The following is a 55163-nucleotide window of genomic DNA, read 5'->3' as shown; positions in this document are numbered from 1 at the left end:
GGGTAGGCCGCGGCGGCCCGCTCCAGCACGAACTGCGCCGCCGCGCCGACCAGCACGCGCCGCCGGGACGGCTCCACCGGCAGCGTCGCGATCAGCCTCGCGGGCAGGGACAGCTTCTCGTCGGTGGGCGTCGGCGCGTGCAGCACGTCACCGGTCAGCGGCTCGTCCATCGGCCACGCCCAGCACACCGTCCACACCGGACGCGACTCGACGCCCTGCACCAGGTGCTCGGGCAGCTCGCCGCCGACGCGGTGCACCCGCCAGCGCCGTTCGCCCGCGGGCCCGGTCAGCACCACGACACCGGCGGACTCCGCGCGCTCCCACGCCAGGTCGCCGACCTCCACGCGGCGCAGCCCCGGCAGCGCCAGCAGCAGGTCCGGCGCCTGCTCGGCGAACTCGGCCAGCAGCGCCGCCGCGTCCACGCCCGCCTTCAGCGGCAGCCGCACCTCGGTGTCGAACCCGTCGGGCAGGTCGGCCTCGTCGGTCGGCCACACCAGCCGCAGCACCGGCACGTCGCCGCCGCGCTGCTCGGCCAGCTCCGGCACCTCCTGCCTGGTGCGCCGCGCGGAGAACAGCACGCCGCCGGACCGCGACACCACGCGCGGCTCCTCGGTCACCGCCAGCACCGCGGCGAACCCGACGCCGAACTGCCCCACGGTGTCGGCCGACTTGGCCGACGCGCGCAGCGACGCCAGCGCCGCCACGCCCGCCGCGTCCAGCGGAGCCCCGGTGTTGGCCGCCCGCAGCTCGCCGCCCACCGCCGTCAGCCGCAGCACGCCGGGCTCGTCACCGGCCGCGTCGGCGGCGTTCTGCGCCAGCTCGACCAGCAGCCGGTCGCGGTAGCCGCCCAGCCGCAGGTCCTCCTCGGCGTTGGCGTCCTCGCGGAACCGGGTCGGCGAGCCGCGCCACGCGGCCAGCACCGACTCGCGCAGCGCCTCGGTGCCGAACGGGTCCCGGCTCACCGCGCGGTCTCGTCCACCGGCGCACCGGCGTCGGCGGCGGGGCCGGGCTCGGCCCCGGTGGGCTCGACCTCCAGCTCCGCGTCGTCGTAGACCACGTCGGCCACCGGCACCATCGGGCCGCCCTCGACCTCGACCTCGGAGTGCGCGCCGCAGCCGTACTCCACGTGCACCACGTGCCCGTCGGCGGGCGTCAGCTCGTTCGCGCACACCCCGAAGGCGGCGCCGAGCGAACCGGCGAGGCGGGTGTAGAAGCCGCACGTGCCGCAGTGCGCGGGGGCGCTGCGCGCCATGTCGCTGCGCGGGCCGAAGTCGCCGCCCTGCCAGCGCTGGGCCGCGTCGAGCACGCCCTCGCGGGAGAGCACCCGCACCCGGCCGAGGCCGACCTCCAGCGCGACCTCCTCCACCGCCGGGTCGTCCGAGGCGACGTAGCCGGGCACCAGCCGGGGGTCGTCCTCCTTCGGCGGCAGCAGGTCGCCCACGCCCAGGTCGCCCGCGCGGACCCGCTCGTTCCACGGCACCCACTGCGGCGCGACCAGCGCGTCCTGGCCGGGCAGCAGCACGACCTCGCTGATCGACAGCGGCGTGCCGGGGCCGGCGTGCGCGATGGTCACGGCCCAGTTCCAGCCGCGGTAGCCCGCGTGCTCGGCCTCGAACAGGTGGGTCGCGGACACCTCGTCCTCGGCGAGCACGCCGACGTGCGCGCCCACCCGTTCCGCACCGGCTTCCTCCTGCGCGGCGGCGCGGGCGAACCGGACGGCCGCTTGGTCGGCGAGCACGGGCTGGGGCTGCTGAGTCGGCGTGGCGGTCACGTCCTGATTGTGCCGCACGTCTTCGCAGGGCCGCGCACACGTGCCACCCTTTCGGACGTGCGGTGGCTCCCGGTGGCAGTGGCGTTCGCAGCGGTCGCGTCGGCTTGCGCGGCCGAACCCGCCCCCTCACCACCCCCGTCCAGCACCGCTCCCACCACCGCGCGGGCCGAGGTGCTGGGCACCATCCCGCACGACCCGGAGGCGTTCACCCAGGGCCTCGAACTGGCCGACGGCGCGCTGTACGAGGGCACCGGCCTGGAGGGGCGCTCGTCGCTGCGCAGGCTCGACCCGACCACCGGCGAGGTGGCCCAGCGCGTCGAGCTGCCCGCCCCGCTGTTCGGCGAGGGCATCACCGTGGTCGACGACCGCATCTGGCAGCTGACCTGGCGCGACGGCGTGGCCATCGAGCGCGACCGGGCCAGCCTGCGGGAACTGCGCCGGGTCCGCTACGACGGCGAGGGCTGGGGGCTGTGCCTGGACGGCGGGCGGCTGGTCATGAGCGACGGCACCGACGAGCTGACCTTCCGCGACCCGGTGACCTTCGCCGAGACCGGCGCGGTGCGGGTCACCCGCGACGGCAGGCCGCTGGACCGGCTCAACGAGCTGGAGTGCGTCGACGGGCAGGTCTGGGCCAACGTGTGGCAGAGCGAGGAGGTGGTGCGCGTCGACCCGGCGTCCGGCCGCGTGCTCACCACCGCCGACCTCGGCCCGCTGCGCCCGCCGGGCGTGCCGCCCACCGACGTGCTCAACGGCATCGCCGCCGTCCCCGGCACCGACGAGTTCCTGGTGACCGGCAAGAACTGGCCGACGATCTTCCGGATTCGGTTCACCACGGGGTGAGCGCGCCCACGAGCGCCGATGCGGCGGACAGGCCGTCCCCGGTGAGGCAGGATTGACGCCGTGACGCGACGTCCCGAGGACCAGCCCGGCCGGGCAGGCCGGGGCACGCCGCCACCCCGCCGGTACCCGTGGGAGGACGACGAGTACCGCCCCCGCCCCCGCGACACCCGCCCCTACCCCACGCCGGGCAGGCCCCCCGAGCCCGAACCGCGTCCCCAACCCCGCGCTCAGCCCCGCGCCAGGGCCCGCCTCCAGGGCGCGCCCCCACCGCCGAAGAAGCTGACCGTGACGCGCGTCGCGCTCTACCGGACGCGGCAGCTCACCACGCGGGGCGTGGCCGCGTTCCGCCGCGCCGCGCACGCCGACGGCGCCAAGCAGTCCGGGCTGTCGTCGCTGACCTACGCGGTGATGCTGAACTACGCCGCCGACGCGGCTATGGCCGTGGCGCTGGCCAACACCCTGTTCTTCTCCGCCGCCACCGGCGAGAGCCGCGGCCGGGTCGCCCTCTACCTGCTGATCACGGTGGCCCCGTTCGCGCTGGTGGCCCCGGTGATCGGGCCCGCGCTGGACCGCGTCCAGCACGGCAGGCGGGTGGCGCTGGCCGCCTCGTGCGCGCTGCGCGTGCTGCTGTCGATCGTCATGGCGCTGAACTTCGACAACTGGGGCCTGTACCCGGCGGCGCTGGGCAGCATGGTGCTGTCCAAGTCGTTCACCGTGCTCAAGGCGGCGATCACGCCCCGCGTGGTGCCGCCGGAGATCACGCTGTCCAAGACCAACGCCAGGATGACCGTGTTCGGCCTGGCGGCGGGCGGCGTGTTCGGCCTGGTCGCGGCCGGTTTCGCGAACCTGTTCGGCTCGCCGGGCGCGCTGTGGTTCACCGCCGTGCTGTCCCTGGCCAACGCCTGGTTCTGCCTGCGCATCCCGGCCTGGGTGGAGGTCACCGAGGGCGAGGTGCCCACCTCACTGCGGGCCCGGCCGCGCAAGCCCCGCCAGGCGCTGGGCCGCTCGGTCGTCGTGGCGCTGTGGGGCAACGGCGCCATCCGGATGCTCACCGGCTTCCTGACGCTGTTCGCCGCGTTCGTGGTGCGCGCCCAGACCGAGGGCGAGGCGCTGCTGCAGCTGCTGCTGCTCGGCGTGATCGCGGGCGCGGCGGGCGTGGGCAGCTTCCTGGGCAACGCGGTGGGCGCGCGGCTGCACTTCGGCTCGCCCGACCAGGTGGTGATCGGCTGCCTGGTGGGCGCGCTGGCGACCACCGTGGTGGCCGCCGTGCTGCCCGGTCTGATCACCGCCGCGGCGGTCGGCCTGATCGGCGCGACGGCCAGCTCGCTGGCCAAGATCAGCCTCGACGCGGTGATCCAGGACGACCTGCCCGAGGAGTCCCGCGCGTCGGCGTTCGGCCGCTCGGAGACCATCCTGCAGCTGGGCTGGGTGTTCGGCGGCGCGCTGGGCGTGCTGCTGCCCACCGAGTACTGGGTGGGCTTCACCGTGCTGTCGGCGCTGCTGGCGCTGGGCCTGGCCCAGACCATCGCCACCCGCCGCGGCGGGTCGCTGGTCCCCGGCCTCGGCGGCGACCGCCCGCTCAAGCCCACCCCGGTCACCCCGTAGGGTGCCTGGCGTGCGCAAAGTCCTCACCGTGCTGCTGCTGGCCCTGGCGGCTGGCTGCGCCGCCCCCACCGACCCCGAGGTGACCTTCTACGCCGACGGCGAGGCGATCAACGTCGAGCCCACCCAGTACTGCGACCTGGAGTCGGAGAACTGCGAGGTGGACGTCGAGGCCGCGGGCGTGCTGCGGGTGCGCCCCGGCAAGCCGGTGCAGATCTCGGTGCCCGGCGAGCTGGCGGAGTCTGCGTGGTCGGTGAAGTTCACCTACCGCAACGCCCGAGGCGAGCAGCAGGAGCCGCTGCGCAGCAAGCTGTTCACCGCGAACGAGCCGCGCTACGCGTACACGCTCGTGCTGCCCAACCCCGACGACCAGCTGGAGAGCGTCGAGGTCCAGCAGTACGGCGCGCGCATCGAGACCAGCACCACCGGCGCGTTCGACTTCGTCGCCCGAGGCACCTGGGTCCTCTCCGTCGACGACAGGCACTGACCCCCACCACGCCCGCTCCCGGTCTCACCCGGTTGCGGGCGTGTTGGGCGTGTCGCCCCCGCGAGTCGAACGTCCAGACACCACGAATTCACCATTCGCGCACCCCGACCCGGCTCTCGCGCCTCGGGCGGTACTTACCGGCCCTCACACACCCGCCGGGTAGTACTTGCCGACGCACCAGGAGTGGGGGCGGGTTTACGGGTCGAGCTCCCGTGCGACGGCGCGGACCACGTCGGCGATCAGCTTGGTGTTCTTGCGGTCGGGGTACCGGCCGCGGCGCAGCTCCGGCTGCACCTTCAGCTCCAGCAGCTTGATCATGTCCTCGATCAGGCCGTGCAACTCCTCCGCGGGCCGCCTGCGCGCCTCGGCCACGGACGGGGCCGGGTCGATCAGGCGCACCGACAGCGCCTGGGGGCCGCGCCTGCCCTCCGCCATGCCGAACTCGATGCGCTGACCGGCTTTCAGGCCCTCGACCCCCGGAGGCAGCGCGGACTTCCGCACGTAGACGTCCTCGCCACCGTCCTGGGTGACGAAGCCGAAGCCCTTCTCCGAGTCGTACCACTTGACCTTGCCGGTCGGCACCTCACCGCTCCTTCGTTCCACATGACGAACGCGTCCGGGGGCGTGCCCAGGACGCGTCTGACCAGACTAGCCAGTCCACCGCCGACAGGGCACCTCCGATCGCGCGACTACGCTCACCCGCATGTCGACCTCGAAGCTGATGCCGCTGGCAGTGGCGATGTTCGCGCTCGGCGTCGTGGCGATCGCCGCCATGTTCGCCGCGGGCGCGGCCGGGTTGCCCGTCTGGGTGTTCGTGGCGGGGTGGCTGCTCGCCCCGCTCGGCCTGGCGATCGGGGTGTTCAGCGCGGTGCGCGACGCCCGTTCGCGGCGCTGACCTGTTCGGCGCTGAGCCGCTCGGCGTTGGCGCGCAGCCAGTCCGGGAACCCGGTCAGGTCGGGCAGCACCACGTCCGCGCCCTCGGCGGTCAGCTCCTCGGCGCTGCACGGGCCGCTGACCACGGCCACGGAGACCGCCTCGGCGGCCTTGGCGCCGCGCACGTCGCCCACGTGGTCGCCGACGTACGCGCACGCCCCGTGCAGCTTGAGCGCCTCGGCCTTGCCGGTGGACCACAGCTCGCCGAACAGGTGGTCGACCTCCCAGTCCAGCGCGGCCAGGTGCAGCGCGGCGTTGGCCCGGTACTTGCCGGTGACCACGATGGTGGTGCCGCCCAGCTCGCGCACCGCCGCCAGCGACTCGGCCGCGCCGGGCAGCGCCACCGTGGCCGGGATGACGATCTCCGGGTAGAGCGCGCGGAACCGCGCCACCAGCTCCGGGATCTCCTCCTCGGGCACGCCGAAGTCCCGGTAGGTCATGTCCAGGGGCGGCCCGAGGTTGGCCGCGAAGTGGGCCCCGTCGAGGGGGTAGCCGCTCTCGGCGGCCACCGCGTCCATCACCGCCGCCATGCCGGGTCGGGGGTCGATGAGGGTCATGTCCAGGTCGAATCCCACGATCAGCGGCACGTTGCCACTCTACGGGCTTTACAAACAACCCTATTGTGTAAAGTACGCGCCGTGACCGATCTCACCCGATCGCTGCTGCTCCACGCCGCGGAACTGCTCGCGGAACGCGGCTCGCACGGGTTGCGCGTGGTGGACGTGGCCGCCAGGGCGCGCGTCAGCAGGCAGACCGTCTACAACGAGTTCGGCAACAAGGAGCGGCTGGTCCAGCAGGTCACCCTGGTCAAGGTGGGCGAGTTCCTGGACGGCGTGGGCGAGCGGCTGGCCCGCGAGCCGCACCCGGTCGAGGGGCTGCGCGCGGGCCTGCGGTTCGCCCTCGACCTGGCCGAGCGGGACGCGCTGGCCCGCTCGGTGTTCTCCGGCGCGAACGCCGAGGACATGCTGCCGCTGCTGACCACCAGGGGGCAGCCGGTGCTGGCGCAGGCCACCGAGGTGTTCGCCGAGCACGTGCGGCGGCACTGGCCCGCGCTGCCCGCCGAGCGGGTCCGGCTGGTGGCCGAGACCACCGCCCGGCTGGGCATGAGCCACCTGCTCACCCCGACCGCCCACGACCCGGTGGACGACGTCGTGGCCGTGGTGGCGGCGCTGCTGCCCGCCACTCCAGCGCCCGCCACTCCAGCGCCCGCCACTCCAGCGCCCGCCACTCCAGCGCCCGCTACCTGAGCACGGGGTAGCGGACGCCGAGCTGGTCCAGCGCGGTGGTCATGGTGCGCATGACGGCGAGCGTGTCCTCCAGGGACATCTCCGGGCTCTCCGTATCTCCCGCGCGCACGCGCGCGACGACCTCGCGCAGCTGCGGCGTGTAGCCCGAGCCCTCGATCTCGGCGCGGCGCTCCTCGCCGTTGACCACGATCCGGTCCGGGTTGTACATCCGGTCCGGCACGTCGATGCGGCCCTTGGTGCCGTACACGGTCGCGCTGGCCGTCGGGGCGGTGGTCAGCGTCGAGGTCAGCAGCGCGTGCGCGCCGTCGGGGTAGCCCAGCAGGAGCGCGGCCTCCGCGTCGACGCCGGTCGGCGCGAGCGAGCCGTGCGCGTGCACCACCGCGGGCTCGCCCAGCAGCATCTGCGCGAACGCCACCGGGTAGACGCCCAGGTCCAGCAGCGAACCGCCGCCCAGCGCCAGGTTCCACAGCCGGTGCTGCGGCAGGAACTCGTGCACGAACCCGAAGTCGGCGCGGACGCTGCGCACCTCGCCGACGACGCCCTCCGCCACCAGCCCGCGCAGCTCGCGGATCAGCGGGTTGAACCGCGTCCACATGGCTTCCATCAGGAACAGCCCGCGCTCGCGGGCCAGGTCGACCAGGTCCCGCGCGCCCGCCAGGTCCAGCGTGATGGGCTTCTCGCACAGCACGTGCTTGCCCGCCTCCAGCGCCGCGCGGGTCACCTCGTAGTGCTGCGCGTGCGGGGTGGCCACGTAGACCACTTCCACGTCCGGGTCGGCCAGCAGCTCGGCGGTGCCGCCGTAGGCGCGCGGGATGCCGTGCTTGGCGGCGAACTCCAGCGCCCTCGGCAGCTGCCGGGAGGACACGGCCAGCACCTCCGCCTCGGCCACCCGCAGCAGATCGGCGGTGACGACGTCGGCGATGCCGCCCGTGGCCACGATTCCCCAGCGCACTCTGTTCACCACGAGGGAGCAGCTTAATCGGGCAAGATGGGCACATGCGGCTCATCCTCAACGTGATCTGGCTGGTGCTCAGCGGGTTCTGGCTGGCGGTGGGCTACGTCGTCACCGGAGTAATCTGCTGCTTGCTCATCGTCACCATCCCGTGGGGGTTGGCGGCGTTCCGGATCGCCAACTACGCGCTGTGGCCGTTCGGGCGCACCGTGGTGGACCGGCCCGACGCGGGCGCGCCGTCGCTGCTGGGCAACGTCATCTGGGTCGTGGTCGCGGGCATCTGGCTGGCCATCGGCCACGTGGTGACCGGCGCGCTGCTGTGCGTGACGGTCATCGGCATCCCGCTGGGCGTGGCGAACTTCAAGATGGTGCCGGTGTCGCTGATGCCGCTGGGCAAGGAGATCGTCCCCGCACCCTGACCGGCCCAGCCCGCGGCGGGTCAGCGGTAGGGCAGGGGGACGACCAGGCAGGGGCCGCCGCTGTAGAGGCCCGCGTCGACCGCCAGCACCTTGCCGTCGGCGTAGCGCAGCGGCCCGTCCACCTGCGCGGGCGGCACGCCGAGCTGGTCGGCGATGACGCTGTGCCCGTGCACCACCTCGCGCCCGCCCAGCATCCGCATCAGCTGCTCGGCGACCGCGCCGCCGTCCGGGCCGCGGAAGGCGTAGCGGGTGGTCATCCGCCGCCAGCACTCCCACCACTCGGCCAGGTCGTCGCCGCGCAGCACCTCGGCCACGGCGGCGTTGACCTCGTCGATGGTGCCGCCCCACTCCAGGTAGGCCAGCGTGTCGGAGTGCATCAGCAGGTGGTCGTCGACCAGCCGCAGCACCGCCCTGGAGGTCAGCCACGCGATGTGCTCGTCGGTGAGCCGGTCCTGGTCGCTGCGCAGGCCGCCGTTGATCGTCCAGCTGCGCGCGAAGCTGCGCGGCGACGGCGCGCCGGGCACCTGCTCGTCGCCGAACCGGTGCATCCCCAGCAGCAGCACCTCGTGGTTGCCGACCAGCGCGTCCACCTTGCCGCCCGCCCCGGCGGCCTGCTCGGACAGCCCCATCACGAACTCGATGACCCCGACGCCGTCGGGGCCGCGGTCGACGAAGTCGCCCAGGAACCACAGCTCCGCCTCGCCACCGCACCACCCGCCGTCGGCGTCGACCAGCTCGGCGGCGTGCAGGGCGCGGACGAGTTCGGCGAGGTGCCCGTGCACGTCGCCGACCACGAAGAGCGGTCTTTCCACGGAACAACCTTATGCAACGGGGTGGCGGGGAGCGCAGAAGTCGATCAGACCGTCACCGGCGGACCGCCACACCCACCTGCCTGAGTGGGTGAAGCAGCGTGAGGGCACGTGAGAACACCCCCGGCGGGGCGCACCCCGCCAGTATGAGGGCACACCACCTGGAGCGGATCGCCCACACGCTGGACGAGACGATGACCGCCACCGCCGCGGCGGATTCGACCTGGACCCCCTGGGAGCACGTGGAGTGGCTGCGCCTGCAGGCGGACCTGCTGGACCGGCTGGCCGCGGCGGCGGGCCCCGGCCACCCGCTGTCCGGGCGGGCGGCGCTGCTGCGCGACGAGGCGGAGCGGATGGCCGACCGGCTCAACCGGGTGCCCGCGTTCGAGCCCGACCCGGTGCCGCACCCCACCGGGGTCTGAGAGCCCGGCGTCCCGCTGCTCAGTCCAGCCCCGGCCAGGCCAGGAACTCGGCGACCAGTGCGGCGTCGCCCTCCACGGCCACCCCGGACACCGGCAGGCGGCGCCACAGCAGCAGGTAGAGCTGCTCGGCGGTGCCCCGCACGACCGCGTCCGGCACGATCGCCTCCGGCACCTCCTCGGCCACCAGCGCGGGCGCGCCGCCGGTGGAGGCGACCGACCACGAGGCGGGGGCGTCGACGGCGGCCAGCCGCAGCAGGAACGGGCGGGCCCACTCCCCGCCGCGCAGGAAGCGCTCCAGGAACTCGCCCACCCCGTCGGCCGCGATGTCGGCCGGGATCGGCTCGACCGCGCCCACCGCGTTGCGCGCGTCCCAGCAGTGCACGACGATCTCGTGCGCCTGCCGGGACGCCAGCGCCGCCGCCGTGTCGCACCGGGCCTCGTTCCACCACGTCCACACCGGCCCGTCGGCCGGGTAGGTCTGCTGCACCGCCAGGTACCGGGCGTTGATCTCGCGCCACCCGGCCACCCGGTCCGGCCCGGTGTCGGCGGCCCGGCGGGCCGCCTCCTCGTCCGGGTACTCCCCCTTGGCCAGCACCGCGGTGGTCCACCACGCCTGGACCTCGGCCACGTGCTCGACCAGGTCGTCGACCGTCCAACCGGGGCAGCTGGGCACGGGGCGGTCCAGCGCGCCCTCCACCGCCGAGGTGAACGACGCGCTGTAGGCCTCCAGGACCGCCATGTGGTCGATGCTCATGCCGGGCAAGCTAGCCCCGAGCACCGACAGTTTCCGGGGCCGCCGGGTCAGCCCTGGTCGGGGAACGGGTTGGCGGAGTTGCCGACCAGGTCGGCGATCGACTTGATCACCCTGGTCGGCCGGTACGGGTACAGCTCGGCGGTGGTGTCGGCGGAGATCCCGGTCAGCACCAGGATGGTGCGCAGCCCCGCCTCCAGCCCGGCGCGCACGTCGGTGTCCATCCGGTCGCCGATCATCAGGGTGTTCTCCGAGTGCGCGCCCAGCGCCCGCAGCGCCGACCGCATCATCAGCGGGTTCGGCTTGCCCACGTAGTAGGGCTCGCGGCCGGTGGCGCGCTCGATGAGGGCGGCGACCGCCCCGGTGGCGGGCAGCGACCCCTCGCGGGAGGGCCCGGTGGCGTCGGGGTTGGTGGCGATGAACTTCGCCCCCTCCTCGACCAGCCGGATGGCCTTGGTGATGGCGGTGAAGCTGTAGGTCCGGGTCTCGCCCAGCACCACGTAGTCCGGGTCGCGGTCGGTCAGCACGTAGCCGACCTCGTGCAGCGCCGTGGTCAGCCCGGCCTCGCCGATGACGAAGGCGGACCCGCCGGGGCGCTGGGAGTCCAGGAACCTCGCGGTGGCCAGCGCCGAGGTCCAGATCGACGTCTCGGGCACGTCCAGCCCGGTGCGCGCGAGGCGGGCGCGCAGGTCGCGCGGGGTGTAGATGGAGTTGTTGGTGAGCACGAGGAACGGGATGCCCGCCGCGGTCAGCTCCGCGACGAACTCGCTCGACCCAGGGATCGGGTGCTCCTCGTGCACCAGCACGCCGTCCATGTCCATCAGGTAGTTCCACTGCTCAGCCATGGGCGACATGCTGCCAGGCTCAGGTGACCCGCATGCGCTCGCGGAACACCTCGATGAGGGCCTTGTTGTAACGCTCCAGCACCTCCCACTCCTCGGGGGTGAACCGCGCCAGCACCTCCCGCAGCGTTTCCTGGGCGTCCTGGAACAGGGGCGCGAACCGGCCGTCCTCCACGGTCACCTGGACCAGCACCTTGCGCCGGTCGTGGGGGTCGCGCACGCGCTTGACGTAGCCCGCCCGCTCCAGCCGGTCGATCACGCCGGTGACCGCGCCGGTGGACAGGCCCGACAGCTCGGCGATCCGCCCCGCGGTCACCGGCCCGTCCGCGCGCATGGCCAGGTCGAGGCACTTCTCGTCGGTGGTCGACAGGCCCATCGCCTCGGCGACGCGGGTGTGGAACAGGATGGTGAGCGTGCTGTTCTCCCGCGCGTAGGAGGCGAACCTCCCCAGCACGTCGGCGGGCACGTCGCGCTCGTTTCCCATGCGGGCAATTTAGCGGCCGATCCACTTCGGCACGTTCGCGACCGCGCTGCGCCGGTGATCGCGCGATTACCCTGGACGGGGTGACAGCAGTGGAATTGGGAATACCCGTCCTGCGAGGAACGCCCGACACCTCCACCCGTCCGGACTCACCGCTGCTGGTCGACCGGTTCGGCCGGGTCGCGACCGACCTGCGGGTGTCCCTGACCGACCGGTGCAACCTGCGGTGCACCTACTGCATGCCCGCCGAGGGCCTGGACTGGCTGCCCAAGCCGGAGCTGCTCAGCGACGCGGAGCTGACCCGGTTGATCGGCATCGCGGTGACCCGGCTGGGGGTGACCAACATCCGGTTCACCGGCGGTGAGCCGCTGCTGCGCCCCAACCTGGAGGACGTGATCGCGGCCACGGCGGCGCTGGAGCCCCGGCCGAGGATCTCGATGACCACCAACGGCGTCTCGCTGGCCCGCCGGGCCGAGGGCCTGGTGCGCGCGGGCCTGGACCGGGTCAACGTCTCGCTGGACAGCCTGGACCGGGTCCGGTTCCGCGAGCTGACCCGGCGCGACCGGCTGGAGCACGTGTTCGAGGGGCTGGCGGCGGCGCGGGCCGCCGGGCTGGACCCGGTGAAGGTCAACTCGGTGCTGATGCGCGGGGTCAACGACGACGAGGCGGTGCCGCTGCTGCGGTTCGCCCTGGAGCACGGCTACCAGCTGCGGTTCATCGAGCAGATGCCGCTGGACCCGCAGCACGGCTGGAACCGGGACGAGATGGTCACCGCCGAGGAGATCCTGGCCACGCTGCGCGCGGAGTTCGAGCTGACGCCCGTGCCGGACGAGCGCGGCGGCGCGCCCGCCGAGCGCTGGCTGGTCGACGGCGGCCCGGCGGTGGTGGGCGTGATCGCGTCGGTCACCCGGCCGTTCTGCGCGGCCTGCGACCGGACCCGGCTGACCGCGGACGGCCAGGTGCGCAACTGCCTGTTCAGCCGGTCGGAGACGGACCTGCGGGCGCTGCTGCGCGCCGGCGCCTCGGACGAGGAGATCGCCGAGCGCTGGCGGGGCGACTCGTGGGCCAAGGCGGCCGGGCACGGGATCAACGAGGCCGGTTTCTTCCAGCCGGACCGGCCGATGAGCGCGATCGGGGGATGACGTGGTGGAGCTGACGGTGCGGTACTTCGCGGGCGCGCGGGCGGCGGCGGGGGTGGCGCAGGAGAGCGTGGCGCTGTCCGGCGGGGCGACCGTGGCGCACGTGCTGGAGGCGGTCCGCGAGCGGCACGACGACCGGCTGGCGCGGGTGCTGGCCGCGTCCAGCTTCCTGCTCGACGGCGTGGCGGTGCGGGACCGGGACACGCCGGTGCCGGAGGGGGCGCTGCTGGACGTCCTACCCCCCTTCGCGGGGGGCTAATCAAGTTTCCCCCGATGGGGGAATCACGTGATGCAGACCTCACTTACCGTGATCTATCTCAATTTGTCTCGGATTGAAAACGGGACGGTAACGGCCCTCTGACCTGCGGAAACGAGCGCAATCGACACAGAACCTGAAAACGTTACTGTGAGCCCCCTCACGGGCCAGAACGTTTGGCGTGCCGCCGCCGGTTACGTACGGTCGCTCTTCGGTTGGCCCCGACCGACCAAGAGCAACACCCGGGACGCCGCACACCGAACCCCGTCCAGCGGCCCGGGCACCAACCCCCGAGTGAGAGATCACCACCGGACGGGGACGAGGAAGCGCACCGGGCCCCGAACCCGAGCTCCCCGACGCAGGTGTGGTGGGCGAGAGGCAAATGGCTTCTTACCGAGGCAAGCACCGTCCGCAGACCAGCAACGCCGCCCGGAACATCGCGAAGGTCGCCGTGGCGGGCGTCATCGTCGGCGCTCCGCTGAGCATGGCCGCGGGCACCGCGTCCGCGCAGGGCTCCGGCGTCAACTGGGACGCGGTCGCCGCGTGCGAGAGCGGCGGTAACTGGAGCATCAACACCGGCAACGGCTACTACGGCGGCCTGCAGTTCCTGCCGAGCACCTGGCGCGCCTTCGGCGGGACCGGGATGCCCCACCAGGCCTCCCGCGCCGAGCAGATCCGGGTCGCCGAGAACGTCCTGGCGGGCCAGGGCATCGGCGCCTGGCCGGTGTGCGGCCCCAAGGGCCTGACCGGCGGTGCGGCTCCGGCCGCCAAGCCCGCTCCGGCGCCCGCCGCCAAGCCCGCCCCGGCCCCCGCCCCGGTGGCGCCGAAGAAGGCCACCCCGCAGGCCCCGGCGCAGAAGGCCGCCCCGGCCCCGGTGCAGAAGGCCGCTCCGGTGACCGTGGCGCTGCCCAAGTCCAACCCCAACGGCGACTACGAGATCAAGGCGGGCGACACCCTGTCCAAGATCGCGCAGGAGCTGAAGATCGAGGGTGGCTGGCAGCGGCTGCACCAGCTGAACAAGGAGTTCATCCCGAACGCCGACCTGATCCTCGCGGGTCAGAAGATCGCCACCAAGTGATCGTCGGCCGATGAGCCCGGCCTGCCCCCGCGCAGGCGCCTGACCAGGAACCCCCGTCGCCCCTCCCCCCTGGCGACGGGGGTTCCTGCTGTCCGGGCTCAGGGGCAGTTGACCCACTCGTCGGTGCCGTCGGCGAAGACCTGGCGCTTCCACACCGGCAGCCGCCGCTTCACCTCGTCCACCAGCTCGGAGCACACCGCGAACGCCTCCGCGCGGTGCTCGGCGGCCACCGCGACCGCCAGCGCCACGTCACCGATGGCCAGCGGACCCACGCGGTGCGACACGGCGACCGCGCGCACGCCGGTCACACCCGCCACCACGTCCCGCACCACCTCGGTCACCACGTCCGCGGCGCTGGGGTGGCCGTGGTACTCCAGCTCCCGCACCGAGCGCCCGTGGTCGTGGTCGCGCACCACGCCCGCGAACGTGACCACCGCGCCCGCCGCGGCGTCGTCCACCAGCTTCGCGTGCTCCTCGACCGACAGCGGCTCCTCGCTCACCGTCGCCCGCAGGATCTCCGCCGTCGTCTCCGCAGTCGTCTCCGCCGTCACGTGTGGTCGCCTCCCGCCAGCTGGTCGAGCGCGTGCTCCAGCACCGCGCCCAGCACTTCCAGTCCGTCCCTCACCCCGCCGGTGGAGCCGGGCAGGTTCACCACCAGGGTGCGCCCGGCGACCCCGGCCACGCCTCGGGAGAGCACCGAGGTCGGCACCCCCGGCCAGCCCGACGCCCGGATCGCGTCGGCCAGCCCCGGCACCTCGTAGTCCAGCACCGCGCGGGTGGCCTCCGGGGTGCGGTCGGTCGGGCTGATGCCGGTGCCGCCGGTGGTGACCACCACCGCCACCCCGTCCGCCACGGCCGCGCGCAGCGCCTCGGCGACCGGCTCGCCGTCGGGCACCACCACCGGGTCCGGCACGTCGAACGACCGCTCCCGCAGCCACTCGGCGATGAGGGGGCCGCCCCGGTCGGCGTAGACGCCCGCGGCGGCCCGGTTCGAGGCGGTGACGACCCGCGCGGTCCTCACGGGCGCTCCCACAGGCCGGTCTTGCCGCCCTCCTTGCGCTCCACCCGCACCGCGTCCATCGACGCCGCCGGGTCGACCGCCTTGACCATGTCGTGCAGGGCCAGGCCCGCCACCGAGACGGCGGTCAGCGCCTCCACCTCCACGCCGGTGCGGTCGTTGGTGCGCACGGTCGCGGTGACCACCACCTCGGCCTCGCCCAGGCTCAGGTCCACCTTGACGCTGGACAGCGCGATCGGGTGGCACAGCGGCACCAGCTCCCAGGTCCGCTTGGCCGCCATGATGCCCGCGATGCGGGCGGTGGCCAGCGCGTCGCCCTTGGGCAGGCCGTCGCGGCGCAGCAGGTCCACCACCTCGGCGGTGGTGCGCAGCACGCCCGAGGCGACCGCCGTGCGCGCCGTCGGCTGCTTGTCGGAGACGTCGACCATGCGCGCCGCGCCCGCATCGTCCAGGTGAGTGAACCGGCTCATCCTGTGATTATGGCCGCGCCCCCACCCCACCCCCACAAACGCCTGCAAGTACTACCCGCCCCACCCGCGAGGGCCGCCAACTACTACCCGACGCACCCAACGCGCAGTTCACACGAGGCCGCGCCGGAGCCGGGGCAGTCCTACACGGCTTTGCGGACGGCCTCGGCGACGGCGGGGGCGACGGAGGTGTCGAAGACGCTGGGGACGATGAAGGAGGCGTTGAGCCGTTCGCCGTCCACCACGTCGGCGATGGCGGTGGCGGCGGCCAGCAGCATCTCGTCGGTGATGGTGCGGGCGTGCGCGTCCAGCAGGCCCCGGAACACGCCGGGGAAGGCCAGCACGTTGTTGATCTGGTTGGGGAAGTCGCTGCGGCCGGTGGCCACGACGGCGGCGTGCTTCTGCGCCTCCATCGGGTCGATCTCCGGGTCCGGGTTGGCCAGCGCGAACACGATCGCGTCGGAGTTCATGGTGGCGACCTGCTCGGCGCCGAACAGGTTCGGCGCGGAGACGCCGATGAACACGTCCGCGCCGACCAGCGCGTCGTGCAGGCGGCCGGAGACGTTGTGCTTGTTGGTGCTGGCGGCGATGGACTTGAGGTTGCTGTCCATGCCGGGCCGGTCGCGGTGCACGATGCCGTCCACGTCGACCGCGACCACGTCGCCGGGCTGCTGCTTGAGCAGCAGCCGGATGATCGCCGAGCCCGCCGCGCCGACGCCGCAGACCACGACCTTGCAGTCGGAGATCTTCTTGCCGACCACGCGCAGCGCGTTGCGCAGCGCGCCGACCACGACGATGGCGGTGCCGTGCTGGTCGTCGTGGAAGACCGGGATGTCCAGCTTCTCGCGCAGCCGGGCCTCGATCTCGAAGCAGCGCGGCGCGGCGATGTCCTCCAGGTTGATGCCGCCGTAGACCGGGGCGATCAGCTCGACCGCGCGGATGATCTCCTCGGTGTCCTGGGTGTCCAGGCACACCGGCCAGGCGTCCACGCCCGCGAACTTCTTGAACAGCGCGGCCTTGCCCTCCATCACCGGCAGCGCGGCGGCCGGGCCGATGTTGCCAAGGCCCAGCACGGCGGTGCCGTCGGTGACCACGGCCACGGTGTTGCGCTTGATGGTCAGGCGGCGCGCGTCGTCGGGGTTCTCCGCGATGGCCTGGCAGACGCGGGCCACGCCGGGGGTGTAGGCGCGGGAGAGGTCGTCGCGGTTGCGCAGCGGGACCTTGGACGAGATCTCGATCTTGCCGCCGAGGTGGACCAGGAAGGTGCGGTCGGAGACCTTGCGGACCGCGATGCCGGGCAGCAGCGCCAGGGTGTCGGTGATGTCCTTGGCGTGGTTGGCCGACAGGGCGTTGCAGGTGAGGTCGATGATGACGCGGTCGGTGTGCGACTCGACGACGTCGAACGCCGTGATGACACCGCCCGCCCTGCCGACCGCCGTGGTGAGGTCACCCGCCGCGCCCGCGCTGGGCGGCGCCTCCAGGCGGACGGTGATCGAGTAACCAGGGCCGGGGACCGGCATCGAACCTCCCAGATCAGCACAGCTCACGCGGGAGTCGAGCGTAGTCCGCGGCGAATTCCGGAACGCGCCCGGCTCGCCTCGCCCCCGGCGCGCGCCGGGGGCGGGTCGGGCAGCGGGTCAGCGGTTGATCTCGGTGGTGGGGTGGCGGTAGCCGAGGTCCTCGACGGGCAGCGGGAAGGTGACCTTCCCGAAGGGGGACAGCGCGCCCTGCACGTCGCTGGCCAGCTCGCTCACCGCGTGCTTGCCGTCCGCAGGCGGCTCCGGCCAGTTCGGGTCGATGCGCTCGGGGCGGGCCTTGGCCACGATTCCTCCTCGGTGGTGCCAACGTCACGGACAAGTGTGCCCCACGGCCATATACCGTGGTGAAGATGTCCGGCACCACACTCGCCGACTGGCTGCGCGCCCTGGACGACGCGGCGCTCGTCGCGCTGCTGCGGGCGCGGCCCGACCTGGCCACCCCGCCGCCCGCGGACACCACCGTGCTGGCCACCCGCGTGGGCTCGCGCGCCTCGGTGGCGCGGGCGTGCGAGGACCTGGACACCCTCGCGCTGACCGTCCTGGAAGCCCTGCTGGTCCTCGACGCCGACCTGCGCCCGGTGCCGCTGACGGCCCTGCGGGAGCTGTTCGACGTCGACATCCGGCCCCCGGTGGCCCTGCTGCGGGCCCGCGCGCTGCTCTGGGGCGACGACGACGGCCTGTCCACCCCGCCCGCCACCCGCGACGCCGTGGCGGCCTTCCCGTGCGGCCTGGGCCGCTCCGTGCCCGCGCTGGCGGGCGTGGACCTGACCGGGCTGGGCGAGGACGAGCGGCGGGTGCTGGAGGCGCTGGCGGCCGGACCGCCGGTCGGGCAGACCAAGGAGGCCGCGCACGTGGTCTCCCTGGACAGCGCCACCACCCCGATCCAGAAGCTGCTGGCGCGGGGCCTGCTGGTGCGCCGCGACACGCTGACCGTCGAGCTGCCGCGCGAGGTCGGCCTCGCGGTGCGCGGCGACCGGCCGCTGGGCGAGGTCGTCACCGCCGAGCCGCCGCTGCCCACCTCCGCGCTGGACCCGGTCTCGGTGGACAGCACCGGCGGCGGCGCGGCGCTGGAGCTGGGCCGCCACGTCGAGGGCCTGCTGCGGCTGTGGTCGGACGAGCCGCCCCCGGTGCTGCGCTCCGGCGGGGTGGGCGTGCGCGAGCTGCGCAAGGCCGCCAAGGAGCTGGAGGTCGACGAGCGCCGGGCCGCGCTGCTGGTCGAGCTGGTGGTAGCCGCCGGGCTGGTGGCCGACAGCGAGGGCCTGGAGCCGGAGTGGGTGCCGACCACCCAGGCCGACACGTGGCTGGTCGCGCCGCCGGAGCACCGCTGGGCGGCGCTGGCGCAGGCGTGGCTGGAGCTGCCCCGGCTGCCCGGCCTGGTCGGCGGCCGGGACGACCGGGACCGGCTGCTCAACCCGCTGGCCCCGGAGCTGAACCGGCCGGGCGCGCCGCGCGACCGCAGGCGGGTGCTGGAGGCCCTGGCCGCGCTGCCGCCGGGCACCGCGGTCCCCGACGTGGAGCGGCTGGCCGCGGTGCTGGCCTGGCGGGCGCCGAGGCGGGGCGGGCGGCTGCGCGACGAGCTGGTGCGCTGGACGGTCGCCGAGGGCACCGCGGTGGGCGTGCTGGCGCTGGGCGCGGTGACCGGGGCGGGCCGCACGCTGCTCACCGAGGGGCCGGGGCCCGCCGCGAAGCGGCTCGGCGACGCGCTGCCCGCGCCGGTGGACCACGTGCTGGTGCAGGCCGACCTGACGGTGGTCGCGCCGGGGCGGCTGGAGCCGGACCTGGCCGAGGAGATCGCGCTGGTGGCCGACGTGGAGTCGGCGGGCGGCGCGACGGTGTACCGGGTGGGCGAGCACTCCGTGCGGCGCGCGTTCGACGCCGGGCGCACCGCCGCCGACCTGCACGAGCTGTTCCGCGCCCGGTCCCGCACGCCGGTGCCGCAGTCGCTGACCTACCTGATCGACGACACCGCCCGCAAGCACGGCAGGCTGCGCGGCGGCGCGGCCGGGTCGTTCCTGCGCTGCGACGACCCGGTGCTGATCGCCGAGGTGCTGGCGCACCCCGCCGGGCAGCGGCTGGAGCTGCGCCGGATCGCCCCCACCGTGCTGGTCTCGCCGCTGCCGCTGGCCGAGGTGCTGGACGGGCTGCGCGGGGCGGGGTTCGCGCCGTCGGCGGAGGGGCCGGACGGGCAGGTGCTCGACCTGCGCGCGGCCGGGCGGCGGATCGCCGGGCGCGGCAGGCGCAGGCCCGCGCCGCCGCCCGCCCCGTCGGAGGAGCAGCTGGGCGAGCTGGTGCGGCTGGTGCGGGCGGGCGACCGGGCGGCGCGCACCACGGGCGGCGCGCGGGTGTCCGTGCCGGGCAACCTGGGCGCGGGGCCGTCGGCGACGCTGGCGCTGCTGCAGCGGGCGGCCAAGGAGGGCCGCAACGTGCTGGTGGACTTCGTGGACGGGCACGGCACCGCGGCACGGCGGGTGATCACCCCGCAGCTGGTGGGCGGGGGCGTGCTGGAGGGCGTGGACGTCAGCTACGGCGAGGTCCGGCGCTTCCCCCTGCACCGGATCACCTCCGCCGCGCTCGTGGAGGAGTGACGCGGGTCACTTCCGCCCGCGTGCACGTCGGAGGGCGGCCTCCCCCACCGGGAGGCCGCCCTCCGACCTGTCAGGAGCGGGTGCGCGCGGTCAGCCCGCGCGGACCGACATCCACTGCCGCATGGCGTGCTCGACCAGCGTGATCAGCGTCTGCTTGGTCGACTGCCGGTTGCGCGCGTCGCACGTCACGATCGGCACGGACTGGTCGATGGTCAGCGCCTCCCGCACGTCCTCGATGCGGTGGTGCAGCAGACCGTCGAAGCAGTTCACGCCGACCACGTAGGGCAGCTGGCGGTCGTCGAAGAAGTCGATCGACGCGAAGGCGTCGGCCAACCGCCGGGTGTCGACCAGCACGATCGCGCCGATGGCACCCCGGACCAGGTCGTCCCACATGAACCAGAACCTGTGCTGACCCGGCGTACCGAACAGGTACAGGATCAGGTCCTGGTCCAGGGAGACCCGGCCGAAGTCCATGGCCACGGTGGTGGTGACCTTGTTCGGCGTGGCGGAGAGGTCGTCGACCCCCGCACTGGCCTCGGTCATCACCGCTTCGGTCGTCAGCGGGACGATCTCCGACACGGAGCCGACGAACGTAGTCTTGCCCACGCCGAAGCCACCGGCCACCACGATCTTCGCGGAGGTCGTCGGCTTCCGTGCGCCTTCGGCCGCGTTGGGGCTAGAGCCTGCGAAGCCCACTGAGCACCCTCTCAAGGAATTCAATGGACGGCCGGTCCCCCACGACCAAGCCACCCTGGTGAATCAAAACCAAACCCATGCTCGCCATGTCGCCGATCAGCACCCGCACCACACCCAGCGGGAGCCTCAAGTGAGCGGCGACTTCGGCCACCGACCTGGTGTCGGTGCACAGCCCGCAGATCGAGCGGTGCTCGGGGAGCACCGCCGCGTCGCGTTCGAGACCGCGCTCGCTGGTGGACACCAGCGCCTCGATCGCGAGGTCGTAGTCCGGCCGGGTGCGGCCTCCGGTCCGGGTGTACGGGCGAACCAGCGAGCCGGAGTCGGCCGCGGGGTTCTCCTCCCGCCGCACCACCGGCTGCGGACCGGTGTGGTACGGGAGCTGTTCCGGCACGCTGTCGGGCAGGCCGTGGGCACCGAACAAGTCCGCCCCCGGACCACCGAACAGCCCGCTGCCGTACCCGTCGATGTCGAACCGGTTGGGAACGTCGTCGTAGTCGTACGACGAGTCGTCAACCTCACGCTGAGACATATCGCCTAGCCCCTGCTCTGTGCCTTCGACTCGTGGTCCCGCGGCCCGCTCGCCCCGGTCAGGCCACGAGGTGGGTGCGTCTTCGGCTTCCTCATCCTGTGCGGGGTGGGCATCCGGCTCGGCGAACCTGAAGCCGCCGGTCGCCCACTCCTGGTAGTTGAAGTTCCTACCGAAGCGACCGCCACCGGCACCAGATCGTTCAGCCATTTACCTCACCCCCACGATCTCATGAGGGCCTACCGCCGAACCACGCCCTGGAGCTGCGCGCGCAGCTCCGGGGTCAGCTGCTGGCCCACGCGCTCGACCAGCAGGGTCATCTCGTACGCCACGAGGCCGATGTCGCAGTTCGGGGCCGCGAGCACCGCGAGGCACGACCCGTCGCTGATCGACATCAGGAACAGGTAACCCCGCTCCATCTCGACCACGGTCTGGTTGACCGCGCCCGCCTCGAAGCACCTCGCCGCGCCCGCGGTGAGGCTGACCAGCCCCGACGCAACGGCGGAGAGCTGTTCGGCGCGGTCTCGCGGCAGGCCCTGCGAACCGGCGAGCAGAAGCCCGTCGGCCGACACGACCACGGAATGTGCCACACCGGGAACCCGGCGCACGAAGTCGGTGATAAGCCAACCAAAGCTGCCTGGCTGAGCTGCGGTCGTCACTCCTGCTCCTCGTCTTGCCGGCTCGACATGTCACCAGCGTAAGCGTCGATCAGCGCGTGCCGCCCACGACGGACGCCCTGCTGAAGACTCGACATGCGTCCACGGATCGCGTCAGCCGATCGTGGTGGCAGCGGGGGCCGCTGCGGTTGCTGCGCCGCCGACGGGGTCTTCGGCGCGGCTGATCCCGGCACAAGCTGAGCCTTGGGCACCCGCTTGGGCAACCCCGCCTGTGTCGTGGTCTCGGGGGTGCGGCTGAGCAGGGACTGGGCGGCCTGCCAGCCCTCGTCGGCAGGCGACTGCCATGTCTGCTCGACGCCGAGCGCGACCGGTTCGGGCTCGGCAACCGGTTCCGGTTCGGTCACCCTGCTCGTCTCCAGTGTGCGCTTGGGCAGGTTGTCGGCCGCACCCGGCCGCCTCTTGGGCAGGCCGCCGTCGACGGCCGGGGTCACCGGCGCGGGCGGCGAGCTCTGCTCGGCGGGTGGCACGGACTGCGGTTTGCGGACCGGCAGCGACGTGCCGCCCCGCTCGGCGATGGGCTCCGGCTCGCTCAGCGAGCGCGGCTGCGGTTCCACGTCCGGTGCGGGCGGGACCGCTTGCGCGGTCGCCGCGGAGGTCTCGCTGCCCACGGCCTGGAACCACTGCGAGAGGACCGCCTCGTAGATCGGCAGCCGCTCGGTCGGAGCGTCCAAGTCGTGCTCGACCTCCTTCGGCGCACTCGGCGAGGAGCCGTTGCGCTGCGCGGGTTCCGGCTCGGCCAGTGGCGCGCGGGAGACGATCCCGCTGTCCACGGCGGGCGCGAACTGCGTGGTCTCGTAGCCGTGCTCGTAGCCCGCCTCGTCCTCTTCCCGGTCCTCGTAGGCGGTGAAGAGGGTGGGCTCGCCCCCGCCGCTCGCGGGCTCCTCCACCGGGGCGCCGATCGGGCCGCTGATGGGACCGCTGATGGGACCGCTGGCCGGGCCGTTGTCGGCGGGCTCGTCCACCGGCAGCCACTGCGGCTGGGAGATCTCCGCGGAGGTCTCCTGCGGCGACGGCGGCAGCGCGGGCACGCCGAACACGTCGGCCCCGGTGTCGCCGCGCACGAAGCTGACGGCGGGCTGGCCGGGCTCCTCGTCCAGCCGCGGCAACGGCGAGCCGCCGCCGAAGGCGCCCGCGATGCCGCTGGCGCGCTGCGCGGTGGTCGTGGTGCTGCTGGCCGGGAAGACCGAGGGCGGCTCGCCCAGCGGCCCCGCGGCCCCGCCCGGCGAGGCCACCAGCGTCTCGGGCACCAGCACGACCGCGGTGGTGCCGCCCTCGATGTCCTCGTTGGGCCGCAGCCGGACCTTGATGTCGTGCCGCTTGGCCAGCCGCGCGACCACGTACAGGCCCATCCGGCGGGACACCGCCACGTCCACGTCCGGCGGGTCGGCCAGCCGCTGGTTGGCGTCGGCGATCTCCTGCTCGCCCATGCCCACGCCGCGGTCCTGGATCTCGATGGCCAGCTCGCCCTTGCGGGTGCGCGCGGTGCGCACGGTGACCTTCGTCACGGGGTCGGAGAACGCGGTGGCGTTGTCCAGCAGCTCCGCGATCAGGTGCACGAGGTCGTTGACCGCGCGGCCCTGGACGGTCAGCTCCGGGGTCTGGCCCACCTGCACGCGGGCGTACTGCTCGACCTCGGACACCGCGGCGCCGAGCACCTCGGCGGCGGGGACCGGGCGGGTCAGCCGCCGGGACAGGTCGGTGCCGGAGAGCACCAGCAGGTTCTCGCTGTTGCGCCGCATGCGGGTCGCCAGGTGGTCCAGCTCGAACAGGCTGGCCAGCTGGTCGGGGTCCTGCTCGTCCTGCTCCAGCCGGTCGATCAGGTTCAGCTGGCGCTCGACCAGCGTCTGCGAGCGGCGGGACAGGTTGACGAACATGGCGTTGACGTTGTCGCGCAGCAGCGCCTGCTCGGCGGCCAGCCGGACCGCTTCGCCGTGCACCGCGTCGAACGCCCGCGCCACCTGGCCCACCTCTTCGCGGGTGGTGATCGGCACGTTGGCGATGGCGGTCTTGGCCGCTTCCTGCGGGTTCGGGTCGGCGAGGATCTTCTCGACCGCCTCGGGCAGGCCGTGGTCGGCGACCTCCAGCGCGGTGCGCCGCAGCGTGCGCAGCGGGTTGAGGATCGACCGGGCCACGAACAGCGCCGTCACCAGCGCCAGCAGCAGCGCGCCCAGCACGATGCCGGAGTCGCGGAAGGCCGCGGCGCGGGCGTCGCCGGTGAGCTCGTCGGTGCGGTTCTGCAGCTGTTCCAGCAGCAGCTTCTCCACGTCGCCGGTGAGGTTCACGGTCAGCGTGGCCGCGGTGTCCCACGGTCCGGGGCGCAGCGAAGACGAGAAGTTCTGGCCCGCGTCGGCCAGGTTCAGCGCCGACTCCTGCATGTCGTTGGCGTTGTCGATGATCAGACCGGTGACGGTGTCGTCGTAGATCCTGGCCTGTTCCGGCGTCGCCGACTTGCGGAAGTCGTTGCGGGCCGCGTCCAGCTCGGCGTTGGCCGCCAGCAGCGCGCGCTGCTGGCCGGGACCGAAGGCGCCGCGCTGGAACACGTCCAGCATGATGCCGCGCTTGCGGGACTCCTGCTCCTTGATGCGGGCCATGGCGTTGGTCGCCAGGTGCAACCGCACCAGCTCGGGGTCGTCGATCCCGGCGATGGCCTGCTCGCCGAGGTCGAGCAGGTTCTCGATGGACTCGGAGTAGGTGCGCAGCACCGCGTCCGGCGGGTACTGCGTCTCGCGCACCGCGTTGCGCAGGCTGTTGAGCCGGTTGAGCTGCTCGGCGGCGCGGCGGAACCGGGCGACGACCTCGTCGTCCAGATCCCCGCTGAGCTCGCCGATGCGGTTGTTGAGCGTGTCGGTCGCGTCGTTGACGCGACGCAGTTGTCGGTCCAGCACCACGCGGTCGAGCTGCCTGCCCGACGCCACGTGGCTGGTGCTGAGGTCGCGCTCGCGCTGGAGCTGCTGGACCAGGTTCGCGACCGAGGACTCCAGCTGGACCTGGTTGGCCAGGCGGTTGAACTCACTGGCGTTCTGCAGGTCCGCCTGCACCCGCAGCCCGCCCAGCGCGACGGCTGCGACCGTGGGGATCAGCAGCACGGCGCCCAGCTTGGTCGGCAGCCGCCAGTTGCGCAGACGCCACGCGGCGGTGCGCGCGGTGTCCTGCGAAGCGTCCGCCTTCGACCCGGTCCCCGTTTGTTCGGTCACAGTTCCATCACCCAGCGCAGCCAGTCCGTCACCCGTTTCGGGCCTATCGGAGCGCGGTGTAATCCCCACGCCAGTCTGGCTGGGACCTCTCTCTCGTCGGGCCACCCTGGGCTTCCTCTTCCGGCAGCAGTGTTCCCCGGCCTCTCCCCAGAGCCGAAGCATGGACTCGAAATCGGGCCGAATTGCAGCACAGAGGCGGTCGAGCCGGCTAGGCACCCCACCTCTGGGCGGGTGCACGGCAGTCTGCGCAGACGGCGTGCCACCCGGCCGGCAGCGTAGTGCCCGCCCCCTACCCGACGGAAGCCTCCGGAAGCACTCACCGTATCGACTAGGGCTGTCTTTTCATACCTACGGGTGGTTACCATCCCCGAACGTCGACACCTCGTCGGCAATTCCGTGATCACACCGACCCCGCTCCCGAGGTCAAGGGCGAGAGGTGCCATGCCTACCCCAGCGCGTGTTCTGCGACGTTCCGCGGCGTTGATCGCCTGCGCCGCGACTCTGTCGGCTTGCGGGCTGATCCCGGGAACCGACAGCGGCGACCGGCCGGAAGTGGAGCGCACCACGCTGCGCATCGGCGTGCTGCCGGTGGTCGACGTCGCCCCGCTGCGGCTCGCGATCAACGACAAGCTGTTCGAGCGGGCGGGCCTGCAGGTCCAGCTGGTCCCCCTCAACAACGAGGACGAGGGCATCAAGCAGCTCGACACCACCCTGGACGTGACCTGGGCCAGCCACGTGAACCTGTTCCAGGCCGTGGCCGAGGGCACCCAGCTGCAGATCCAGGGCGAGGCCTACCAGGCGGGCGCCAACTCGATGGCGCTGGTCACCATCGACAGCAGGTACGACAGCCCCGGCGCGCTGCCCACCCCCAAGATCGCGGTGAACAGCACCGTCGACCTCGGCGCGCTGACCACCAAGGCGGTGCTGGACACCGCGGGCGTGGGCAAGCAGGGCATCCAGCTGCGCGAGATGGCGTTCGAGCAGATGGTCAGCGCCATGCAGGCCAAGCAGGTCGACGCGGCCTGGATGATCGAGCCGCACATCACCAAGGCGCAGCGCGACATCGGCGCGCGGATCGTCACCGACACCGCGACCGGCCCCACCAAGGAACTGCCCATGTCGGGCTACGCGTCGAGCAAGAAGTTCGCCGACGACAACCCCAACACGCTGGCGCTGTTCCGCTCGGTGCTGCGCGACGCCCAGCAGGCCGCCACCAACAACAAGCTGGCCGTGCAGGACGCGCTGACCAGCTACATCGACGTGGACCAGCAGACCGCGGCGCTGGTGTCGGTGGGCACCTTCCCGCTCTCGCTCAACCCGGTCCGGCTCCAGCGGGTCGCCGACCTGATGGAGACCGAGGACGTGCTGCCCGGCCGCCTGGACGTGCAGGGGCTGCTGCCCCCGGACGCGAACGGCTGACCCGCTCCGTCGCCGAGGGCCTCCCGGAACGTCGCGGGAGGCCCTCGGCGCGTTCAGGCCACCGCCGAGCAGGCGGGGACCGCGTCGCCCTCCTCCTTGAAGCAGTGGCCCTCCTCGGCGTTGAGGTTGAGCGCGATGCCGTCGCCGTCCTCTCCGCTCACCGGGCGGCGGGCCCCCGTGCCAGGCAGAACGTCACCGACGGCTCGGGGTAGGCCACCGCGCGGTCCGACCCGCAGGACACCTCGCCCGCCCCCACCTTGGCCACCCGCACGGCGTGCGCGCCGGCGCAGTCCACCCGGCGCATCCCGACCTGCCGGTCGCCGCGGTAGCACGCGCCCTCGACGAAGTTGGGGATCAGGCACAGCGTGAACGGGCCCGCGTAGGTGGAGTACCGGGCCCCGCCCTTCGGGCAGCCCTCCCCCTCCTCCAGCACCTTCGCGATCCGGACGTTGGCCTGCTCGGAGCCGCAGTCGGCGGGCCGGTAGCGCGGCTCGTCCCCGGTCCCGGCCACGGCCGCGCACTCGCCCGGCCTGGGGCGCGGGCCGTCCTGCCCCGCCACGGCCAGCGCGCACGCCCCCGCGACCACGACAGCCGCCGCGCCGACGCCCCACCCGATCTTCCGCATGGCCACGACATCGGCGCACCCGCGCTCCGGGTTGAGCGGATTCACCTCATGCGGTCACATCTCGGCGGGCGCCAGGCAGTAGGTGACCGCGGGCTCGGGGTAGGACATGCCCGCGCTGTCCGGGCACTGGGTGGTGTCCGTGGAACCCTGGACGACCTTGGTGACCTTGATCGTGTCCCCGCCCGCGCAGTCGGACTTGACGAACCCGTCGCCGCGCTCGTCCGGCGCGTAGCAGGCGCCCTCGACCATGTTCGGCAGCAGGCACAGCGTCGTGGTGGACCCGGTCTCCGGCAGCGCCTCGGTGTACAGGCCCTCCTCCGGGCACGCCGCGTCCGCGCCCTCGACGACCTTGCCGACCTTGTAGCCCGCCTTGTCGTCACCGCAGTCCGCGGCGGCGGCGACCGGCTTGGCCTCGGCCTGCGAGGCCCCGCCCTGCACCGCCGCGCAGTCGCCCGCGGCGAGTGAACCGCCGTCCCGGACCACCATGAAGACCGCGAAGGCGATCGCGGCCGCGGCCACCACCGCCAACCCGGCGATCAGCCCCCGCCTGCGGTTGCCCCCCGGCTGCGGCTGCGCATCGTCAGTGCTCATGACCACCCTCGCGTCGGTGCTGTGATCGGTGCTGTGACGGCGTCCGCCAGCGTACTTGCACGCGGTTGGAACACTGGTGAGGACGCCAACCGACAGGAGTGCGCTTCCGTGACCGACGGCCCCTTGATCGTCCAGTCGGACAAGACCCTGCTGCTGGAGGTCGACCACCCGCTCTCCGACGAGGCGCGCACCGCCATCGCGCCGTTCGCCGAGCTGGAACGCGCCCCCGAGCACGTGCACACCTACCGGGTCACGCCGCTGGCGCTGTGGAACGCGCGCGCCGCGGGCCACGACGCCGAGCAGGTGGTGGACGCGCTGGTGCGGTTCTCCCGCTACCCGGTGCCGCAGCCGCTGCTGGTGGACGTGGTCGACACCATGGGCCGGTTCGGCAGGCTGCAGCTGGCCAACCACCCGGCGCACGGGCTGGTGCTGAGCACCACCGACCGCGCGGTGCTGGAGGAGGTGCTGCGCAACAAGAAGATCAAGCCGATGCTCGGGGCGCGCATCGACGACGACACCGTCGTGGTGCACCCCAGCGAGCGCGGCAGGCTCAAGCAGCTGCTGCTCAAGGTCGGCTGGCCCGCCGAGGACCTGGCGGGCTACGTCGACGGCGAGGCGCACCCGATCGAGCTGGTCGAGGACGGCTGGCGGCTGCGCGACTACCAGCGGCTGGCCGCGCAGGCGTTCCGGGCGGGCGGCTCGGGCGTGGTCGTGCTGCCCTGCGGCGCGGGCAAGACGCTGGTCGGCGCGGCGGCCATGGCCGAGGCCGGGGCGACCACGCTGATCCTGGTGACCAACACCGTGGCCGGGCGGCAGTGGAAGCGGGAGCTGGTCGCCCGCACCTCGCTGACCGAGGACGAGATCGGCGAGTACTCCGGCGAGCGCAAGGAGATCCGCCCGGTCACCATCGCCACCTACCAGGTGATCACCCGCAAGTCCAAGGGCGAGTACAAGCACCTGGAGCTGTTCGACTCGCGCGACTGGGGCCTGATCGTCTACGACGAGGTGCACCTGCTGCCCGCGCCGGTGTTCCGGATGACCGCCGACCTGCAGTCCCGCAGGCGGCTGGGGCTGACCGCGACCCTGGTCCGCGAGGACGGCCAGGAGGGCGACGTGTTCTCCCTGATCGGCCCGAAGCGCTACGACGTGCCGTGGCGCGACATCGAGGCGCAGGGCTGGATCGCGCCCGCCGAGTGCACCGAGGTCCGGGTCACGCTGACCGACAACGAGCGGCTGGAGTACGCCACCGCCGAGCCGGAGGAGCGCTACAAGCTGTGCTCCACCGCGCGCACCAAGCTGCCCGTGGTGCGGGCCATCCTCGACCGGCACAAGGACGAGCCGACCCTGGTCATCGGCGCCTACCTGGACCAGCTGGAGGCGCTGGGCGAGGCCCTGGACGCGCCGGTCATCCAGGGCTCCACCAAGAACAAGGAGCGCGAGCAGCTGTTCGACGCCTTCCGGCGCGGGGAGCTGCGCACCCTCGTGGTGTCCAAAGTGGCCAACTTCTCCATCGACCTGCCGGAGGCCTCGGTGGCGGTGCAGGTGTCGGGCACCTTCGGCTCGCGCCAGGAGGAGGCGCAGCGGCTGGGCAGGTTGTTGCGCCCCAAGGGCGACGGGCGGCAGGCGCACTTCTACTCGGTGGTGGCGCGGGACACCCTGGACACCGACTACGCCGCGCACCGGCAGCGGTTCCTGGCCGAGCAGGGCTACGCCTACCGCATCGTGGACGCCGACGACCTGCTGGGACCGAAGATCGGCTGACCGCGTCCGGCGGCGGTCCCGGTGCGCGCTAGGTTGTCACCGGGTTGGGGGACCGGAGGACGCATGAACGTGGTGGTGCGGCTGACACCGTTGCCGCGCTGGTGGATGTGGCGTCCCGGCGCGGACCGCGCCGCGGTGGCGGCGGAGGCCAGGCGGCGGGTCCGGCACGGCCGGGCGCGCGTGCTGCTGCCCGCGGCGGTGCCGCTGGCGGGCGCGCTGGCCGTGCTCGGCGCCACGCCCTGGTGGGCCGCCGGGCTGGCCTGCGCGCCGTTCGCGCTGGCGGGCCTGGTCGTGCTGGTGCCGCCGAGGGTGGCCGAGTGGGACGTGGTGAAGCTGGCGCGCGAGCAGGACGTCGTGCACTTCGAGCAGTTCCCGCTGGAGCAGCGGCGGCGCGCCCGGCGGCTGTGCGAGCACTTCCTGGCCGTGGACCGCACCTCGCTGGACCCGGCGCGGGTCGAGCGGGTCGAGCGGTCGCTGTGGCAGGCGCTGGTGGCGCTGCGCGACAGCGGGACCGTGCGCGAGGCGCTGGCCAAGGCGTCCAACCGGCCGGGGCTGGCGGCGGCCATCGCCGAGACCACCCGCGCGCTGGCCGAGCTGGACCGGCGGCTGGACCAGTTCGGCGACGCGCTGCGCATCCTGGCCGAGGAGCTGGACCCGGAGCTGGCGGGCAGCGCGCTGCGGCGGGTGGCCGCGCTGGACCCGGTCGCCACCTGGTAGCCACCGGTCCGCCCCCACGCCGACCCGGCCGGGCGCGGGGACCGCGGTCCTAGGATGTCGCGGTGGCGTTCGTCTACTCGATCCCGATGCGCACCCGTTTCCGGGGCATCACCGTCCGCGAGGGCGTGCTGCTGGAAGGGGATCGCGGCTGGGGCGAGTTCTGCGCGTTCCCCGACTACTCCGACGCCGAGTGCGCGCCCTGGCTGGCGTGCGCCGTCGAGGCCGCGTCGGCGGGGTGGCCCGAACCGGTGCGGGACCGGGTGCCGGTCAACTGCACGGTGCCGGTCGTGGACCCGCAGCGCGCGCACGCGCTGGTGGCCGCGTCCGGGTGCGCCACGGCCAAGGTGAAGGTCGCCGACCCCGGCGTGCCGCTGCGGGCGGACCTGGAGCGGGTGGCGGCGGTCCGCGACGCGCTGGGACCGTCCGGGGCGATCCGGGTGGACGCCAACGCGGCCTGGGACGTCGACACGGCCGTGGCCGCGATCCGGGAGCTGGAGCGGGCCGCGGGCGGGCTGGAGTACGTCGAGCAGCCCTGCCCGACCCTGGACGAGCTGGCGGCCGTGCGACGGCGGGTGGACGTGCGCGTCGCGGCCGACGAGTCGATCCGGCGGGCGGAGGACCCGCTGCGCGTGGCGGTGGCGGGCGCGGCGGACGTGGCGGTGATCAAGGTGGCGCCGCTGGGCGGGGTGCGGCGGGCGCTGCGCGTGGCCGAGGCGTGCGGGCTGCCGTGCGTGGTGTCCTCGGCGGTGGAGACCTCGGTGGGCATGGCGGCCGGGCTGGCGCTGGCCGGGGCGCTGCCGGAGCTGGACTTCGCGTGCGGCCTGGGGACGCTGTCGCTGCTGGACGGGGACGTGACGTCGGCGTCGCTGCGGCCGGTGGACGGGTTCCTCCCGGTGCCCCGGCAGCCCCCGACGCCGGACCGGATGGCGGAGTTCGCGGCGGACCGGGAGACGACGGCGCGGTGGCTGGACCGGCTGCGCCGCGTGGAAGGTCGCTGACACCGGCCACTCCCCGACCCAGCCCGCGGTCGAGGAAGAACTCAAGCGGCGACGCGTTGGGCAACTCGGCACACCGATTCGACCTGTTCAGGGGTCAAGTCGTACTCGTAGGCGACCGCCTTGATCGAATCGCCCGCCAGCCACATGCCCACCACCGCGTCGACGGGGACGTGGTTGGTCTCGATCACCGGCGATCCCCCGCTGAACCGGGGGTCGATGATCACCGGAGCCACCTCCGGGTACTGCCGCAGCCGCAACGCGGCCGCGAAGTCGTCCTCGGTGTCCCACGTGATGTACCGGAGGTAGCCGCCGAGGACTTCCCGGATGGGGCGCTGCTGGTCGCCGACACGGGCCAGGTCGCCCTCCGCGTAATCGAGGAAGATGTCGATGCCGTCTGTCGCGATCTTCCTCGTGGCCAGGCCGTACGGCGTGCCGAACTCCGCCCGCACGGCTGCCGCCGCGTCCCGGACCTTGCTCTTGGTCAGCCCGAGATCGCGCAACGACCGGAGCACGTAGGCCTCGACGACGGCCACGAACGGCACCGAGGGCCACCCGCGCCGCTCCGGGGCCACCCGGTGCACGAGCGGCGCACCGCCCGCCTCCTCGGCCAGCCAGTAGTACAGCGTCGACTCGGGGATGGCGAGGTGCCGGGCCGTCTCCCTGGGCGTGAGCAAGGGGTCGTGGAACTTGTCGACCACCGCCGCACCCCCTTCCCGGACATCCCGATCGTACGGTCACACCCACCGACCCGATCGGGCGACACGGCTCGCGCGGGTCAGCCGCGCGGGTGGTGGATCGCGCCGTCGGTGCGGGCCAGCCGCTCGCCCCCGCCGCCCCAGCGCAGCGCGATGATCTCCGCGGCGATGGACACCGCGGTCTCCTCCGGCGTGCGCGCGCCCAGGTCCAGCCCGATCGGCGAGGACAGCCCGGCCAGCTCGCCCTCGCTCAGCCCGGCCTCGCGCAGCCGCCGCATCCGGTCGTCGTGGGTCCGGCGGGAGCCCATGGCCCCCACGTAGCCCAGCTTCAGCCGCAGCGCGACCTCCAGCAGCGGCACGTCGAACTTCGGGTCGTGGGTCAGCACCGCGACGGCGGTGCGCTCGTCCAGGCGGCCCGCCTCGGCCTCGGCGGCCAGGTAGCGGTGCGGCCAGTCCACGACCACCTCGTCCGCCTCCGGGAAGCGGGACCTGGTGGCGAACACCGGCCGCGCGTCGCACACGGTGACCCGGTAGCCCAGGAACGCGGCCATCCTGGCCATCGCGGCGGCGAAGTCGATGGCGCCGAAGACCAGCAGCCGGGGCGGCGGCTCGAAGGAGTTGACGAACACCGTCATGCCCTCGCCGCGGCGCTGCCCGTCCGGGCCGTAGTGCAGGGTGCCGCTGCGGCCGGTGGCGAGCAGGCCGCGGGCGTCGTCGGCGATGGCGTCGCGGGCGCGGGCGGAGCCGACGTCGCCGTCCACCTGGTCGGGCCAGACCACCAGCCTGCGGCCCAGCCGGTCCGGGTGCTCGACGATGGTCGCCACCGCCACCGGCTGCCGCGCCTGGACGGCCGCGAGCACCTCGGGCAGCTGGGGAAACGTTTGCGCGGACACCGGCTCCACGTACACGTCGATGATCCCGCCGCAGGTCAGGCCCACCGCGAAGGCGTCGTCGTCGCTCACCCCGTACCGCTGGAGCACCGGCGTGCCGCCCGCGATCACCTGCTGCGCCAGCTCGTAGACCGCGCCCTCCACGCAGCCGCCCGAGACGCTGCCCGCGACCTGCCCGTCCGCGCCGACCAGCATCGCCGCGCCCGGCGGCCGGGGCGCGGAGCTGAACGTGCCGACCACCGTGGCCAGGCCCACCACCTCCCCCGCCTCGACCCGCCGGGCCAGTTCCGCCAGCACGTCACGCAAGGGCGATCTCCTCCAGCAGTCGGCGCAGGGTGTCCAGGCTGTGGCCCGCCAGCAGCCGGTCCAGGTGCGGCAGGGCTGCGGCGATGCCGGACTGCACCGGCAGGTAGCCGTCCTTGCCCGCGTGCGGGTTGACCCACAGCACCCGGCGGGCCAGCCGCCGCAGCCGGTGCAGCTGGGCCCCCAGCAGCGCCGGGTCGCCGCGCTCCCACCCGTCGGAGAACACCACCACCACGGCCCCGCGCGCCACCCCCCGCTGCCCCCAGCGGTCCAGGAACACCCGCAGCGCCTCGCCGAGGCGGGTGCCGCCCTCGAAGTCCGGCACCGCGCGGGCGGCGGCGTCGAGGGCGCGCTCGGGATCGCGGTGGCGCAACTGGCGGGTGACGCGGGTCAGCCGGGTGCCCGCGGTGAACACCTCCACCGGCATGGCCCGCGCGACGACGTGCGCGAACCGCAGCAGGGCGTCGGCGTAGGGCTTCATCGAGCCGGACACGTCGACCAGCAGCACCACCTTGCGCGGCCGGGCGGCGCGCCGCCTGCGGGCCGGGCGCACGGGTTCCCCGGTGGCCAGCATGGCCCTGAGCGTCCGGCCGGGGTCGACTTCGCCGCGGCGGGCGGGTTTGCGGCGCAGCGCGCGACGGCGTGGCGGCACGGGCCTGAGGCGGGCCAGCAGTTCCCGCAGGTGCGCCCGCTCGGCCGCGGTGAGCGAGGCGATGTCCCGGTGCCGCAGCACTTCCGCGTCACTGGCGGCGGCCTTCAGGGCGGCGGCGGGACCGCTGCGCCTGGTGCCGCTGATCAACGCGGCGACGTGGCCTGCGCGCGTGCCCCGGCCGGTCGGCGCGGCGGGCCGCTGCCCGCCGAACCACGCGGCGAAAGCGGCGTCGTAGCGCGGCAGGTCGTCCGGCTCGGCGCACAGCGACACCCGGCCCGCCCAGTACACGTCCTCGCGCCGGGCCAGGTCGACGTGGCCGAGCGCGGCGAGGTACGCCCGCACGCGCTGCGGCCCGCACGCCACACCGGCCCGCCGCAGCGCGTGGGCGAACCCCGCGAACCCGGCCAGCGCGCCCGTCATCACTCGATTGTACCCGTGATCACTGTTGCTCATGCGCGTTGTTGATCCTGACCATAAGATCGAACACAAGTGCGACCTGCAGAGAAGGTCTCGCCGCGCAGAGAGTAGGTTTCGTACAGTGCGCGCTGTGTCGAAGCTAGCCGTGGTCAGCGAGCCCACGCTGCCGTTCGAGCCGACCGAACCCGCTGCGGCGGAGTTCTTCGCAGGCATCGGCCTCGCCAGACTCGGTCTGCAACAGGCTGGCTTCCGTGTCTCGTGGTCCAACGACATCGAGCCCGCCAAGCACAAGATGTACGTCGAGAACTTTCGGGACGACGAGAGCGATCACACCTTCGTGCTAGGAGATGTGACCAACGTCAAGGGCGCTGACCTGCCGCCGGACCTCTCGCTCGCTTGGGCGTCCTCTCCCTGCGTCGACGTCTCCTTGGCCGGAGCTCGGCTCGGTCTGAGCGGGGCGCGATCCGCCGCGTTCTACCAGTTCACTCGTGTCCTCGGCGAACTGCCCGAGGACAAGCGCCCTCAGGTGGTCACCCTGGAGAACGTTGTCGGCCTGGCCACTAGCCACGGGGGTGCGGATCTGGCGGCGGCAATCAGGGAGCTCAACGAGCTCGGCTACTCCGTCGACGTGCTGACCTTGGATGCGCGCTGGTTCGTCCCACAATCACGCCCCCGTTTGTTCGTAGTAGGAGCGCTCCATCCGCCAGTCGACACACCAGGAGCGAATCCGCTTCTACGTCCGGCGTGGCTTCAGGCTCCCTTCAAGGACAAAACGCTGCGAACCCACCGCTACCTGCTCCCGGACATCGCCCCCTCACCGGACATCTCGCTGTCGCAGGCCGTGGAACAGGTAGCTCCGGATGACACGCGCTGGTGGGACGCGAGTCGTGTCGCTGCGTTCGAGGCTCAACTGTCCCCCATCCAGATGGGACGGTTGGAGGTGCTTCGCAAGGGACGGAGGGTGACGTATCGAACTGCCTATCGGCGAACCCGCCAAGGTAAGCCGCAGTGGGAGATCCGCTCGGACGACATCGCTGGGTGCCTTCGCACCGCTCGCGGCGGGTCGTCGAAGCAGGCTGTGGTGGCGGTCGGCAAGGGCGAACTCCGCATTCGCTGGATGACAGGTCTTGAGTACGCGCGTCTGATGGGGGCGGACGACTACGTGATCGAGGGGCAGCGGGACAGCCATGTGATCTTCGGGTTCGGCGATGCGGTCTGCGTTCCTGCGGTTGCCTGGCTGGCCAAGCACTACTTGATGCCCTTGGTCAAGGGAAAGGTCCCAATCGCCAACGTGGAACTGGCGGCTGTGGGAGCCTGATCAGGTGCCTCCGAAGCCATCCAAGAAGAGTCTTCCCGCAAAGTACGTTCAGGACTTCCGCAGTGCTCTCGAACAGGCGCTGGAAGCGACAGACGAACAGGGACGCAAGTGGGCGGACGCCAAGTGGGGCTGCTACGCCTTCTACGACTATGATGGTGAGCCCATCTACGTGGGGCAGACCAATGAGCAGCTCCGTGTCCGTGTCCGCCGCCACTTGAGCAACCAGCGGACAGATGCGGTAGCGATGCGCATCCTCGATGTGTTCGAGGTCGCCGAGATGGAGCTCTGGCCACTCTGGGGTTATCAGGACACCCCAAGTTCCGATAAGGAAGCCAGGAAGCACCTGAACCGGGTGGAGCACACCGCGTACATCCGAGCCGTCGAGAACAGCCGGTTCAAGGCGATCTTGAACGAGAAGATCCCTCCGATCTCTGATGTCCTGGGAGAGATGCCTCCATCACGGCGGTTCCCTCTGATCAGTGACGAGACACGAGAGGAACGCGGACACCCCGACGTCCGCATCGCACGCCGCGCCGAAACGATTTCCCGCCTCGCCGCTGTGGCCCATGAGCGCGGAGAAGTATCCCCAGGGCTTCGCCGGGTACTCGTCGTGCAAGCCATCCGGCTCGCTTATCTTGCGGCGAGTCGCCTCGCAGGGGCGACCGGCCGGCCCGAACCGAGCGCCAACGCGATCAGCATGCGAGAACTCGTAGGAGATGTACACGTTCCCCACAGTGAGATCGAGACAGACCGCCCAGAAAGCGAACTCGGCCTCGACTTCGAGTGACCCGTACTAAGGTGCATGGCATGGCGGACGCCTCGTGGGCCACCAGCAGTGCGACTCGCAAGTCCATGCAGGCCAATCGGAGCCGCGACACCAAGCCCGAACTACGCCTTCGGCGCGCCCTGCATGCCATGGGGCTTCGCTACCGCGTGTGCGCACGTCCGTTGCCCGAAGTGCGACGCACAGTGGACATCGTCTTCCCGAGGGTCAAGATCGCCGTCGAGGTGCGCGGCTGCTTCTGGCACGGCTGCCCGGAGCACTACCGCGCCCCGTCGGCGAACGGGACCTACTGGGCGGAGAAAGTCCAACGCAATATGCGTCGAGACGCCGACACGGCGTCCCGTCTGGCCGAGGCGGGCTGGACGTTGACCGTGGTGTGGGAGCACGAAGACCTCGATGCAGCCGCACAATCGATCGCTCAGCAGGTCAGAACACGCAAGGACACGGACAGCTGAAGCGATCGGCTGACGCTGGACGCACCGACGCCTTCCGCGGAGGGCGGATCAGCTTCGAATAGTCAGTCCTTTCTGACCTTATCCGGGGTTGAGGCGGAAGTCGGCGGTGCAAACCTCGGCCAGGGCACCGAACCCCGGCGGCCAGGCAGGCGCAGGCGTCATCGCTGCACAGATGCGCCAGGATTCAGCAGGGCTTGGCGATTGGGCAACGTCACTTGCCGCCCATCATAGGTTGACCGCGCAACCACCATGAGCACAGCCTGCACAACCAGGTTCAGAAGGGCCCAGCGAGCCCTTTTGCCGCATGACATAATTGACTACCGTCCAGCACAGGCGTGACGCCATGGCATGCCAACGCCCGGCACAGTGACGTGATCTCAACGAGTTTCAGGTGAGTCGTCCGTACTCGAAATGGGTGAGGGTGAGGGCGGCTTTGACGATGTCGCCGATCTTGCGGGGGCTGGTGGTGAAGTGTCGTAGGGCACGCCAGCGTCCGGCGAGCAGGGCGAATCCGCGTTCGCCCAGGCAGCGCAGGCCGCGCAGCAGGGCGTTGTAGGTGCGGTTGTCCGCGTCGAGTGCTTGGCCGTCGGCGGGTTGTTTGACCGGGGTGAGCACGCCGATGCCGGCACCGTCGTAGCCGCCGTCGGCAAGGGTGGGCGGGTCGAGTCGGGAAGCGGCCCAGTACAGCGCGGCCAGGACGTGTTCGCGTGCGGCGGTCAGGTCGTGCACCGAGCCGGGCTCGACGTCTCCGACCCACAGCGGGAAGCCGTCCGGCGCGGTCAGGGCTTGGATGTTGCCGCCGTGTCCGTGCGTTTTGCCGGAGTACCACCGGTCGATCGGTTCGCCTTTGACGCTGGTGGTCTTCTCCGCCAGGCGGTCGGCGGGGAAGAGTTTCCCGTCGAGGATGACGTGGGACAGGTCCTCGTCCTTGGCTTGTCGCAGGGCGTCGTGCAGGTCCGGTGCCCGGTCGGCGAGCACGGTGACGATCTCGTCGAGGTAGCGGTAGCCGGTGGCGCGGGAGATGCCGTGATCGCGTGCCAGGGCGGTGATGTCGGTGTTGTGGCGGAACCAGCGCAGTCCCAGCACGGCCTGTTGGTAGCAGGTCAGCGCCCTGGTGCCTGTGCGGGTGCCGCGGGCGCGGCGTTCGGCGTGCAGCAGCCTGGCCAGGTAGCGGGCGAGTTCGCGGGAGACGTCGAGTGTGGCACGATAGGTGATCACGAGGGGCCTCTGGTTCGGACTTGATCTTCGCAAATCCAGTCTTACCAGGAGTCCCTCGCCCCACGTCTCCAGGACTGTGTCATTCGTCGAGCAAGCAGCCGAGTCCGCCCCCGCACGCCTTCGACGCCCGAGCCACCGTTGGTGAGATCACCTCAGTGTCAAGGAATCCATTAAGGACAAACTCCGAGGAGTGCGAAATCGATGTCCGTGGACATGTATGAGCACCGTTTCAGGAAAGAGTTACGAAAGGTGGAGGCGTTCCGTCAAGACGGTACATGGAATCGCGAAGTATGGCCCACCCCGGATTCACAGTCAGGCGAGTTCCCTGCCTGGCGAGCCTTATTCACATCCCTCTGCCTTTACGGTCACAGCACCGGCTACCGCCTCTTCTCGTACGAAGATTTCTTCAAGGTGTGCAAGAATGCGTACACCAAAAGCCACCCCAATCCTGCGCGATTCAAGAGGTACTTCAAAGAACCACTCCTCGAGGGCATGAGGCATCGAGTCGGGGTCTGGTACGAGTCCGGAATGGCAGAAACTTACCTCTACGTGTGCCTCGTGCAGGCCCTGGAGGACAAAGCCAAGGTTGGCGTGGTGCTGTACGACCCTCGCGCCGACTGGAAACTGAAGTCCGACATCGTAATCCATATGAATGGCCGCACGATGCGGGTCAGCGCCTACTTCGGGCCAAGCCAGGATCGGCCACGGATCGAGCAGCAGCGCGATGCAATCGAACGCGAGCGGAAACAGAACACTACAGAGTCGGCACACTGGGGCAATGCGGCGTTGGAGAATATACCACTATTGGAGATCCGAGTCACCGATGAGGACATGCAAGTCGTCAACGGATGTCGGCTGTTCTCGATCGAAGCCGTAAACCAGCTGTTAAATCAGCTATACGACCACGCGGGGGTCGGTCAAGGACGCTGGACGTTCCCCCAGCAGACACGGCAGCAGTAGAGCAGCGACAGCGGCCGACGGTTTAGGGCTCTACAACAGGCTCCACCGCCGGCCGGCACTGCCTAACTTGCCCCACGACCTCACTGCGGCCCGCGCCTCGGCATGCTCGACGCTTTCGCCGAGTTGGACATCTCATGCTGGTCAGAAGGGCCTCAATCATGCAATGGGGCCGCCGGGACACCCGACGAAAGGGCGCGTTCGACGTCCTCGCGGTACTTCAGCACCGCCCCGAGCGACATGGCCGCGGCACGGGCGTCGAGCTCGGTGCGCCCCAGCGCCAGCAGCGCCCGCGCCCAGTCCAGCGACTCCGCCACCCCCGGCGGCTTGAGCAGCTCCATCCCGCGCAGCCGCCGCACCGCCCGCGCCACCTGCCCGGCCAGGCGTTCGGGCAGCTCCGGCAGGCGGCGGCGCAGGATGGCCACCTCGCGCTCCAGGTCCGGGTGCTCCAGCCAGTAGTACAGGCAGCGGCGCTTGAGCGCGTCGTGCACCTCGCGGGTCCGGTTGGAGGTGAGCACCACCAACGGTGGTTCGGCAGCCCGAACCACGCCGAGCTCGGGGATGGTGACCGCGTGCTCGCCCAGCACCTCCAGCAGGAACGCCTCGAACTCGTCGTCGGCGCGGTCCACCTCGTCCACCAGCAGCACGCACGGCGCCTCCTCCAGCGCCCGCAGCAGCGGTCTGGCCAGCAGGAAGCGGCGCGTGTAGAGGGACGCCTCGGCCTCACCCGCGTCCACCGGGCCCGCGGCCTCCAGTGCGCGCAGGTGCAGCAGCTGGCGCGGGAAGTCCCAGTCGTACAGGGCTTGCGAGGCGTCGATGCCCTCGTGGCACTGGAGGCGGACCAGCGGCAGGCGCAGCGCTTCGGCCAGTGCCAGCGCCAGTGACGTCTTGCCGGTGCCGGGTTCGCCCTCGCAGAACAGCGGGCGGCGCATCCGCAGCGCGAGGAAGGCGGCCGTGGCGATGCCCGCGTCGGGCAGGTAGCCGACGCGGTCCAGGTCGTCGGCCAGGTCCTCGGGGGTCACGGGGGTCGAGTATCCCGGCGGTGCCCCCCGGAGCGCGACGCCGTGTTTCCCTGGGGTCGCGGGTCCGGGGGAAGTCAGGGTTCGACCCGGATGTCGCGGGGCCCGCCGCGGGACAGGCTTGAGCCATGACGAACGACGTGCTCAACCAGGCCACCGACAAGGTCAAGAAGCTCCGCCGCAGCCGCAGCGACCGGATGGTGGCGGGTGTGTGCGGCGGCGTCGCCAAGCTGCTGGGCGTGGACGCGGCCCTGCTGCGCATCCTGCTCGTCGCCGCGACCCTGTTCGGGTTCGGCGCGGGCGCGGTGCTCTACCTCGCCTGCTGGCTCCTCGTCCCCGAGGAGGACTGACCGCATCTGCAAGTACCACCCGGCCCCCCTCGGGTGGTACTTGCAGACGTCAGCGGGGGTGGCCGGGGACGCCGGGCAGGGTCTGCCAGGGGCGGGGACCGGCCAGGGGGCGGTACTCCACGCCGAGCGCGTCCAGCCTCGGCAGGTGGTGCTCGGCCAGCCGGGCCAGGAACTCCGCCTCGTCACGCGGCGCGGGGCTCCACACCACCTCGGCGAACGCGGCCAGGCGCGGGAAGGCGGCGTAGTCCAGCCGCCGGGGGGAGTCCAGGTGCTCGGTCCACAGGTTCGCCTGCGCGCCGAGCACCCGGCCCACCGGCTCGTACCGGTAGACGTCCTCCAGCGTCAGCACCGTGCCCACCGGGATCGGCTCGTCCGGGCGGTCGGACTGCCGGTAGTCCAGGTACACGTGCCGCTCCGGGCACATCACCACGTCGTGCCCGCGCGCCAGCGCCGCCCGCCCGGCCTCCTCGTCGCGCCACGCGGCGACCACGGTGCTCACCGGCAGCGGCCCGACCGACAGCACCTCGTCCCACCCGTACGGGCGACGTCCGCGACTGACCAGGTGCTGCGCGATCCGCCGCACGAACCGGCCGTCCCCGCCGGGCGCCTCGTCCCCGCCCAGGCCGATGACCTCGCTGGGGAAGACCTCCAGCAGCTCGTCGAAGACGTCCAGGTAGAAGTCCACAGTGGACTCGTGCGCGTTGAGGACGCGGGGGTTCACGCCCCAGTCGGTCCACACGCCGCCGCCCTCGGTGCCCAGCTCCGGGTAGGCCGCGATGGCCGCCTGCGAGTGGCCGGGCACGTCGATCTCGGGCACCACGGTGATGTGCCGCCGCGCCGCGTACGCCACCACCTCGCGCAGGTCGTCCTGCGTGTAGTAGCCGCCGTGCGGGCGTCCGGTCATCAGCCCGCCGCGCCGGTCGCCCCACCGCGAGTCCGGCCGCCAGCCGCCGACCTCGTGCAGCCGGGGGTGGCGCTTGGACTCGAACCGCCAGCCCTGGTCGTCGGTCAGGTGCAGGTGCAGCACGTTGAGCTTGTGCGCGGCCAGCAGGTCCACGTACCGCAGCAGGTCGGCCTTGGGCAGGAAGTGCCGCGCCACGTCGATCAGGCACCCGCGCCAGGCGAACCGGGGGTGGTCCTCGACCCGGCACACCGGCAGCAGCACCGGCCCGTCGTGGATCGGGGCCGCGCGGAAGGCGTCCGGCCCGCTCAACTGCCGCAGCGTCTGCCGCGCGTAGAACTCCCCCGCCTCGTCGGCGGCCTCCACCACGACCCCGGAGTCCGAGATGGACAGCCGGTAGCCCTCGGCCGGGCCGTCGACCGCGCGCACCTCGACCCGGCCGGAGAACTCGACCTCGCCGTCGCCCCTGGTGAACCGCACCGGCTTGGGCAGGATCACGACTTCACCGCCCCGGCCAGCCCGGCCACCAGCCTGCGCTGCACCACCACGAAGAACACCAGCACCGGGATGGTCATCAGGGTCGACCCGGCCATGATCGCCCCCCAGTCGTTCTGGTCGGGCTTGATGAACACCTGCAGCGCCAGCGGCAGCGTCTGGTTCTCCGCCGCCGAGATGATGAACGTCTTGGCGAACAGGAAGTCGTTCCAGGCGTGGATGAACGACAGCACGCTGGTCGCCACCAGGCCCGGCGCCACCAGCGGGAACAGCACCTGCCACAGGAACCGGAAGCGGGAGGCGCCGTCGAGGGTGGCCGCCTCCTCCAGCTCCACCGGCACCGCCGCGACGAACCCGCGCAGCATCCAGATCGCGAACGGCAGGCTGAACGCCAGGTGCACCAGCACCAGCGAGCCCAGGTGGTTGAGGCCGAACGCGGGGGCCACGTCGCGCACCGACTGCATGACGAAGAACAGCGGGATGGTCAGCGCCTCCACCGGCACCATCTGCACCACCAGCAGCATCACCAGCAGCGTGGTGCGGCTGCGGAAGCGGAACCGGGTCAGCGCGGTGGCCGCCAGGAACGAGATGAGCAGGCTCAGCAGCACCACCGCCAGCGCCACCACCAGGCTGTTGGCCAGGTAGCGGCCGAAGCTCTGCACGGTCAGCGCGCGCACGAAGCTGTCCAGCGTCGGCTCGGCGGTCCACGGCCGGGGGTCGGCCGAGATCACCTCGTCCTCGGGCTTGAGCGCGGTGAGCACCATCCAGTACAGCGGGAAGGCGATGATCCCGGCGATGACGACGGTGATCGCCTCGTAGAAGCCGCGGCTCAGTCCTCGGGGCATCACAACTCCTCCCCGCTGCGGCGCAGCGCCCGCAGGTAGCCCAGGGTGACCAGCAGCAGCAACAGCGTCATGACCACGCCGATGGCCGCGCCCAGCCCGTACTCGGAGGCGGCGAACGCCTGCTGGTAGGCGTAGACGTTGAGCACCAGGTTGCGGCCCGCGATGCCGCCGCCGCTGGTCATCACGTAGATCTGGGTGAACACCTTGAAGTCCCAGATGATCGACTGGATGGTGACCACGATCAGCAGCGGCCGCAGCAGCGGCAGGACCACGCTGCGGGTGGTGCGCCAGGTGGACGCGCCGTCCAGCGCCGCGGCCTCCAGCACCTCGCCGGGGATCGCCTTGATGCCCGCGTACAGGGTCACCATGACGAACGGGAACGAGCACCAGATCACCTCGGCGGCGACCACGCCGAACGCGGTCCACTTGCCGAACATCCAGGAGAACCCGGTGGTGCCCAGCACCTCGTTGACGAACCCGAAGTTGGCGTCGAACAGGAACAGCCAGATCGTCGAGCCCGCCACGGCGGGGGTGGACCAGGCGCCCAGCGCGGCCAGGAACAGCACCATCCGCGCCCAGGTGCGGACCTTGGTGGCCAGCACGGCCAGCGCCGTGCCGACCAGCAGCGTGCCCACCACGCAGAACGCCGCGAACGCGACGGTCTGCCCGAGCACCGACCAGAACTGCCGGTCGGCCAGCAGGGTGGCGTAGTTGTCCAGGCCCAGGAAGGTCAGCGGCGCGCCACCGCTGACCTGCTCCTGGCCGTAGTCGAACAGGGAGATCAGCACCAGCTGGTAGATCGGGTAGCCCATCAGCCCGACCAGGACCAGCAGGGCCGGGGCGAGGTAGGCGTAGGCGGTGCGCCCCTCGCCCCGACCGGCCCGCCGGGTCACGCCGTGGGTCATGAGGAGAACGCGGCGTTCATCTGGTCGGCGGCGGCCTTGGCCGCGCCGTCCAGGTCCTGTTCGCCGGTGGCGACCTGCTGGATCAGCGTGGGCAGCACGCCCTGGGCGTCGACCTTGGCCCAGTTGGGGGTCACCGGCACGAACTTGGTGCCCGCCTCCAGGGTCTTGGTGAACGGCTCCAGCGCGGGGTCGGCCTCGGCGACCTCGGCCTGCACGTCGCCGAAGGTGGGCAGGTTGCCCATGGCGTCGAACATCTTGCGCTGGTAGACCTTGCCGCCCAGCAGCTGGACGAACTGGGTGGCCAGGGTCTTGCGCTGGCTGCCCTTCATCACGCCGAGCAGGTTGCCGCCCGCGAACGCCGGGGCGATGGAGCCGCTGTCCTTGCCGGGCAGCGGGACCACGGCGTACTTGCCCGCCGCGGTGGAGGAGTCGACGGACTTGCGGTTGAAGTCGCCGCCGATGACCATCGCGGCCTTGCCCGCGCGGAAGGCCTCCACGCTGGCGTCGCCGCCGTTGGCCGCGCACTGGGCGGGCGGGCAGATGTCGTCGGCGATCAGCTCGGTGTACTGCTTCAGGCCCGCCTTGGACTCGGGGCTGTCGATGGCGGCGACGTACTTGCCGCCGTCCTCGCGGGCGATGTCGCCGCCGTTGGCCCACACGAACGGCATGGCGCCGTAGGTGTACTTGCCACCCGCGGAGATGCCCAGCATGTCCGGCTTGGCCTGGCGGATCCTCCTGGCCAGCGGGGCGATGTCGGCCAGCGTGGCGGGCGGCTGCAGGCCCAGCTCGCTGAACACGTCGGTGCGGTAGTACAGCGCGCGCACCCCGACGTACCAGGGCAGGCCGTAGACCTTGCCGTCGACCTTGCCGGTCTCCAGCACGGCGGGCAGCAGGTCCTGGCCGTCGGCCCAGGAGGACAGGTCCAGCTCGCCGAAGCCGCCGCCCGCGACGTAGCCCGCGAGGTCGGTGTTGCCGAACTCGGCCACGTCGGGCGCGCTCTGCGGGTCGCTGAAGGCGGCCTTGAAGCGCTCGGCGCGGGTCTGCACCTGGATGTACTGCACGTCCACGGTGACGCCCTGGTGGGCGGCCTGGAACTCGGTGACGGCCTCCTTGACCACGGCCTCCTTGGGGCCCCGGTTGACCTCGTCGAACAGCCAGACCCGCAACTGGCCGGTCTGCTCGTCGCCGCCGGAGGCGGCCGGACCGGACTGGACCGGCGAGCAGCCTGCCAGGGCGGCGACCGCCACGGCGGTCAGCACCACGAACCGCATCTCCGACACCCCTTCCATGGGTTGCACTATGTGCAACAGGTATTTCATGGGAAGCAACGGGGATGCTATGTCCGAATGGCCGAACGGTCTAGACCAGATTCGCCCAGGTCCGCACGGCCCCGGCGGACAGCGGCGCGTCCCAGCCCCCCGGCCGCACCGCGCTGCCCACGTGGAACGCGGTCGCGCCCGCCGCTTTCAGCGGGGCCACGTGCTCCCGCTTGAGCCCGCCGCCGACCAGCAGCCGCACCTCGCCCTGCCGCGCGGCCAGCCGCTCCAGCACCGGCAGCCCGTCGGCCACCCCGCGCGGGCTGCCCGCGGCCAGCACGGTGTCGCAGCCCAGCCCGGCGACCACCGGCCACGCCGCCTCCGGGTCGGCGGAGTTGTCCAGCGCCCGGTGGAAGGTCCACCGGCAGCCCTCCAGCTCGGCCAGCACCTCGGCGCACGCGGCCCGGTCGACCCAGCCGTTCGCGTCCAGGAAGCCCAGCACGAACTCGGTGGCCCCGGCGTCCCGCAACTCGGCGGCCCGGCGGCGCAGCGCGGCCAGGTCGCCGGGCGCGAACCCCGGCGCGTCGCGCAGCATCACCCGGACCGGCAGGTCGGTGGCGGAGAGCACGTCGCGGACGACGGCGGTGGGCGGCGTCAGGCCGTCCGCGGCCATGTCGGCGACCAGTTCCAGCCGGTGCGCGCCACCGGCTTGGGCGGCTTCGGCGTCGGCCGCGTGCAGAGCGATGACTTCCAACATGGTCTGGACCATATCGCCGAGGGGCGACCGGACCGACCTTCCGGAACGACCGTGAACTGTTAACGGAGGGCGGTGTATCCACCGTAGAACTACTCACTCCTTATCTGGTGACCGCCCCTTCGAACCTCGACCAGGGAGGACCTCATGGCCACCGCGAAGCCACTCGCCGGAGCCACCTAGACCCGAGGGGGGACGAGCGGCCCGTCCTCGGTCGGCTTCGAGGGGTGTCGACCGAGGTGGCCGCCGGAGCGCCGGGCGGTCCGCGCTGCGGGAGAGGTGGTGCGGACCGCCCCGCGCTGTGAGGAGGGACGTGTGTGACGATCGGCTACGGCTGGGTACGCCGAGGAGGAGGTGACGACGTGGGTGAGCTGCGCACGACCGGGGAACGCCCGCCGTGGGAGGGACTGGCCGGGGCGGACCGCCACGCCGCCTGCGTCATCGCCGCCCGAGCGGGCGACCGCAGGGCGCTGGACGTGCTGGTCGCCGACCTGACCCCGCTGGTCTGGCACGTGGCCAGGGGCAACGGGCTGGACCGCAGCACCGCCGAGGACGTGGTGCAGACGGTCTGGCTGGCCCTGCTGCGCCACCTCGACCGGCTCAACGAGCCCAGGGCGCTGGTGGGCTGGCTGGTCGTGGCCACCCGGCGCGAGGCCCAGCGCACCTGGACCCCCGCCCGCCGGGAGGCGGCGCTGTCCGACGAGCTGGCCGAGCAGCTGGAGAGCGAGTACGGGCTGCCCGAGGACGCCGCGCTGGTGGACGACCGCGACCACCGGCTGTGGCGCGCGTTCGGGAAGTTGTCGCAGCGGTGCCAAGAACTGCTGCGGCTCACGGTGCTGGCCGGGCGGGCGGAGTACCGCGCGGTCGCGGAAGCACTGTCCATCCCGCGCGGCAGCATCGGCCCCACCAGGGGCCGGTGCCTGAACACGCTGCGCACGCATCTTGAAGCGGAAGGAGGATCGCGGTGAACGACATCGACCCGCGCGATGACCGCAGAGGCCAAGAGGACACCGCCGTCCTCACCGAGCTGAACCGGCTGGTGCACGAGCTCGACCCACCGCCTGCGGACCTGGTGGAGCGAATTCAGTTCGCCGTCGCGCTGGAGAGCCTCGACGTGGAGGTCGCGCGCTGGGAGCGCGCGGGCTCCTTCGCCGGGGTGCGCGGCGGCCAGCCGGGGACCATCACCTTCACGGTGGACAACCTCACCCTGATGGTCAACTTCACCTCCACCGGGGCGCGGCACCGCATCGACGGCTGGCTGGTGCCCGCCGGGGAGCACACCGTCGAGGTGCGCGTGGCCGAGCACGAGTCGAGCACGACCACGGCCGACGACGGCGGCCGGTTCGTGCTCTCCGACGTGCCCGCGGGGACCACCCAGATCGTGGTGCACCTGGTCGACTCCAGGGGCGAGCGGGGGCGCACCGTGGTCACCCCGACGATCATGCTGTGAGCCGCGGGAACCGCTGAACGAGCCAGGGCCCGGTCCGCCGAAGCGGACCGGGCCCTGTTCTCGTCAGCGCGTCAGGCGTGGATCAGAAGTCCATGCCGCCGGCGTCCGGCACGGCCGGGGCGGCCGAGGCCTTCTCCGGCTTGTCCGCCACGACGGCCTCGGTGGTGAGGAACAGCGCGGCGATCGACGCGGCGTTCTGCAGCGCCGAGCGGGTGACCTTCGTCGGGTCCGGCACGCCGGCCGCCAGCAGGTCCTCGTACGCGCCGGTGGCGGCGTTGAGGCCGTGGCCGACGGGCAGGCCCTTGACCTTCTCCACCACGACGCCGCCCTCGAGACCGGCGTTGACCGCGATCTGCTTGAGCGGGGCCTCCACGGCGACCTTGACGATGTTGGCGCCGGTGGCCTCGTCGCCCTCCAGCTTCAGGCCCGCGAACGCGGCCTCGGCGGCCTGCAGCAGGGCCACGCCACCACCGGCGACGATGCCCTCCTCCACGGCGGCCTTGGCGTTGCGCACCGCGTCCTCGATGCGGTGCTTGCGCTCCTTGAGCTCGACCTCGGTCGCGGCACCGGCCTTGATGACCGCCACGCCACCGGCCAGCTTGGCCAGGCGCTCCTGCAGCTTCTCGCGGTCGTAGTCGGAGTCCGACTTCTCGATCTCGGCGCGGATCTGGTTCACCCGGCCCTGGATCTGCTCGGCGTCACCGGCGCCCTCGACCACGGTGGTCTCGTCCTTGGTGACGACGACCTTGCGGGCCTTGCCCAGCAGCGACAGGTCGGCGTTCTCCAGCTTGAGGCCGACGTCCTCGGTGATGACCTGGCCGCCGGTCAGGATCGCGATGTCCTGCAGGATGGCCTTGCGGCGGTCGCCGAAGCCGGGGGCCTTGACCGCGACGGACTTGAACGTGCCGCGGATCTTGTTGACCACCAGGGTCGCCAGGGCCTCGCCCTCGACGTCCTCGGAGATGATCAGCAGCGGCTTGCCGCTCTGCATGACCTTCTCCAGCAGCGGCAGCAGGTCCTTGACCGTGGAGATCTTGGAGCCGTAGAGCAGGATGTACGGGTCCTCCAGGACCGCCTCCTGCCGCTCCGGGTCGGTCACGAAGTAACCCGAGATGTAGCCCTTGTCGAAGCGCATGCCCTCGGTGAGCTCCAGCTCGAGCCCGAGCGCGTTGCTCTCCTCGACGGTGATGACGCCTTCCTTGCCGACCTTGTCCATGGCCTCGGCGATCAGCTCGCCGATGGTCGAGTCGCCCGCGGAGATGGACGCCGTGGCGGCGATCTGCTCCTTGGTCTCGACCTCCTTGGCGGTCTTGTGCAGCTGCTCGATCACGGCGTCGACGGCCTGCTCGATGCCGCGCTTGAGGCCGAGCGGGTTGGCGCCCGCGGCGACGTTGCGCAGGCCCTCGCGGACCAGCGCCTGGGCCAGCACGGTGGCGGTGGTGGTGCCGTCACCGGCGACGTCGTCGGTCTTCTTCGCCACTTCCTTGACGAGCTCGGCCCCGATCTTCTCCCACGGGTCCTCGAGCTCGATCTCCTTGGCGATGGAGACGCCGTCGTTGGTGATGGTCGGCGCGCCCCACTTCTTCTCGAGCACGACGTTGCGACCCTTCGGGCCGAGCGTCACCTTGACGGCGTCCGCGAGGGTGTTCATGCCGCGCTCAAGGCCGCGGCGGGCATCCTCGTCGAAGGCGATCATCTTGGCCATTGCGGTGTGTTCCTCCGCCTAAATCGCGTATGGGGCCACTGGGGACGTGCGTCCTCAGCGGAACACGGTGCTTCGGCCAGGCTCGGTGCCCGCGACGGACGACCCGGTCACGGGATCCCCGTGGCCGCGCCTCACCGTCCCAGCCTGCGTGCTGGCACTCGGCAGTCCCGAGTGCCAGAACCGTGTTTAGCACTCACCGCCGTCGAGTGCAAGAAGCGCAGGTCACCGGGTCGAGCGAACCGACACGCTGGTGGGCAGCGGCTTGCCCGAGGTGGTGGCCTCGCCCACCGGGATGGACTGGCCGGTGCTGGACGTGCCGCTGGAGGGCCGGGTCGGCTCGTCCTTGGGCATGAGGATCACCACCAGCACCACGATCAGCGCGATGGCCGCCGCGCCCACGACCACCGGGAGGAACCACGGCGGCCTGGCGCGGCCGGTGTCGGCGAACGCGCTGGCGCCCACCGGGGCGGGCGGGCGCAGCCGCACCGGCTCGGACGGGAAGCCGGGCTGCTGGTAGCCGGCCGGGCGGTAGGGCTGCTGCGCGGGCAGGCCGCCGCTGTGCGGGCCGGTCTGGGCCAGTGGACCCGACAGCGGACCCGACTGCGGACCCGACAGCGGACCCGACTGCTGGGGCAGCGGGGCGGGCAGCGGACCCGAGTGCGGCCCCTGCTCGGCGCGCCGGGGCGGCGGGGTGCTCTGCTGCGCCGCACCGCCCAGCGCGGCCCGCGCCGCCGCGATCAGCTCCTGGCAGGAGGCGAAGCGCTGGGCGGGCTCCTTGGCCGCGCCCTTGCGCAGCACGTCGTCGATCGCGGGCGGCAGCGCCACCAGCGAGCTCAGCGCCGGGATCTCCGAGCCCAGGTGCCCCTGGATCACGTCCTGCACCCCGCCCTGGAACGGCGGCCGCCCGCTCAGGCAGGCGAACACCATGCAGGCCAGCGCGTACTGGTCGGTGCGGCCGTCCAGCGGCTCGCCGCGCAGGTGCTCGGGCGCGGCGTAGGTGGGCGAGCCGAGGAAGTCGCCGGTGCGGGTGCGGTGGCCGGTCGCGCCGCGCCGGGTCAGCCCGAAGTCGGCCAGGTAGACGTGCTCGCGCGCGGCCTCCTTGGTGGTGACCAGCACGTTGGCGGGCTTGACGTCGAGGTGCACCAGGCCCTTGCCGTGCAGCATGTCCAGCGCCTCGGCCACCTGCCCCAGCAGCGTCAGCGTACGCGCGGGCGAGAGCGGGCCGTCCTTGATGTGGCTGGCCAGGTCGTGGCCGTCGACCAGCCGCATGGCGATGTAGAGCAGGCCGTCGACCTCGTCGAAGTCGTACAGCGGCACGATGTTGGCGTGGTCGATCGCCGAGGTGTTGCGCGCCTCGTCGACGAAGCGCTCGCGGAACTCCGCGTCGGCGGTCAGGTGCTCGCCGATGACCTTCAACGCCACCTTGCGCCCGAGCCGGACGTCCGTGGCCTTGTACGTCACGCTCATGCCACCGCGGCCGAGCACCCCGTCGATCCGGTAGTGGCCCAGCCGTCGCCCAGTCAGGTCGTCCGACACGCGAGGCAGCCTAACGCCCGCCGGAAGCCCGCCGCGCCGGGTTCGGGCCGACGCGCCGGAAAACCGCCCGACCCGCCGCTGGGACGGGCCGGGCGGGAGTCACGATGCCTTGCGGACGTCCGACGCCTGGCTGCGGCCGTCGCGCCCCGCCTGGATCTCGAACTCCACGCGGTCGCCCTCCGCGAGGGTGCGGAACCCCTCCATCTGGATCGCCGAGTAGTGCACGAAGACGTCCGGCCCGCCGTCGGCGGCGATGAAGCCGTACCCCTTCTCCGAGTTGAACCACTTGACCGTGCCGACAGCCAAGACGTCCTCCTTCGAGAAATACCTGAGCAAAGCGCCACGCTAGAGGCAGCGAGGGGGTCGCCGATACCCCCTTACGGAGTCATGCGCGGGGTCATCCGCGCGGGCTGAGTCCGTTGTCCCGCAACCAGGTGGCCAGCCCGCGCGGGCTGCGCGTCCTGGTCAGCACCAGGCCCGGCCCGGCGAAGTCCAGCACCAGGCCCGCACCGGTGCGCACGGACTGCGACGCGTCCGGCGACAGCGCCCGCAGCCTGCACTGGAGGGTGTCGGCGAAGCCCAGCACGTGGCCGCTGTCCACGGTCACCAGCTCGCCCGGCGCCAGGGTCACCACGTCCAGCTCGCCGTAGCAGCCCAGCACCACCGAGCCGGTGCCGAAGGCGTAGTTGAGGAAACCGCTGTCCCCGCCGTGCAGGGCGCGCAGCGGGGGCGCGGCCGGGTCGAAGCCGACCGTGCCCGCGCAGGCCAGCCAGCTGTTGCCCGCCAGGCACCAGCCCGCGGTGCCGTCCAGCTCCAGCACGTGCAGGTCGCCGGGCAGCGGCGGGGCCACGTCCACCCAGCCGCCCTCGGGGCCCGCGGTGCAGCGGGCGGCGCGCACGCCCTTGCCCTTGACGCGGGTGTCGACCCCCACGCCGTAACTGGTGGCCAGCAACGAGGACCGCTCGACCAGCACCGGCTCGGCGGGCGCCAGCACCAGCCTGGCCACTCCCGAAGTCGGCGTGTGCCGCGTCCGGACCTGCACCTCAATCCCCCTCCCCAGCACCGGGTGTGACGGCCGGTCGGAGCAGTCTCGCACGGGCGCGGCAGGATGGGCGCCGTGCCGAGCCCCCTCACCGCCGTAGCCGACCACCGCGCCCGGATCGCGGAGCTGGTCGGCCCGATGCCCGTGGTGACCGCGCCGGTGGCCGACTGCCTCGGCCTGGTGCTGGCGGCCGACCTGGTCGCGCCGGTGTCGCTGCCGCCGTTCGACAACTCGGCCATGGACGGCTACGCGGTGCGCGCGGCCGACGTGGCGGGCGCGCCGGTGTCCCTGCCGGTGGCGCAGGACATCCCGGCGGGCCGCACGGACGTGCCGCCGCTGGAGCCGGGCACCGCGCACCGGATCATGACCGGCGCGCCGCTGCCGCCCGGCGCGGACGCGGTGGTGCAGGTGGAGTGGACCGACGGCGGCACCGAGGTGGTGCGGCTGGAGCGCGGCGTGGCCGAGGGCGCGAACGTGCGGCGCGCGGCCGACGACGTGGCGGCGGGCGCGACGGTGCTGCGCGCGGGCACCCCGCTCGGGCCCGCCCAGCTGGGCCTGGCGGCGGCGCTGGGGTTGGCCGGGCTGCCGGTGCGCAGGCGGCCCAGGGTGCTGGTGCTGTCCACCGGCTCGGAGCTGGTCGCGCCGGGCGAGCCGCTGCGGCCGGGGCAGATCTACGAGTCCAACGGCGTGATGCTGGCCGCGGCGGTGCGCGAGGCGGGCGGCGAGGCGGAGCTGCTGCGGTTCGTGCCCGACGACGTGGCGCGGTTCCACGACGCGGTGGCCGCGCGGCTGCCCGGCTTCGACCTGCTGCTGACCTCCGGCGGGGTCAGCGCGGGGGCGTACGAGGTGGTCAAGGACGCGCTCACCGGGCGCGGGGTGGAGTTCACCAGGGTGGCCATGCAGCCGGGCGGGCCGCAGGGCGCGGGCCGCTACCTGGGCGTGGCGGTGGCGACGCTGCCCGGCAACCCGGTCAGCGCGCAGGTGTCGTTCGAGGTGTTCATCCGGCCCGCGCTGCGCGCGGCGATGGGGTTCGCGCGGGTGGAGCGGCCCACCGCGCGGGCGCGGCTGAGCGAGGCGATCACCTCGCCCGCCGGGCGCACCCAGTTCCGGCGCGGGGCCTACGACCCGGCGTCGGGCCGGGTGGTGACGCCGGTCGGCGGGCCTGGCTCGCACCTGCTGTCGGCGCTGGCGCTGAGCGACTGCCTGATCGAGGTGCCGCCGGAGGTGACCGAGCTGGCCGAGGGCGACGAGGTGCTCGTCCGCTTCCTGGGTGATTCCACGCCATCCGCGATGACACTGTGAGTAGCATCAAAGTCACCGTTCGGAGTTGTTAACCCCGTGTGACTCGAATTACACTGGTTGTCGACCCGCCCGGCCCGCCCGCGCGTTTCGTCGGGGGACGCACGGGCGGGCCGGGCGGCGACGGGTGCCGCCGGCGTAGCGTGTGGCCGGCCGATGCACCGCCCTACCCCGGAAGAGACATGACCGTCGATCGCGACAAGCACAGTGGTGCCGTCTCCCACTTCATCGACCTCGCTCGGGGCGTCGTCCCCCCGATGCACCCCGCCGGCCGCCCCTTCGTGGCAGGCGCGGCGGTGGCGACATTCCTGCTCCGCAGGGTCTCCCCCAAGCTGGGCGTGATCGGCGCGGTGCTGACCGCGTGGGTGGCCTGGTTCTTCCGCGAGCCCAAGCGGACCGCCCCCACCCGCCCCGGCCTGGCCGTGGCCCCCGCCGACGGCACCGTCTCCCACGTCGTGGAGGCCCTGCCGCCCGCCGAGCTGGGCCTCGGCGCCGAGCCGATGACCCGGATCAGCGTGTTCCTGTCGGTGTTCGACGTGCACGTGCAGCGCGTCCCGGTGACCGGCACCGTCCGGCAGGTCTCCTACCGGCCCGGCAAGTTCCTGTCCGCGGACCTGGACAAGGCCAGCGAGGACAACGAGCGCAACACCGTGTGGCTGCGCTCCGACGCGGGCCACGACCTGGTCGTGGTGCAGATCGCGGGCCTGGTCGCGCGGCGCATCGTGTGCCAGGTGGCCGAGGGCGACGCGGTGGTCGCGGGCGCGACCTACGGCCTGATCCGGTTCGGCTCGCGGGTCGACCTGTACGTGCCGCGCGGCAGCCGGGTGCTGGTCGAGGCGGGCCAGCGCACCATCGGCGGCGAGACCGTCCTCGCCGAGCTCCCGGAGGTCTGACCGGTGGCTCCCGGCGGGCCGGGCGTTCGACTGCTGCCGAACGCGATCACCGTGCTCGCGATGTGCGCGGGGTTGTCGGCCGTGCACTTCGCGATGGTCGGCATGTACGGGGCGGCGATCGGCTCGATCGCCGCCGCCGCCGTCTTCGACGGCCTGGACGGCAGGCTGGCCCGGCTGCTGGACGCCACCAGCAAGATGGGCGCGGAGCTGGACTCGCTGGCCGACGCGGTGTCCTTCGGCATCGCCCCCGCGCTGGTGGTCTACGTCTGGCGGTTCGACGGCAGCCGCGAGGGCTGGGTCGTCGCGCTGATCTTCGGCGTGTGCATGGTGCTGCGGCTGGCCCGGTTCAACACCCTGCTGGAGGTCGAGCAGCCGCCCTACGCCAAGGAGTTCTTCGTCGGCGTGCCCGCGCCCGCGGGCGGGCTGTTGCTGCTGCTGCCGCTGATCCTGGACGAGCAGCTGGGCGCGGGCGGCTGGTGGTCGCAGCGCCCGGTGGTCGCGGTGTGGACGGTGGCCGTGGCGCTGCTGCTGGTCAGCCGCATCCCGACGGTGTCGGTGAAGGCGGTCAGGGTGCCCGCGCGGGCGGTCGCGCCGCTGCTGGTGCTGGTGGGCCTGCTGGCCGCCGCGGTGATCACGTTCCCGCTGGTGGCGCTCATCGCCGCCGAGGTGGTGTACCTGGCGCACCTGCCGTACTCGGTGCGCCGCTACCGCTGGCTGGCCCGCCACCCCGAGGCGTGGGAGGTGCCCGCCGCCGACCGGCGGGCCATCCGGCGGGCGCACGGCGTGGCCGCGCGGCGGCTGGGGCTGCACCGGCCGATCCGCAACCGCGTCGCGGGCGCGGCCATGCGGGCGGTGCGGCGGCCCCGGCGGGCGGTCGACCCCACCCAGGTGGTGCCCGAGGCCGGGCGGGGCAGGCGGCGCGGCTGGCGGCGGATCGGGCTGCGCCGGGGGGAGTGAAGAGCCTAGGCTCTTCGCGTGATCACGTTGACGGCCCGGCTGTCCCCCTCGGCGTTGGACACCCGGCGCGGGGTGGTGCGGCTGCACCCGGAGGTCCTCGACGCGCTGGGCCTGCGCGCCTGGGACGCGGTGCGGCTGACCGGCGCCAGGGTCAGCGCCGCGCTGGCCGCCGCGGGCGACGGGCCGCCCGGCGTGGTGCTGGTCGACGACGTGACCCTGTCCAACCTGGGCGTCACCGAGGGCTCCGAGGTCGTGGTGGCCCCGGTGGAGGTCGCCGCCGCCCGCGCGATCACCGTCGCGGGCTCCCGGCTGGCCAGCACCGCGCTGACCCCCGAGACCCTGCGCATGGCGCTGACCGGCAAGGTCCTCACCGTGGGCGACGCGGTCTCGCTGCTGCCCCAGGACCTCGCGCCGCCGCCCGGCTCGGACGTCAGCGCCACCCGCCGCAAGCTGTCCAACGCGATCGGCCTGACCTGGACCAACGAGCTGCTGACGATCACCTCGGCGGAGCCGCCCGGCCCGGTCGCGGTGCAGCCCACCACCGTGGTGAGCTGGCGCGACGGGGCCCGCACCGGTGATCCCGCGCCCGCCGAGGCGCCGCGCCACCCCGACGCGGTGCCGGTGGCCGACCTGATCGGCCAGCAGGACGCCGCCAAGCGGCTGGCCGAGTGGCTGGACCTGACCTTCACCCGCCCCGAGCTGCTCACCAGGCTGGGCGCCGCGCCGAGGCTGGCCGCGCTGGTCAGCGGCCCCGAGGGGGTCGGCAAGACCACCCTGGTCCGCGCGGTGGCGCACAGCGTCGGCGCGACCACCACCGAGATCGCCGCGCCCGGCATCGCGGTGCTGGAGGCCAACGCCGCCGCCCAGCGCCTGGCCGACGCGATCGTGGCCGCGCAAGCGCCCGCCGTGCTGCTGCTCACCGACGTGGAGGCGCTGCTCCCGGCCACCGACCCGCCCCCGGTGGCCACCGTCGTGCTGGAGGCGCTCAAGGCCGCCGTGGCCCGCCCCGGCGTGGTCCTGGTGGTCACCAGCGCCCACCCCGAGGCCATCGACCCCCGCCTGCGCGCCCCCGAGCTGGTCGACCGCGAGCTGGTGCTGCCGCTGCCCGACGCCGCCACCCGCCGGGAGCTGCTGCGGGTGCTGCTGCGCGACGTGCCGCTGGACGCCGACGTGGACCTGCAGGCGGTGGCCGACCGCACGCCCGGCTTCGTCGCCGCCGACCTGGT

At 72.7% G+C, this 55163-nt stretch carries 58 protein-coding genes and 1 pseudogene (2 of these 59 cut by a window edge); 26 read left to right on the top strand and 33 right to left on the bottom strand.

Features of this window, described 5'->3' with window-relative positions:
* Both JOF41_RS33470 and JOF41_RS33465 read right to left on the bottom strand, forming a co-directional pair.
* A protein-coding gene (locus JOF41_RS33470) for a sacsin N-terminal ATP-binding-like domain-containing protein (RefSeq protein ID WP_209623730.1) crosses the window boundary here: on the bottom strand, nucleotides 1–962 show its 5' portion. 1858 nt of this gene lie to the left of the window's left edge; 962 of the gene's 2820 nt are visible here — the first part of the coding sequence; it begins with the start codon at nucleotides 960–962; its stop codon lies beyond the left edge, outside the window.
* Complete coding sequence (locus JOF41_RS33465; protein ID WP_229794862.1) at nucleotides 959–1771, bottom strand: DUF3027 domain-containing protein; 813 nt, start codon at nucleotides 1769–1771, stop codon at nucleotides 959–961. The genes JOF41_RS33470 and JOF41_RS33465 overlap by 4 nt, the downstream gene beginning before the upstream one ends.
* A gap of 78 nt (nucleotides 1772–1849) precedes the next feature.
* On the opposite strand from JOF41_RS33465, the gene JOF41_RS33460 reads away from it, so the two are divergent.
* Genes JOF41_RS33460 through JOF41_RS33450 form a run of 3 tightly spaced genes read left to right on the top strand, consistent with a single transcriptional unit; the run spans nucleotide 1850 to nucleotide 4700 of the window.
* On the top strand, nucleotides 1850–2611 hold the full coding sequence (locus JOF41_RS33460) for a glutaminyl-peptide cyclotransferase (RefSeq protein WP_209624612.1): 762 nt from the start codon (nucleotides 1850–1852) through the stop codon (nucleotides 2609–2611).
* A 60-nt stretch (nucleotides 2612–2671) separates the two neighbouring features.
* Nucleotides 2672–4216 (top strand): MFS transporter, encoded by a 1545-nt coding sequence (locus tag JOF41_RS33455; RefSeq protein ID WP_189221108.1) that lies wholly within the window; start codon nucleotides 2672–2674, stop codon nucleotides 4214–4216.
* Between the two features lie 10 nt (nucleotides 4217–4226).
* A complete protein-coding gene (locus tag JOF41_RS33450; protein ID WP_209623729.1) occupies nucleotides 4227–4700 on the top strand; it encodes a DUF2771 family protein in 474 nt (157 codons plus the stop codon).
* Between the two features lie 195 nt (nucleotides 4701–4895).
* On the opposite strand, the gene JOF41_RS33445 is transcribed toward JOF41_RS33450, so the two are convergent.
* Nucleotides 4896–5282, bottom strand: a complete 387-nt coding sequence (locus JOF41_RS33445) for a cold-shock protein (RefSeq protein WP_189221110.1) — start codon at nucleotides 5280–5282, stop codon at nucleotides 4896–4898.
* Nucleotides 5283–5403: 121 nt separating this feature from the next.
* On the opposite strand from JOF41_RS33445, the gene JOF41_RS33440 reads away from it, so the two are divergent.
* Complete coding sequence (locus tag JOF41_RS33440) at nucleotides 5404–5595, top strand: hypothetical protein (RefSeq protein WP_189221111.1); 192 nt, start codon at nucleotides 5404–5406, stop codon at nucleotides 5593–5595.
* Here the strand turns inward: JOF41_RS33440 and JOF41_RS33435 are convergent.
* Nucleotides 5561–6220 (bottom strand): HAD family hydrolase, encoded by a 660-nt coding sequence (locus JOF41_RS33435; protein WP_209623728.1) that lies wholly within the window; start codon nucleotides 6218–6220, stop codon nucleotides 5561–5563. The genes JOF41_RS33440 and JOF41_RS33435 overlap by 35 nt on opposite strands.
* A 51-nt stretch (nucleotides 6221–6271) precedes the next feature.
* On the opposite strand from JOF41_RS33435, the gene JOF41_RS33430 reads away from it, so the two are divergent.
* Nucleotides 6272–6880 carry a TetR family transcriptional regulator gene (locus tag JOF41_RS33430; protein ID WP_209623727.1) on the top strand — a complete coding sequence of 203 codons (609 nt, stop codon included), beginning with the start codon at nucleotides 6272–6274 and terminating at the stop codon, nucleotides 6878–6880.
* Here JOF41_RS33430 and JOF41_RS38470 read toward each other — a convergent pair.
* Nucleotides 6873–7844: a Gfo/Idh/MocA family protein gene (locus JOF41_RS38470; protein WP_209623726.1), complete on the bottom strand. Its 972-nt coding sequence runs from the start codon at nucleotides 7842–7844 to the stop codon at nucleotides 6873–6875. The two genes, JOF41_RS33430 and JOF41_RS38470, sit on opposite strands and share 8 nt — an antisense overlap.
* A 32-nt stretch (nucleotides 7845–7876) precedes the next feature.
* Between JOF41_RS38470 and JOF41_RS33420 the strand changes: the two genes are divergently transcribed.
* A complete protein-coding gene (locus tag JOF41_RS33420) occupies nucleotides 7877–8251 on the top strand; it encodes a YccF domain-containing protein (protein ID WP_209623725.1) in 375 nt (124 codons plus the stop codon).
* 20 nt (nucleotides 8252–8271) lie between these two features.
* Here JOF41_RS33420 and JOF41_RS33415 read toward each other — a convergent pair whose 3' ends face one another.
* Complete coding sequence (locus JOF41_RS33415) at nucleotides 8272–9063, bottom strand: metallophosphoesterase (protein WP_189221116.1); 792 nt, start codon at nucleotides 9061–9063, stop codon at nucleotides 8272–8274.
* Nucleotides 9064–9206: 143 nt separating this feature from the next.
* On the opposite strand from JOF41_RS33415, the gene JOF41_RS33410 reads away from it, so the two are divergent.
* On the top strand, nucleotides 9207–9482 hold the full coding sequence (locus JOF41_RS33410) for a hypothetical protein (protein WP_189221117.1): 276 nt from the start codon (nucleotides 9207–9209) through the stop codon (nucleotides 9480–9482).
* Between the two features lie 19 nt (nucleotides 9483–9501).
* Here the strand turns inward: JOF41_RS33410 and JOF41_RS33405 are convergent, their stop codons facing one another.
* The 3 genes from JOF41_RS33405 to JOF41_RS33395 are packed head-to-tail and all read right to left on the bottom strand — an operon-like array spanning nucleotide 9502 to nucleotide 11559.
* The gene (locus JOF41_RS33405; RefSeq protein WP_189221118.1) at nucleotides 9502–10236 is read right to left on the bottom strand and encodes a maleylpyruvate isomerase family mycothiol-dependent enzyme; all 735 of its coding nucleotides are present in this window, start codon (nucleotides 10234–10236) and stop codon (nucleotides 9502–9504) included.
* Nucleotides 10237–10283: 47 nt separating this feature from the next.
* Nucleotides 10284–11078, bottom strand: a complete 795-nt coding sequence (locus JOF41_RS33400) for an HAD-IIA family hydrolase (RefSeq protein WP_189221119.1) — start codon at nucleotides 11076–11078, stop codon at nucleotides 10284–10286.
* Between the two features lie 19 nt (nucleotides 11079–11097).
* Nucleotides 11098–11559, bottom strand: a complete 462-nt coding sequence (locus JOF41_RS33395; RefSeq protein WP_209623724.1) for a MarR family winged helix-turn-helix transcriptional regulator — start codon at nucleotides 11557–11559, stop codon at nucleotides 11098–11100.
* An 80-nt stretch (nucleotides 11560–11639) separates the two neighbouring features.
* Here JOF41_RS33395 and moaA point away from each other — a divergent pair, with 80 nt between their 5' ends.
* The 3 genes from moaA (at nucleotide 11640) to JOF41_RS33380 (ending at nucleotide 14029) form a co-directional block, all read left to right on the top strand.
* Complete coding sequence (gene moaA / locus JOF41_RS33390; RefSeq protein ID WP_189221121.1) at nucleotides 11640–12698, top strand: GTP 3',8-cyclase MoaA; 1059 nt, start codon at nucleotides 11640–11642, stop codon at nucleotides 12696–12698.
* A 1-nt stretch (nucleotide 12699) separates the two neighbouring features.
* Nucleotides 12700–12954: a MoaD/ThiS family protein gene (locus JOF41_RS33385; RefSeq protein ID WP_189221122.1), complete on the top strand. Its 255-nt coding sequence runs from the start codon at nucleotides 12700–12702 to the stop codon at nucleotides 12952–12954.
* A gap of 379 nt (nucleotides 12955–13333) precedes the next feature.
* Nucleotides 13334–14029, top strand: coding sequence for a LysM peptidoglycan-binding domain-containing protein (locus JOF41_RS33380; RefSeq protein ID WP_189221123.1), 696 nt, complete (start codon nucleotides 13334–13336; stop codon nucleotides 14027–14029).
* A gap of 98 nt (nucleotides 14030–14127) precedes the next feature.
* Here JOF41_RS33380 and JOF41_RS38715 read toward each other — a convergent pair.
* From JOF41_RS38715 to JOF41_RS33355, 4 genes and pseudogenes are all read right to left on the bottom strand, one after another.
* Nucleotides 14128–15050: pseudogene (locus tag JOF41_RS38715) on the bottom strand (molybdenum cofactor biosynthesis protein MoaE).
* On the bottom strand, nucleotides 15047–15517 hold the full coding sequence (gene moaC, locus JOF41_RS33365) for a cyclic pyranopterin monophosphate synthase MoaC (RefSeq protein WP_209623721.1): 471 nt from the start codon (nucleotides 15515–15517) through the stop codon (nucleotides 15047–15049). Before moaC ends, JOF41_RS38715 begins: the two are co-directional and overlap by 4 nt.
* Nucleotides 15518–15657: 140 nt before the next feature.
* Nucleotides 15658–17034 (bottom strand): NAD-dependent malic enzyme, encoded by a 1377-nt coding sequence (locus JOF41_RS33360; RefSeq protein WP_189221126.1) that lies wholly within the window; start codon nucleotides 17032–17034, stop codon nucleotides 15658–15660.
* A gap of 117 nt (nucleotides 17035–17151) precedes the next feature.
* A complete protein-coding gene (locus tag JOF41_RS33355) occupies nucleotides 17152–17337 on the bottom strand; it encodes a hypothetical protein (protein WP_189221127.1) in 186 nt (61 codons plus the stop codon).
* A gap of 65 nt (nucleotides 17338–17402) precedes the next feature.
* Here JOF41_RS33355 and JOF41_RS33350 point away from each other — a divergent pair, with 65 nt between their 5' ends.
* Complete coding sequence (locus JOF41_RS33350) at nucleotides 17403–19637, top strand: helicase-associated domain-containing protein (RefSeq protein ID WP_209623720.1); 2235 nt, start codon at nucleotides 17403–17405, stop codon at nucleotides 19635–19637.
* 90 nt (nucleotides 19638–19727) lie between these two features.
* Here JOF41_RS33350 and JOF41_RS33345 read toward each other — a convergent pair whose 3' ends face one another.
* From JOF41_RS33345 to JOF41_RS33330, 4 genes are read right to left on the bottom strand one after another with little or no spacing between them, the layout of a single operon-like run.
* On the bottom strand, nucleotides 19728–20333 hold the full coding sequence (locus JOF41_RS33345; protein ID WP_033432210.1) for a GTP-binding protein: 606 nt from the start codon (nucleotides 20331–20333) through the stop codon (nucleotides 19728–19730).
* Nucleotides 20314–21069 (bottom strand): DUF742 domain-containing protein, encoded by a 756-nt coding sequence (locus JOF41_RS33340; RefSeq protein ID WP_229794865.1) that lies wholly within the window; start codon nucleotides 21067–21069, stop codon nucleotides 20314–20316. The genes JOF41_RS33345 and JOF41_RS33340 overlap by 20 nt, the downstream gene beginning before the upstream one ends.
* A 29-nt stretch (nucleotides 21070–21098) precedes the next feature.
* Nucleotides 21099–21518 (bottom strand): roadblock/LC7 domain-containing protein, encoded by a 420-nt coding sequence (locus JOF41_RS33335; RefSeq protein WP_189221129.1) that lies wholly within the window; start codon nucleotides 21516–21518, stop codon nucleotides 21099–21101.
* Nucleotides 21515–24730, bottom strand: coding sequence for a nitrate- and nitrite sensing domain-containing protein (locus tag JOF41_RS33330; protein ID WP_307867627.1), 3216 nt, complete (start codon nucleotides 24728–24730; stop codon nucleotides 21515–21517). Before JOF41_RS33330 ends, JOF41_RS33335 begins: the two co-directional genes overlap by 4 nt.
* Before the next feature lie 552 nt (nucleotides 24731–25282).
* Here JOF41_RS33330 and JOF41_RS33325 point away from each other — a divergent pair.
* Nucleotides 25283–26149: an ABC transporter substrate-binding protein gene (locus JOF41_RS33325; protein ID WP_229794871.1), complete on the top strand. Its 867-nt coding sequence runs from the start codon at nucleotides 25283–25285 to the stop codon at nucleotides 26147–26149.
* Between the two features lie 157 nt (nucleotides 26150–26306).
* Here the strand turns inward: JOF41_RS33325 and JOF41_RS33320 are convergent, their stop codons facing one another.
* Together JOF41_RS33320 and JOF41_RS33315 are read right to left on the bottom strand one after the other, a co-directional pair.
* A complete protein-coding gene (locus tag JOF41_RS33320) occupies nucleotides 26307–26774 on the bottom strand; it encodes an LppU/SCO3897 family protein (RefSeq protein ID WP_209623718.1) in 468 nt (155 codons plus the stop codon).
* 54 nt (nucleotides 26775–26828) lie between these two features.
* The gene (locus JOF41_RS33315) at nucleotides 26829–27365 is read right to left on the bottom strand and encodes an LppU/SCO3897 family protein (protein ID WP_189221132.1); all 537 of its coding nucleotides are present in this window, start codon (nucleotides 27363–27365) and stop codon (nucleotides 26829–26831) included.
* A gap of 108 nt (nucleotides 27366–27473) precedes the next feature.
* On the opposite strand from JOF41_RS33315, the gene JOF41_RS33310 reads away from it, so the two are divergent.
* The 3 genes from JOF41_RS33310 to JOF41_RS33300 all read left to right on the top strand — a co-directional run bounded on the left by JOF41_RS33310 (nucleotide 27474) and on the right by JOF41_RS33300 (nucleotide 30841).
* Nucleotides 27474–29126 (top strand): DNA repair helicase XPB, encoded by a 1653-nt coding sequence (locus tag JOF41_RS33310; protein ID WP_189221133.1) that lies wholly within the window; start codon nucleotides 27474–27476, stop codon nucleotides 29124–29126.
* Between the two features lie 63 nt (nucleotides 29127–29189).
* Complete coding sequence (locus JOF41_RS33305) at nucleotides 29190–29843, top strand: hypothetical protein (RefSeq protein WP_189221134.1); 654 nt, start codon at nucleotides 29190–29192, stop codon at nucleotides 29841–29843.
* A gap of 62 nt (nucleotides 29844–29905) precedes the next feature.
* Complete coding sequence (locus JOF41_RS33300) at nucleotides 29906–30841, top strand: o-succinylbenzoate synthase (protein ID WP_268248644.1); 936 nt, start codon at nucleotides 29906–29908, stop codon at nucleotides 30839–30841.
* Between the two features lie 41 nt (nucleotides 30842–30882).
* Here the strand turns inward: JOF41_RS33300 and JOF41_RS33295 are convergent, their stop codons facing one another.
* From JOF41_RS33295 to JOF41_RS33285, 3 genes are all read right to left on the bottom strand, one after another.
* Nucleotides 30883–31539, bottom strand: coding sequence for a DUF433 domain-containing protein (locus tag JOF41_RS33295; protein WP_189221135.1), 657 nt, complete (start codon nucleotides 31537–31539; stop codon nucleotides 30883–30885).
* Nucleotides 31540–31616: 77 nt separating this feature from the next.
* Nucleotides 31617–32732, bottom strand: a complete 1116-nt coding sequence (locus tag JOF41_RS33290; protein ID WP_209623717.1) for an XdhC family protein — start codon at nucleotides 32730–32732, stop codon at nucleotides 31617–31619.
* Nucleotides 32725–33801, bottom strand: a complete 1077-nt coding sequence (locus JOF41_RS33285) for a vWA domain-containing protein (protein WP_209623716.1) — start codon at nucleotides 33799–33801, stop codon at nucleotides 32725–32727. Before JOF41_RS33285 ends, JOF41_RS33290 begins: the two co-directional genes overlap by 8 nt.
* Nucleotides 33802–33928: 127 nt before the next feature.
* Between JOF41_RS33285 and JOF41_RS33280 the strand changes: the two genes are divergently transcribed.
* From JOF41_RS33280 to JOF41_RS33270, 3 genes are read left to right on the top strand one after another with little or no spacing between them, the layout of a single operon-like run.
* Nucleotides 33929–35116 carry a DNA cytosine methyltransferase gene (locus tag JOF41_RS33280; protein WP_307867625.1) on the top strand — a complete coding sequence of 396 codons (1188 nt, stop codon included), beginning with the start codon at nucleotides 33929–33931 and terminating at the stop codon, nucleotides 35114–35116.
* A 4-nt stretch (nucleotides 35117–35120) separates the two neighbouring features.
* Nucleotides 35121–35903, top strand: a complete 783-nt coding sequence (locus tag JOF41_RS33275) for a GIY-YIG nuclease family protein (protein ID WP_209623715.1) — start codon at nucleotides 35121–35123, stop codon at nucleotides 35901–35903.
* Nucleotides 35904–35923: 20 nt separating this feature from the next.
* The gene (locus JOF41_RS33270; RefSeq protein WP_209623714.1) at nucleotides 35924–36355 is read left to right on the top strand and encodes a very short patch repair endonuclease; all 432 of its coding nucleotides are present in this window, start codon (nucleotides 35924–35926) and stop codon (nucleotides 36353–36355) included.
* 387 nt (nucleotides 36356–36742) lie between these two features.
* Here JOF41_RS33270 and JOF41_RS33265 read toward each other — a convergent pair whose 3' ends face one another.
* Nucleotides 36743–37573 (bottom strand): transposase family protein, encoded by an 831-nt coding sequence (locus JOF41_RS33265; protein ID WP_209623713.1) that lies wholly within the window; start codon nucleotides 37571–37573, stop codon nucleotides 36743–36745.
* A 201-nt stretch (nucleotides 37574–37774) separates the two neighbouring features.
* On the opposite strand from JOF41_RS33265, the gene JOF41_RS33260 reads away from it, so the two are divergent.
* Complete coding sequence (locus JOF41_RS33260) at nucleotides 37775–38533, top strand: hypothetical protein (protein WP_209623712.1); 759 nt, start codon at nucleotides 37775–37777, stop codon at nucleotides 38531–38533.
* Nucleotides 38534–38685: 152 nt separating this feature from the next.
* On the opposite strand, the gene JOF41_RS33255 is transcribed toward JOF41_RS33260, so the two are convergent.
* The gene (locus JOF41_RS33255) at nucleotides 38686–39552 is read right to left on the bottom strand and encodes an AAA family ATPase (protein WP_209623711.1); all 867 of its coding nucleotides are present in this window, start codon (nucleotides 39550–39552) and stop codon (nucleotides 38686–38688) included.
* Between the two features lie 125 nt (nucleotides 39553–39677).
* Here JOF41_RS33255 and JOF41_RS33250 point away from each other — a divergent pair, with 125 nt between their 5' ends.
* Nucleotides 39678–39899 carry a PspC domain-containing protein gene (locus tag JOF41_RS33250; RefSeq protein WP_189221137.1) on the top strand — a complete coding sequence of 74 codons (222 nt, stop codon included), beginning with the start codon at nucleotides 39678–39680 and terminating at the stop codon, nucleotides 39897–39899.
* 49 nt (nucleotides 39900–39948) lie between these two features.
* On the opposite strand, the gene JOF41_RS33245 is transcribed toward JOF41_RS33250, so the two are convergent.
* The 5 genes from JOF41_RS33245 to JOF41_RS33225 all read right to left on the bottom strand — a co-directional run bounded on the left by JOF41_RS33245 (nucleotide 39949) and on the right by JOF41_RS33225 (nucleotide 45058).
* A complete protein-coding gene (locus JOF41_RS33245; protein WP_307867741.1) occupies nucleotides 39949–41295 on the bottom strand; it encodes a beta-N-acetylhexosaminidase in 1347 nt (448 codons plus the stop codon).
* Entirely contained in the window at nucleotides 41295–42140 is an 846-nt protein-coding gene (locus JOF41_RS33240; RefSeq protein WP_189221139.1) for a carbohydrate ABC transporter permease, read from the bottom strand. The genes JOF41_RS33245 and JOF41_RS33240 overlap by 1 nt, the downstream gene beginning before the upstream one ends.
* Nucleotides 42140–43045, bottom strand: a complete 906-nt coding sequence (locus tag JOF41_RS33235; protein WP_189221140.1) for a carbohydrate ABC transporter permease — start codon at nucleotides 43043–43045, stop codon at nucleotides 42140–42142. Before JOF41_RS33235 ends, JOF41_RS33240 begins: the two co-directional genes overlap by 1 nt.
* Complete coding sequence (locus tag JOF41_RS33230; RefSeq protein WP_372448506.1) at nucleotides 43042–44334, bottom strand: extracellular solute-binding protein; 1293 nt, start codon at nucleotides 44332–44334, stop codon at nucleotides 43042–43044. Before JOF41_RS33230 ends, JOF41_RS33235 begins: the two co-directional genes overlap by 4 nt.
* 70 nt (nucleotides 44335–44404) lie before the next feature.
* The gene (locus JOF41_RS33225; RefSeq protein WP_229794873.1) at nucleotides 44405–45058 is read right to left on the bottom strand and encodes a copper homeostasis protein CutC; all 654 of its coding nucleotides are present in this window, start codon (nucleotides 45056–45058) and stop codon (nucleotides 44405–44407) included.
* A 359-nt stretch (nucleotides 45059–45417) separates the two neighbouring features.
* Between JOF41_RS33225 and JOF41_RS33220 the strand changes: the two genes are divergently transcribed.
* Complete coding sequence (locus JOF41_RS33220; RefSeq protein WP_189221713.1) at nucleotides 45418–46023, top strand: RNA polymerase sigma factor; 606 nt, start codon at nucleotides 45418–45420, stop codon at nucleotides 46021–46023.
* Between the two features lie 59 nt (nucleotides 46024–46082).
* On the top strand, nucleotides 46083–46505 hold the full coding sequence (locus tag JOF41_RS33215) for a carboxypeptidase regulatory-like domain-containing protein (protein WP_244992640.1): 423 nt from the start codon (nucleotides 46083–46085) through the stop codon (nucleotides 46503–46505).
* Between the two features lie 82 nt (nucleotides 46506–46587).
* Here the strand turns inward: JOF41_RS33215 and groL are convergent, their stop codons facing one another.
* The 4 genes from groL to JOF41_RS33195 form a co-directional block, all read right to left on the bottom strand.
* A complete protein-coding gene (gene groL, locus JOF41_RS33210; RefSeq protein ID WP_189221143.1) occupies nucleotides 46588–48210 on the bottom strand; it encodes a chaperonin GroEL in 1623 nt (540 codons plus the stop codon).
* Between the two features lie 222 nt (nucleotides 48211–48432).
* A complete protein-coding gene (locus JOF41_RS33205; protein ID WP_209623709.1) occupies nucleotides 48433–49746 on the bottom strand; it encodes a serine/threonine-protein kinase in 1314 nt (437 codons plus the stop codon).
* Nucleotides 49747–49845: 99 nt separating this feature from the next.
* Nucleotides 49846–50052 (bottom strand): cold-shock protein, encoded by a 207-nt coding sequence (locus tag JOF41_RS33200; RefSeq protein ID WP_033432301.1) that lies wholly within the window; start codon nucleotides 50050–50052, stop codon nucleotides 49846–49848.
* A gap of 91 nt (nucleotides 50053–50143) precedes the next feature.
* Nucleotides 50144–50788: an AIM24 family protein gene (locus tag JOF41_RS33195; RefSeq protein ID WP_209623708.1), complete on the bottom strand. Its 645-nt coding sequence runs from the start codon at nucleotides 50786–50788 to the stop codon at nucleotides 50144–50146.
* A 66-nt stretch (nucleotides 50789–50854) separates the two neighbouring features.
* Between JOF41_RS33195 and moeA the strand changes: the two genes are divergently transcribed.
* From moeA to JOF41_RS33175, 4 genes are all read left to right on the top strand, one after another.
* Nucleotides 50855–52090: a molybdopterin molybdotransferase MoeA gene (gene moeA / locus JOF41_RS33190; protein ID WP_209623707.1), complete on the top strand. Its 1236-nt coding sequence runs from the start codon at nucleotides 50855–50857 to the stop codon at nucleotides 52088–52090.
* 179 nt (nucleotides 52091–52269) lie between these two features.
* Nucleotides 52270–52980 carry a phosphatidylserine decarboxylase gene (locus tag JOF41_RS33185; RefSeq protein WP_209623706.1) on the top strand — a complete coding sequence of 237 codons (711 nt, stop codon included), beginning with the start codon at nucleotides 52270–52272 and terminating at the stop codon, nucleotides 52978–52980.
* Between the two features lie 3 nt (nucleotides 52981–52983).
* Nucleotides 52984–53937, top strand: coding sequence for a CDP-diacylglycerol--serine O-phosphatidyltransferase (gene pssA, locus JOF41_RS33180; protein WP_209623705.1), 954 nt, complete (start codon nucleotides 52984–52986; stop codon nucleotides 53935–53937).
* 18 nt (nucleotides 53938–53955) lie between these two features.
* Nucleotides 53956–55163 carry the 5' portion of an AAA family ATPase gene (locus tag JOF41_RS33175; protein WP_189221149.1) on the top strand. It continues 952 nt past the right edge of the window, so the window shows 1208 of its 2160 coding nt (coding positions 1–1208); the start codon lies at nucleotides 53956–53958; the stop codon falls past the right edge of the window.

The sequence above is a fragment of the Saccharothrix coeruleofusca genome (genome assembly GCF_017876325.1).
GTDB lineage: Bacteria > Actinomycetota > Actinomycetes > Mycobacteriales > Pseudonocardiaceae > Actinosynnema > Actinosynnema coeruleofuscum.
Note: the sequence above shows the minus strand (reverse complement) of the source record. Positions and strands in the feature narration are given on the sequence as shown.

Coding starts and splice junctions, on each gene's coding strand:
- JOF41_RS33320 (WP_209623718.1), bottom strand. CDS start 26,774: ATGCGGAAGATCGGGTGGGGCGTCGGCGCGGCGGCTGTCGTGGTCGCG.
- groL (WP_189221143.1), bottom strand. CDS start 48,210: ATGGCCAAGATGATCGCCTTCGACGAGGATGCCCGCCGCGGCCTTGAG.
- JOF41_RS33360 (WP_189221126.1), bottom strand. CDS start 17,034: ATGCCGGTCCCCGGCCCTGGTTACTCGATCACCGTCCGCCTGGAGGCG.
- JOF41_RS33410 (WP_189221117.1), top strand. CDS start 9,207: ATGAGGGCACACCACCTGGAGCGGATCGCCCACACGCTGGACGAGACG.
- JOF41_RS33405 (WP_189221118.1), bottom strand. CDS start 10,236: ATGAGCATCGACCACATGGCGGTCCTGGAGGCCTACAGCGCGTCGTTC.
- moeA (WP_209623707.1), top strand. CDS start 50,855: ATGGGCGCCGTGCCGAGCCCCCTCACCGCCGTAGCCGACCACCGCGCC.
- moaC (WP_209623721.1), bottom strand. CDS start 15,517: ATGAGCCGGTTCACTCACCTGGACGATGCGGGCGCGGCGCGCATGGTC.
- JOF41_RS33235 (WP_189221140.1), bottom strand. CDS start 43,045: ATGACCCACGGCGTGACCCGGCGGGCCGGTCGGGGCGAGGGGCGCACC.
- JOF41_RS33270 (WP_209623714.1), top strand. CDS start 35,924: ATGGCGGACGCCTCGTGGGCCACCAGCAGTGCGACTCGCAAGTCCATG.
- JOF41_RS33380 (WP_189221123.1), top strand. CDS start 13,334: ATGGCTTCTTACCGAGGCAAGCACCGTCCGCAGACCAGCAACGCCGCC.
- JOF41_RS33340 (WP_229794865.1), bottom strand. CDS start 21,069: ATGGCTGAACGATCTGGTGCCGGTGGCGGTCGCTTCGGTAGGAACTTC.
- JOF41_RS33250 (WP_189221137.1), top strand. CDS start 39,678: ATGACGAACGACGTGCTCAACCAGGCCACCGACAAGGTCAAGAAGCTC.
- JOF41_RS33305 (WP_189221134.1), top strand. CDS start 29,190: ATGAACGTGGTGGTGCGGCTGACACCGTTGCCGCGCTGGTGGATGTGG.
- JOF41_RS33395 (WP_209623724.1), bottom strand. CDS start 11,559: ATGGGAAACGAGCGCGACGTGCCCGCCGACGTGCTGGGGAGGTTCGCC.
- JOF41_RS33240 (WP_189221139.1), bottom strand. CDS start 42,140: ATGCCCCGAGGACTGAGCCGCGGCTTCTACGAGGCGATCACCGTCGTC.
- JOF41_RS33400 (WP_189221119.1), bottom strand. CDS start 11,078: ATGGCTGAGCAGTGGAACTACCTGATGGACATGGACGGCGTGCTGGTG.
- JOF41_RS33230 (WP_372448506.1), bottom strand. CDS start 44,334: ATGGAAGGGGTGTCGGAGATGCGGTTCGTGGTGCTGACCGCCGTGGCG.
- JOF41_RS33350 (WP_209623720.1), top strand. CDS start 17,403: ATGTCCGGCACCACACTCGCCGACTGGCTGCGCGCCCTGGACGACGCG.
- JOF41_RS33285 (WP_209623716.1), bottom strand. CDS start 33,801: ATGACGGGCGCGCTGGCCGGGTTCGCGGGGTTCGCCCACGCGCTGCGG.
- JOF41_RS33260 (WP_209623712.1), top strand. CDS start 37,775: ATGTCCGTGGACATGTATGAGCACCGTTTCAGGAAAGAGTTACGAAAG.
- JOF41_RS33185 (WP_209623706.1), top strand. CDS start 52,270: ATGACCGTCGATCGCGACAAGCACAGTGGTGCCGTCTCCCACTTCATC.
- JOF41_RS33420 (WP_209623725.1), top strand. CDS start 7,877: ATGCGGCTCATCCTCAACGTGATCTGGCTGGTGCTCAGCGGGTTCTGG.
- JOF41_RS33315 (WP_189221132.1), bottom strand. CDS start 27,365: ATGAGCACTGACGATGCGCAGCCGCAGCCGGGGGGCAACCGCAGGCGG.
- JOF41_RS33440 (WP_189221111.1), top strand. CDS start 5,404: ATGTCGACCTCGAAGCTGATGCCGCTGGCAGTGGCGATGTTCGCGCTC.
- JOF41_RS33225 (WP_229794873.1), bottom strand. CDS start 45,058: ATGTTGGAAGTCATCGCTCTGCACGCGGCCGACGCCGAAGCCGCCCAA.